Consider the following 57,671-nt stretch of genomic DNA (forward strand, 5'->3'; position numbering starts at 1 on the left):
TCGAAGACCGCGTGGGCTATACCGCAGTGCTCATTCAAGGCCGCTACCCGCAGGCGCACATGAAGAACCAGCCTGGCGCAGAACTCTGCCTGTACCAAAAACAGAGCCGCAAGGCGTTCGTGACCCCGTGGGATTCGGTACAGGGCAAGTAGCGTCACAGCAAAATGAATGCGTAGAGAATACTGATGAACGGCACGTTGCCAGCTTTCTCGTCGAGGGCCTCCAGGGCCGCGAACTTGAGCATGAACGAGGCGACCACCAGCACCCTTACCCACGGCACGCGGGTCGACAGCAACACCAGCATGCCCAGGGCGAGGGCCAGTTGAAATGCACAGCATTTGATCGCCGCCGGCAGCGTGCTGACGTACAGCAACGCCAGCATCACGGGAATCAGACTCGCCAGCAGCAATCCTTTGCCATACTTCACACAGTCCATAACGATCACTGGCCTTCCTTCATTTATCGACTTGTTGTAAGGAAGAAAGTCTCTGGTGATCAACTGGGCGGCGCTATAGGTCTATTCAGCGCAACTCGTAGGAAAAACCCGATAGATACTGTTGGTGTATTTCCAGCGAAGCCGAACGATTTTTTCCCTTCCGAATCAGGAGCGCGCGGCAGGCGTGGCCTGCGCACGACCAATCACGCCGGGGCTTGGGCTTGGCAAGGCGACGCGACTAAGGTCAAACTGCCAGCTCTTCCCCCTGCCGGTGTCCGATACGCATGCGCATAGCCATCCGACCGCTGTTACTGGCAGGCTTGCTGCTTGTCGTCGTGTCAGGCGCGGCCTGGCTGCTGCTCGATCGCACTGCAGCGAATAAGCCAGTGCCGGCAATGCCCATCCCGGTGCGTGTAGTCACCGTGGTGCAGGCCGATGTGCCGCGTTATCTCACCGGTATCGGCTCGGTGCTTTCGCTGCACAGCGTGACCGTGCGCGCGCAGGTCGATGGGGTTCTGGCGCAGGTCGCCGTGAAGGAAGGCCAATGGGTGAACAAGGGTGATGCGCTGGCCAGCATCGACGATCGTGCCATTCGCGCCAGCCTTGCTCAGGCGCGGGCGCAAGCCAGCCAGAGCCAGGCGCAGTTGCAGGTGGCAGGGGTCAATCTGCGCCGCTACAAGGACCTGAGTCGCGACAATGGTATTTCGCGCCAGTTGCTCGACGAACAACAGGCCCTGTTCGACCAGCTCACCGCGACCTTGCAAGGCAATCAGGCCGCCATCGCTGCCGCTCAGGTGCAGCTGTCCTACACCCAGATTCACTCTCCGGTAACCGGTCGGGTCGGTATCCGCCGTGTGGATCCGGGCAACTTCCTGCGTGTCAGCGATGCCGAAGGCTTGTTCACAGTGACCCAGATCGACCCCATCGCAGTGGAATTCTCGCTCCCCCAGCAGGAGCTGGCGACGTTGCAGTCCTTGCTCGACCGGCCGCAGCCGGCAGTGGTGCGCGCCTACCTCGATGGCGATACCGAAACGGGCAAGCTGGTGGGTGAGGGTCACCTGACGCTGCTCGACAATCAGATTGCCGCAAGCACCGGAACCATCCGCGCCAAGGCCGAGTTTCACAACGGCCGACACACCTTGTGGCCAGGCCAACTGGTCAGTGTCGGCTTGCAGGTCGGCGTCGAACGCAACGCTCTGGTGGTGCCGTTGCCCGTAGTGCAGCGCGGTATCGAAGGCCATTATGTGTACCGCGTGACAGACGCCAAAGTCGAGCAGGTGCCGGTGCAGGTGCGCTACCAGACGTCGACCCAAAGCTTGATAGACGGCGTTGCTGCGGGCGATGTGCTGGTCAGTGACGGGCAATCGCGGTTGAGGCCGGGAGCCCGCGTACAGGTGCTCGAGCCAACGGTGGACAACGCAGCGACCTTGCGATGAGCACCGGGCGCTCGATCAGCGCCTGGTGCATCGACCATCCGGTGGCCACCGTGCTGTTGACCGTGGCGCTGGTGTTGCTCGGAGGCCTGGCTTTCACCCGGCTGGCGATCGCGCCACTGCCCGAAGCGGACTTCCCGACCATCCAGGTCAACGCGCAACTGCCCGGCGCCAGTCCACAGACCATGGCGTCTTCGGTGGCCACGCCGCTGGAGGTGCAGTTCAGCGCCATTCCCGGCATGACCCAGATGACCTCCAGCAGCGCCCTGGGCTCGACCAACCTGATCCTGCAGTTCAGCCTGAGCAAAAGCATCGACACCGCCGCCCAGGAGGTCCAGGCGGCGATCAACACGGCAGCCGGACGCTTGCCGCAGGACATGCCCAACCTGCCGACCTGGCGCAAGGTCAATCCAGGAGACAGCCCGGTGCTGATCCTCAGCGTGAGTTCGGCGCAGATGCCCACCCACGTGTTGAGCGACTACACCGAAACCCTGCTGGCCAGGCAACTGAGCCAGATCGAGGGCGTTGGCCAGGTCTACATCACCGGCCAGCAACGCCCGGCGATCCGTGTGCAGGCAGCCCCAGAGCGCCTCGCAGCGCTGGAGCTGACGCTTGCCGACCTGCGCGGTGCCATCCAGCAGACCAGCCTGAACCTGGCCAAGGGTGCTCTGTACGGTGACACCAGCGTGTCCACACTGGCCACCAACGACCAGCTCTTCGAGGCTCATGAGTACGCGCAGCTGGTGGTGGCCTACCGTAATGGCGCACCGGTACAACTCAAGGACGTCGCGACCGTGATCAAGGGTGCGGAGAACGCCTATGTGCAATCCTGGTCGGGTGATCAGCCAGGATTGAACCTGACGATCTTCCGCCAGCCCGGTGCGAACATCGTCGACACGGTCGACCGAATACTGGCCGCCATGCCACGCCTGCAGGAGATGCTGCCGGCAAGCGTGGATGTCACCGTACTCAACGACCGCACCCAGACCATCCGTGCATCCCTGCACGAAGTGGAGCTGACGCTGCTGATCGCCGTGCTGCTGGTGGTGGCCGTCATGGCCCTGTTCCTGCGCCAGTTGTCGGCCACGCTGATCGTGTCCAGCGTGCTGGGCGTTTCGCTGATCGCAACGTTCGCCGCCATGTACCTGATGGGTTTCAGCCTGAACAACCTGACCTTGGTGGCCATCGTCATCAGTGTCGGTTTCGTGGTCGACGATGCGATCGTGGTGGTGGAGAACATCCATCGCCATCTGGAGGCTGGCGATGGCATGCGTGAAGCGGCGATCAAGGGCGCCAGCGAGATCAGCTTCACGGTAGTGTCGATCAGCTTTTCGCTGATTGCTGCATTCATTCCACTGCTGTTCATGGGCGGCGTGGTCGGGCGCCTGTTCAAGGAATTCGCGCTGACGGCAACCTCTACCATCCTCATTTCGGTGGTGGTTTCCCTGACCCTGGCACCGACGCTATGCGCGCTGTTCATGCGCCGCCCCGCACACGCCGCACGCGCGGGCTTCAGTGAGCGCCTGCTGGCCTGGTACGACAAAGGTCTGATCCGCGCACTGGCTCACCAGGGCATCACCCTGGCCGTGTTCGGCTTGACCGTTGCCTTGTCGGTGGCGGGCTACGTGCTCATCCCGAAGGGGTTTTTCCCGGTGCAGGACACCGGCTTCGTTCTCGGCACGACCGAAGCGGCCGCCGACATTTCCTACAAAGACATGCAGGAAAAACACCTTGCCCTGGCCCGTATCATCGGTGCAGATCCGGCGGTCAGGGCCTATTCCCACGCCGTGGGCGTAACCGGCAGCAACCAGACCATCGCCACCGGGCGATTCTGGATCGGCCTCAAGGAACAGAGCGAACGCGACGTGTCGGCCAGCGCATTCATCGACCGCTTGCGGCCCCAGCTCGCCCAGGTGCCTGGCGTGGTGCTTTACCTGCGCGCCGGACAGGACATCAACCTGAGCGCCGGGCCAAGCCGCAGCCAGTACCAGTACGTGCTCAAGAGCAACGACGGGCCGAGCCTGAACCTGTGGACCGAACGCCTGACCGAACGACTGCGTGCCAACCCGGCCTTTCGCGACCTGTCCAACGACCTGCAGCTGGGTGGCAGCGTGACCCACATCAGCATCGATCGGGTGGCAGCTTCGCGTTTCGGCCTGACCACCAGCGACATCGACCAGGCGCTGTACGATGCATTCGGTCAGCGCCAGATCAACGAATTCCAGACCGAAACCAACCAGTACAAGGTCATTCTGGAACTCAAGGCCGATCAGCGCGGCAAGGCGCAGAGTCTGCAGTACTTCTACCTGCGCTCGCCCCTGACCAACGAAATGGTGCCGCTGTCGGCCGTGGCCAAGGTTGAGGCACCCACTCAGGGCCCGCTGTCGATCAGCCACGATGGCCTGTTTCCGGCGGCCAACCTGTCGTTCAATCTGGCGCCCGGCGTGGCCTTGGGCGAGGCCGTCGGTTTGCTCGAACGCACGCAAGCCGAATTGGCCATGCCCGCTTCTATCTCCGGCAGCTTCCAGGGCGCTGCCCAGGCTTTCCAGAGTTCGCTGGCCAGCCAGCCCTGGCTGATTCTGGCCGCACTGGTGGCGGTCTACATCATTCTCGGCGTGCTGTACGAAAGCTTCGTTCACCCGCTGACCATCATCTCGACCCTGCCATCGGCTGGGCTGGGTGCCTTGTTGCTGCTATGGCTATGGGGACAGGATTTTTCCATCATGGGCTTGATCGGCCTGGTCTTGCTGATCGGGATCGTCAAGAAGAACGGCATTCTGATGATCGACTTCGCCCTGCATGCGCAGCGCAGCGAAGGGCTGGACGCCCGTGAAGCGATTCACAAAGCCTGCCTGACGCGCTTCCGCCCGATCATCATGACCACACTGGCCGCACTGCTGGGCGCACTACCCCTGATGTTCGGCTATGGCGCCGGTGCCGAACTGCGCCAGCCACTGGGCATCGCCGTGGTGGGGGGACTGCTGATCAGCCAAATGCTGACGCTGTTCACCACCCCTGTGATCTATCTGCAACTGGAGCGGCTGTTCCATCGCACCGACGGTTCCAGAACGCCGGCATTGCCGGCCAGCCACTGAACATCGACCAACAAAAAACGCCCGATGCGGGCGTTTTCTTTACAGCGACAGCGTGACTGCTCAGCTGCTGGCGCGAGCGATGTTGCGCAGGGCTTTGACCTGATCATGGTTGCGCTGCACACCGGCAAGCTGACGCTCGACGATGGTGAAGATGTTGGCCGGGAGCGCCTCGGTCAAGGCTTCCTTGTAAGCTTTCAAAGCCACATCTTCGCCGCGCTCGGCTTCGTTCAGCACCGCTTCTTCATCCTTGCCGGTGAAGATCGATTTGACGTCGACCCAGCGACGATGCAGGTCACCGCTCACGCTGGTGGAGTCTTCCGGGGTGCCGCCCAGTGCGATGACCTCGGCCTGCAGTTCACCGGCCGCTTCGGCGCATTCCTGGGAATGCTTGGTGAACAAAGCCTTCAGTTCGGGATTCTTGATGTCTTCGGCACAGGTCTTGAAGCCTTCCTCGCCGTCCTTGCAGGTCTCGATAAGCTTGTTCAGGATGGAAACAACCGTCTTGGCAGAATCATTCATCTTTTTGAATTCCTGTGGAAATCGAAAACCGCGTTGGGATGCTGTCCATACAGCAGCCTTCGTGCCAGCTTCCAAAGCAAACAAAAATCATCTATATCAAAGAGTTAACATAGCCGACGTTTTTCCGAAGCTGTCTTTATGCATGATCGACGGCTTTGTGACCGTGCAGAATGCATGTAACCTCGCGCAACGCCGTTTTTGCAGACCCACACCCTTGTGAATATTCAGTCATGAACCCCGAAAAACTTGAATCGCTGGTGACCTTCGTAATGCCCTTCGGCAAGTACAAGGGCCGAGTAATCGCCGACCTGCCGGGGCATTACCTGAACTGGTTCGCCCGCGAGGGTTTTCCTAAAGGTGAACTGGGTGGGCTGCTGGCGCTGATGCAGGAAATCGATCACAACGGCTTGTCCGACCTGCTCGATCCGCTGCGGGTCAAGCATGGCAAGCCGCGCATCGCCGATGGGCGCTGAACCGCCTGGCAACTTTCTTTCAGGCAAAAAAAAGTGCGCCGACCGAGCGCACTGAAAGACAACCGTGAAGCGCCTAACGAAGTCGAATCAGTCGAGCAGAGCCAGCGCCTGCGCGCTGCACTCCTGAATGCGTGCCCAATCGCGGTTTTCAATCCACTGGCTGTCGAGCATCCAGGAGCCGCCCACGCACATCACATTGGATTGAGCCATGTAGCTGTTGATGTTGCCCGGGCCGACGCCGCCAGTCGGGCAGAAGCGCACTTCCGGGAAGGGCCCGCCGAGCGCCTTGATGGCAGCCACGCCACCGCTCACCTCGGCCGGGAACAGCTTGAAGCGGCGATAGCCCAGCGCGTAACCCATCATCAGTTCGGACGGGCTGCTGATGCCCGGCAGCAACGGCAACGAGCTTTCCACACCGGCCTCGAGCATGTCCTGGGTCACGCCGGGGGTGACGGTGAACTGCGAGCCGGCCTGCTCGGTTGCGGCGAGCATTTCGCGGGTCAGCACCGTGCCAGCGCCGACCAGCAGCTCCGGGCGTTGCTCGCGCAGCACCTGGATGGCCCTGAGCCCGAGTGCCGAGCGCAGGGTCACTTCCAGTACGGTCAGCCCCCCGGCTGCCAAGGCATCGGCCAGAGGCAGAATGTCTTCTTCACGGGCAATGGTGATGACCGGCAGAATTCGCGCACGCGCCGCCAGGGCGTCGATCCGGGCAACCTTGTCGACCATGCGTTGCTGTTGTTCGGTGGTGATCATAGCGGCGGTTCCTTGATTCATTGACACCAGTAGATATCCAGCGCGGAGTGCAGGAAGGCGCGGATAGGCATCTGCGCCACGTCGTCGCCGGCCAGTGCAGTGCGCAGCGTGGTCAACTTGCTTTCGCCCTGCACCGACAGCACCTTGAAACGGGCCGAGGCCAGCAACGCACGGCTCATGCTCAGGCGTTGATGCGGCACGCTCGGCGCCAGCATGGGCCAGCAGCGGCGCTCGCTGTCCAGCGCCAGAGCCTGTTCAAGGTTGGGGCTATCGGGAAACAACGAAGCGGTATGCCCGTCATCGCCCATGCCCAGTACCAGCACGTCGATCGGCGGCAATTGACCGAGCAGGTCATCGGCGACTGCGGCGGCCTCCTCCTGGCTGGACGTGGTGTGGTACAGGCTGACGAAACGTGCCTGCTCGACCGCGCCTACCAGCAGGTGGCGCTTGAGCAGGCCGGCATTGCTGTCGGCGTGCTCGATGGGCACCCAACGCTCGTCGGCCAGGGAGATCACTACCCGTGACCAGTCCAGGCTCTGACGCGCCAGGCACTCCAGGAAAGCCACCGGGCTGCGCCCGCCGGAAACCACCAAGGTTGCCACGTTCTGGCGCTCGATCGCCTGGCGCAGTTGCTCGGCGACCTTGCCGGCCAGGGCTTCGGCCAGCAACGGTGCGCTCACGCAATCGTGAACCTTGACCCCCTCGGGGAACTGCAAATCAGATATCGCCATACCAGGATCTCCCATCGCGTGTGATCAGGGCAATCGAGCTCATCGGCCCCCATGAACCTGCCGCGTACGGCTTGGGAGCATCGCCGGATTTCTTCCAGCCGGCGATGAGCTGATCGCACCATGTCCACGCATATTCGATTTCATCTTTACGGACAAACAGGTTCTGATTGCCCTGCATCACCTCCAGCAGCAATCGCTCGTACGCATCTGGAATGCGCGCACTGCGATAGGTGTCGGAGAAATTCAGTTGCAGCGGCCCGCTGCGCAGTTGCATACCCTTGTCCAGGCCTTGCTCCTTGGTCATCACGCGCAGCGATATACCTTCGTCCGGTTGCAGGCGGATGATCAGCTTGTTGCTGATCTGCAGGCGCTGCTCGGGCGCGAAGATATAGTGCGGCGGTTCCTTGAAGTGGATGACGATCTGCGACAGCTTCTGTGGCATGCGCTTGCCGGTGCGCAGGTAGAACGGCACGCCGGCCCAGCGCCAGTTGCGGATATCGGCACGCAGCGCGACGAAGGTCTCGGTATCGCTCTGGGTGTTGGAGTTTTCTTCTTCCAGGTAACCCGGCACCGGACGGCCTTCGCTGTAGCCCGCGATGTACTGGCCACGCACGACCTGCTGGGTCAAGCCGTCGGCGGTGAATGGCGCGAGCGCCTTGAGCACCTTGACCTTCTCATCGCGAATGCTGTCGGCGGACAGGTCGGCCGGTGGGTCCATGGCGATCAGGCAGAGCAGCTGCAGCAGGTGATTCTGGATCATGTCGCGCAGCTGGCCGGCCTGGTCGAAGTAGCCCCAGCGCCCTTCGATACCGACTTTTTCCGCGACGGTGATCTCAACGTGGGAAATGTAGTTCTGGTTCCACTGGGTTTCGAACAGGCTGTTGGCGAAGCGCAGGGCAATGAGGTTCTGCACCGTCTCCTTGCCCAGGTAGTGGTCGATTCGGTAGACCCGATTTTCCGGGAAGTACTGCGCGACGGCATCGTTGACCCGGCGCGAGGATTCCAGGTCGTGGCCGATAGGCTTTTCCAGCACGGCGCGGGTGCGCGCGGTGAGGCCGACCTTGTGCAGGTTTTCGCAGATGGCGCCGTAGACCGCCGCCGGTGTGGCGAAGTAGGCGATCAATTGTTCGGCGTCACCGACTTTCTCGGCCAGTGCGACGTAGGTGTCGGCATCCAGAAAGTCCACGTGCACATAGCTCAGCCGCGCCAGAAAACGCTGCACCGCGTCGGGCTCGAGCTGGGCGTCGGAAACGAACTTGCGCAACCCTGCCTCGATGACACCCAGGTGATGGGCTTCATCGCCGGGCTCGCGGGCCAGGGCGAGAATGCGTGTATCGGCGTGCAGCAACTGCGCGCGATCGAGTTGATATAGAGCCGGAAACAGCTTGCGCAATGCCAGGTCGCCCAGGGCGCCAAAAAGAGCAAAGGTGCATGATCCTGCGGTCATTGAGGGCATGATGTTTGTTCTTCTATCAAGTTGACGTAGAAATACCCTTTTTCAGGGGACGATTCAAGGCAGAATGTAGTAATAACCACAACATTTACCCATTCAGACAGATACGGGTGGTGGCGCACTGCGCCCCCCAGTAGGATAAGCCACCCGTGAAGACAGCCTGGCCAGACATGCTCGCTGGCGCTGCAGTAGACCCAAGGACATACCATGGACCGTGTGCGAAATCTTCTGGAACAGATCCAGAGCCGCCTCGATGAGCTGAACAAGGCCGAGCGCAAGGTGGCCGAAGTCATTCTGCTCAATCCGCAGCAGGCGACCCGCTTCAGTATTGCCGCTCTGGCGCAGGCCGCCAAGGTCAGCGAGCCGACGGTGAACCGCTTCTGTCGTTCCTTCGGCGTCAGCGGCTACCCCGAGCTCAAGCTGCAACTGGCGCAAAGCCTGGCCAGTGGCGCAGCCTACGTCAGTCGCGCGGTAGAAGCCGACGACGACCCGGCGGCCTATACCCAGAAGATTTTCGGCAGTGCCATCGCTTCGTTGGACAGCGCCTGCCAGCAACTCGATCCGGCGCTGGTCAGCCGCGCCGTGGACATGTTGATCCAGGCACGCCAGATCCACTTCTTCGGCCTCGGCGCGTCGGCGCCGGTGGCGCTCGATGCCCAACACAAGTTCTTTCGCTTCAACCTGGCGGTGTCGGCCCATGCCGATGTCCTCATGCAGCGAATGTTGGCGTCGGTTGCCCATACCGGCGAGCTGTTCGTGATCATCTCCTACACCGGGCGCACGCGCGAACTGGTGGAAGTCGCCCGCCTGGCACGGGAAAACGGTGCATCGGTGCTGGGGCTCACGGCAGCAGGCTCGCCCTTGGCCAAGGCCAGCAGCGTAAGCCTGAACATACCCCTGCCTGAAGACACGGATATCTACATGCCGATGACATCGCGCATCGTGCAATTGACTGTGCTTGATGTGTTGGCCACGGGCATGACGCTACGGCGCGGCGTGGATTTCCAGCCGCACCTGAGGAAGATCAAGGAAAGCCTGAACGTGAGTCGCTACCCGGCTGGGGATGGCCTGGACTGAATGCAGGTAAAGGACATGGATCTGCAGGCGCGGTCAGTGGCCGCGAAAAAACGCTGCGGTGGATCAGATTCACCGCAGCGAGCCTTTCGCGGCCGATGACCGCTCCTACGGTCAAACCGCAGGTAAATGGGATGAATAAGCCCCTGATCCCACGTAGGAGCGGTCAGCGGCCGCGAAAAGAACACCGCGGTGTGCCAGTTTCACCGCGGGGCAGCATTCGCGGCCGATGACCGCTCCTACGGTGAGCCCGTTACTGGCTCGAAAAAAAGGGCGACCTGAGTCGCCCGGAAAGCGCACACCGCAAATCAGAACTTGGACTGGATCTTCAACCCGGCCACTAGTGCGTCATCCACCTGGTTCACGCCGCCAGGATGTTTGATGTACTGCACGTTGGGCCGCACCGTCAGCCAGTTGGTCACGTGGAAGCCGTAGTAGATCTCGGCGTTGTACTCGGTGTCCTGGATCGGCAGGTATGACGGATTGTCGTAGTCTTCGATGTTGTTCAGATCATTGACCAGGCGGCGATTCTTGCGCACGTCTTCGTTGACGTGGATGCGCGCGATGCCCACACCGATGTCGTCCTTGGGCCGGGCGTCGAAGGGCCCCATGTAGGTCAGGCCGATCTGCTGATAGTTGTCGACGAAGTTGGTGTCCTTGTCGTGCACGGTGGCGTTGGCGAAGATGCTCAGGCCACGCGCGGCGCTGCCGTTGTGACTGGTCAACTGTTGCTGGGCGACGATCCAGGCGCCGTGCTTGCTGCTGTGGGACTTGTAGCTGGCGCCGGAAACCGCAGCCGCCTGGCCATTGCCATCTTCATACACATCGTCGGCCTTGGCCGTGCTGTAGTAGTAGCCCAGGCGATACTCGCCCGGCAGGTCGTTGAGCTTGGGCGTCCATACCAGTTCAACCGGCAGGATCATGCCCTTGGTGCCGCTGCCGCTGAGCTTGAAGCCGTTACCGGTTTCCAGGTACGAGGGGTTCTGCTCGAACACGCCCACCTGCGCATACACTTCCGGGGTGATGTTGTACTTGATACGCAACGCCCACTGGCTGACCGGCCAGTTGTACCAGATGTTGCCAACCCAGTTGCCGACCTGCGAACCGCAGAACGCCAGGTTCTGGAAGTCGCACGGGAAGCTGTTGAAGTCTTCGCCAGGGCCGAAGCGGCCGATCTTGACGTTGAGCTTGTCGTCGAAATAACCCTGCTTGTACCACATCTGGGTAAGCCGCCAGGTCTGGCCCCTGCCCCAGACTTCCTGGGATGAACTCAGGGTGCCGGCACGCGGGTCGCCGATCCGGTCATTGGAGATATTGCGGCCGCTACGCTCGGTGATGGCCAGCTTGAACTCCGCATCCTTCCACCCCAGAATCTTTTCCAGGTCCATCTTCACGCCCAGGGCGAACTGGTCGCTGTAGCGTGCGGTGGTGTCGTCGTTGTAGCCACCGTCGAGATTGCTGCCAACTTCCCCTACGTATTCCAGCGAAAAATCGTAGCCCTTTTCCAGCAACTCCGTACGGGCCCCACCCCAGTCACCGGTCATCCACGGCGACTCTTCGGTAAAAGCCCCAGCGGCATGCACGCTGCCGGCCAGACTCAAGGCGCCGAGCATCGACAACTGGCCGATCAGTCTGGGTTTAGTGATAAGTCTGCTGTTCATCCCTCTTCCTCTTTTATTGTTATTGACGTGTTGTACAGTCTTGCCAATGGCAGGCGACAGGCCGCCCGCCGATATCGCTATTCAGCGTCCTTTGAACTGGGTCACGTTGCCCAAGGGTGCAGCTTCCTGCGCGGTTCGCGTGGCGCCGAGGCGCGCACCGCTGGCCGCATCGAAAATCAGGACCTTGCTCGGGTCCAGCAGCAGGTTCAAGGTGGCGCCTATGGCCGGCGCAGCATCCGGCGCCATGCGGCAGCACACCTTGGTCTGGTTCACGGTGACGAACACCAGCGTGTCCGGCCCGGTCGGCTCGGTGATCTGCACTTCGGCACGCAGGGTGGGCAAACCCGTGACCTGCTCGCTGGCCAGGGCGATCTGCTCGGGGCGGATGCCGAGGATGATCTCGCGATCCTCCAGCCCCGCGTCGGCGATGCCCAGCGGCAGTTCGCAACGCGCCTGGCCGCTGTCGAGCAGCGCCACCAGGCGACCGTCCTGGCGGGTCAGGCGCAGCGGAATGAAGTTCATCGGCGGCGAGCCGATGAAGCTGGCCACGAACTGGTTGGCCGGATCGTTGTAGATCTGCTGCGGCGTGCCGAACTGCTGGATGATGCCGTCCTTCATCACCGCCACCTTGTCACCCAGGGTCATGGCCTCGATCTGGTCGTGGGTCACGTAGACCGTGGTGGTCTTCAGGCGCTGGTGCATCAACTTGATCTCGGTGCGCATCTCCACCCGCAGCTTGGCGTCGAGGTTGGACAGCGGCTCGTCGAACAGGTAGATCTTGGGCCGCCGCGCCAGTGCGCGCCCCATCGCCACGCGCTGCTGCTGGCCACCGGAGAGCTGGCCGGGCTTGCGTTCGAGCAGATGCTCGATCTGCAGCAGCTTGGCCACTCGCGCTACTTCTTCGTCGATCGAAGCCTGGGGCATCTTGCGGATCTTCAGGCCGAAGCAGATGTTCTCGCGCACCGTCATGGTCGGATACAGCGCGTAGCTCTGGAACACCATGGCAATGTCCCGGTCCTTTGGGCTCATGCCGCTGATGTCTTCGCCGTCGACCAGGATCGCCCCGCCGGAGATGTTCTCCAGGCCTGCAATGCAGTTCATCAGGGTCGACTTGCCACAGCCCGACGGCCCCACCAGGATCAGGAATTCCCCCGAGTCGATCGAAAGCTCGATGTTCTTCAGCGTGTCCGGCAAGCCGCTGCCGTAGGTCTTGATTACGTTGCGCAGTTCCAGCGTTGCCATGTTGCTACCCCTTGACCGCGCCGGCCGTGAGCCCGCGCAGGAAATACTTGCCAGCGAAGATGTAGACCAACAGCGTCGGCAGGCCGGCGATCATTGCCGCTGCCATGTCCACGTTGTATTCCTTGACCCCGGTACTGGTGTTGACCAGGTTGTTCAATGCCACGGTGATCGGCTGTGCATCGCCGCTGGCGAACACCACGCCGAACAGGAAGTCGTTCCAGATCTGGGTGAACTGCCAGATCAGGCAGACCATGACGATCGGGATCGACATGGGCAGCAGGATCTTGCCGAAGATGGTGAAGAACCCGGCGCCATCCAGGCGTGCGGCCTTGACCAGTGCGTCCGGCACGCTCACGTAATAGTTGCGGAAGAACAGCGTGGTGAATGCCAGCCCATACACCACGTGCACCAGCACCAGCCCGGTGGTGGTGTTGGCCAGGCCGAACTTGCCCAGGGTGAATGACGCCGGCAACAGTACGGTCTGGAACGGCAGGAAGCAGCCGAACAGCAGCAGGCCGAAGAACAGTTGCGAGCCGCGAAACTTCCACATCGACAGCACATAGCCGTTCATGGCACCGATGAAGGTGGAGATCAGCACGGCAGGAACGGTGATCATCACCGAGTTCCAGAAGTACCCGCCCACCGAACCCCAGGCCTTGACCCAGCCGATGGCAGTGAACACTTCCGGCAGGCTCAGCAGGTTGCCGGTGCGGATGTCGTCGGGTGTCTTGAAGCTGGTCAGCAGCATCACCACCAGCGGCACCAGGTAGATGGCCGCGGCCAGCAGCAGCACGGCGTAGATCGCCACGCGACTGAAGGTCAGGGCCGGTTTGCCGGTCATAGGGTTCATTGACGTTTGCCCCGCAGTTCGGAGTACAGGTAGGGCACCAGGATGGCCAGGATCGCGCCGAGCATCAGCATGGCGCTGGCCGACCCCTGCCCCATCTGGCCCCGGCTGAAGGTGAAGGCGTACATGAACATCGCGGGAAGGTCCGACGAGTAGCCCGGCCCTCCCGCCGTCATCGCAGCTACCAGGTCGAAGCTCTTGATGGCGATGTGCGCAAGAATCATGAAGGCGCTGAAAAACACCGGACGCAGGCTCGGCAGGACGATGCGCAGGTAGATGGTGGGCAGGCTGGCGCCGTCCACCTGGGCGGCACGAATGATCGACTGGTCGACGCCACGCAGGCCGGCCAGGAACAGCGCCATGACGAAGCCCGAGGCCTGCCACACAGCCGCGATCACCAGGCAGTAGACCACCCGGTCCTGGTCAACCAGCCAGTCCAGGCGAAAGCCTTCCCAGCCCCAGTCGCGCAGCAGTTTGTCCAGGCCCATGCCCGGGTTGAGCAGCCACTTCCAGGCGGTACCGGTGACGATCATCGACAGCGCCATGGGATACAGGTAGATGGTGCGCAGGAAGCCTTCGCGGCGAATGCGCTGGTCCAGCAGCACTGCCAGGAATACCCCCATCACCAGGCTGATGAAAATGAACAGGCCACCGAAGACCGCGAGGTTCTTGCTCGCGACCCACCAGCGATCGTTGTCCATCAGCCGCGCGTACTGCGCAAGGCCCGCCCACTTGTAGTTGGGCATGAAGCTTGAAGTGGTGAAGGACAGCACCAGGGTCCACAGGATGTAGCCGTAGAAGCCCACCAGCACGATCAGCATGCTCGGTGCCAGCACCAGCTTGGGCAGCCAGCGCTGCAGGGCGTCCAGGGGCGAAGCCCTGCGCATGACAGCAGTTGAGCTCATGTTGAGATGTCCGCTTCGTTGGATAGTGTGTAGCAGCGGCGCAAGCCGCGTCCGGCAGCGCCGCGAATGCATGATGCAACGGCGGCGATCGGGACCCGGCTTGCGCCGGTGCTACAGGGCTGGGTGTGTCAGCCTGATGTTCACTTGGCCGAACTGATGGCCTTGGCCAGCTGCGAGGCGGCCTTCTGCGGATCAGCCTGGGGATTGTTGATGTAGTTGGTCACCACATCGAAGATCGCGCCCTGCACCGCCAGCGTCGTGGCCATGTTGTGCGCCATGCTCGGCTGCAGGCCGCCGGTCTTGTCGTCGGCCAGGAAGTCCTTGGCCGCCGTCTGGGCGCAGGCGTCGAAGCCCAACTTGTCCATCTCGGCGAGCATGTCGGTACGTACCGGGATCGAACCCTTGTTCATGCTGAAGACTTTCTGGAAGTCGGTGCCCAGTGCAACCTTGGCCAGGTCTTGCTGCGCGGCCATGTCGTCCTTGTTCTTGAGTTCGAACACGGCCAGCGAGTCGATGTTGTAGGTGAAGGCTTTCTCGGTGCCGGGGAAGGCCACGCACTGGTAATCCTTGCCGGCCACCTTGCCTGCCGCGGTCCACTCGGATTTGGCCCAGTCGCCCATCATCTGCATGCCGGCCTTGCCATTGATGACGTCGGCAGCCGCGATGTTCCAGTCACGCCCGGCACGGTTGGGGTCCATGTAAGTTGCGACCTTCTTCAGCTCGGTGAACGCCTTGACCATCTGTTCACCCGTCAGGGTGCTCTCATCGAGGTCGACGAAGGCTTTCTTGTAGCCGTCTGCGCCCATGACCGACAACACCACGTCTTCGAACACGGTGCTGTCCTGCCATGGCTGACCACCATGGGCCAGCGCGATGAAGCCCTTGGCCTTGAGCTTGTCGCCGGCTGCATAGAATTCTTCGAGGGTAGTCGGCGCCTTTTCGATACCAGCTTTCTTGAACACCTCGGGGTTGATCCACAGCCAGTTCACCCGGTGGATGTTCACGGGAACGGCCACATACTCGCCGTCGTACTTGACGGTGTCAGACACCTTCTTGACCAACAGGCTGTCCCACTTCTCATCCACGGCAACCTGCTTCAGGGCTTCGGTGCTGAGCAGCCCGGTGCTGCCCCATTCCTGGATGTCGGGGCCTTTGATCTGGGCAACGCCAGGAGGATTGCCAGCCATGGCGCGGCTCTTGAGCACGGTCATTGCGGTGGAACCGCCGCCGCCGGCCACGGCGCCGTCTTTCCAGGTGAAACCGTCTTTCTCCACCTGCGCCTTGAGCACGTCGACTGCTGCTTTTTCACCGCCGGACGTCCACCAATGCACCACTTCGACCGAACCTTTGGAGTCGGCAGCCAGGGCACTGAGCGGGAACACGGAGGCAAGGGAAACGACGATGGCGAGGCGGGAGAGCGAGTTCATGGGACATCCTTTTTTGTTGTTATGCAGATGCAAGTCTGATGCTTGCGTTGCATGAGAGTGTAAACATCGCCACAGGGGCGCAGGTAACGAAGGGATGGGGAAATGTCACCGACTGGTGACATTCAGCTGTGTTTCATGGCCGCACGATGAGCAGTCAGTGCCTGCCAACCATTTTTTGGCAGTACTGAAACAATTAAGCCTGCACCCTAACCTCATCGACGGCCTACGAACCTCATACCGTCGAGGCCTACGAAAAAAATTGTCACGTCACCATATAAGAGTATAAACGATATGGAAAATATCACCCCACTGATAGTCACACGGGATGAGGTGAAAAAAGCGCAAGAATTCAGCGATCTTACCTACGGAGGAGTAGTCTAACGCGACATCGGTAGCAGAGCGCTCCTACAGAAAATTTACTACAAGCGCGTTAAGCTTAGGACAAACCGAGGCAGCAGAATCGCCGAACGCTGCATAGGCAAAGTTTTCCGTTAGACGATGCCGTGGGTCATCTACAAGGAGCAAAGATTCATGCAGAACACACTAGTATCAAAAAACTCCAAACTTCATTGTCGGCGAATAGCCATGGTAGTATAGAATCACCGCCAATGCGCAGACTCGTTTGGCTCTGCAAAAATATTTAAGAGCTCTTTTTTACTTTAAGGCCAGGGCATGCAATGACCGACATTATATGGGGTTCAACCAAAAAGCCAGTTTCCAGCAACCAGCTAGCGGAGTTTTTCAAAAGCAACCCACAGTATGGCGGGCATCTTTTTATTGGTTATCCAATCATCGGTACACCGAATGGGCCACACCCTATTGACGCTATTTGGCTTAGTCGCGAGCATGGCCTGCTATTATTCAATTTGATAGAAGGCAGAAGCACTTTAGGTTACGAAGAAGCGCAGGACGACAGCTTCAATACGCTGGAGGCGAAACTTAGAAACCACAAAAGTCTGATGAAGGGAAGGAAGTTACAAATTCCACCAAACGTTGTGACTTTCGCGCCTGCAACCACAATGAAAGTTGACACGCTTGAGCAAGAACATCCTATTTGCAATTCAGTAAATCTTCATGCATTTATAGATGAGCTTCCTATATTCGATAATGCAGCCATTTTTGAGTCTGTGCTTGCCGTTATTCAGTCAATATCTACTATCCGCAAAGGCAAGAGGAAGAGAGAGACTACAAAGCCAACTTCTCGAGGCGCAATATTAAAAACTCTCGAAGACTCTATAGCTAATCTTGACAACCTCCAAGGTAGTGCAGTCATCGAAACGGTGCAGGGAGTCCAGAGGATACGAGGACTTGCAGGATCGGGAAAAACAATAGTACTTGCATTAAAAGCAGCCTATCTTCATGCACAGCATCCAGAGTGGAAAATAGCCGTAACATTTAACACGCGATCCCTTAAAGCACAATTCAAGAGGCTTATAAATACATTTGTCATCGAGCATACGAATGAGGAGCCAGACTGGGACAATCTACAGATAATCAATGCATGGGGTGGGCCTGGTGGCGCCCAAAGAACAGGAATGTATTACACGTTTTGCCAAACGCATGGCGTGGAATTTCTCGACTACCAAACGGCTAAAGCCCGCTACGGTCGCAACAAAGACTTCGAAGGAGCTTGCGACAAGGCCCTCAAAGATGCGCTGCAAGTCAAGCCGCTATATGACGTCATTTTGATTGATGAAGCCCAAGACTTTTCACCTTCCTTTCTACGTTTATGCTATGAGTTCCTTACGAAAGATAAAAGGCTTGTTTATGCTTATGATGAACTTCAGAGCTTAAGTGAAAAATCCCTCCCGTCACCCGAAGAGATTTTTGGCACAACCCCAGGCGGGCAACCACGTGTCAAATTTGATGAGCCGTCGCCGGGCAAGCCAAAACAAGACATAATCCTAGAAAAGTGCTATCGCAACTCCAGGCCCATTCTAACCACCGCGCACGCACTAGGATTTGGAATTTATCGTAAAGCAGACCCTAAAACAGGGACTGGCCTAATACAGATGTTTGATCAGAGTCATTTGTGGAGTGATGTGGGCTATGAAGTAAAAGCAGGACATCTCGAAGATGGTCATGACGTAAGCCTGGCTCGTACGGAGTTCAGCAGCCCGGCCTTTCTCGAAGATCACTCCGACGTCTCTGACTTAGTGCAGTTCAAAGCGTTCAACTCAGAACATGACCAAGCCGCTTGGCTGGCAGCAGAAATCGAATCTAATATCAAGAATGATGAGCTTAATCATGACGACATCATAGTCATCAACCCCGACCCCTTAACAACTAGAAACGCAGTAGGCCCCGCCAGAAAAATACTATTTGAAAAGGGTATAAATAGCCATCTTGCCGGAGTTGATACATCTCAAGACGTATTCTTCGAAAGCGAGGATGATTCCGTTGTTTTTACTGGAATTTACAGGGCTAAGGGCAATGAGGCAGGCATGGTTTACATCATAAACGCTCACGACTGCTATTATTCGTTCGGAAGCTTGGCAAGAATGAGAAATATGCTATTCACGGCCATTACCCGAAGCAAGGCATGGGTAAGAGTTCTTGGCGTTGGCCCTCAGATGGTGGAGCTCATGGAGGAATTTGAGGCTGTCAAACAGCACAACTTTGAGCTATCATTTAGATACCCAACTGACGAAGAGAGAAAAAATCTTAATATAGTCAACCGAGACATGTCATCCGAAGAAAAAGGGAAGATCATTAAAACCCAAGAAAGTGTCGCGATTCTCTTAAAGGAAATTGAGCAGGGAAAAGTTTTTTTGGATGACTTACCAAAAGAGCAACTTGACCGCCTTAGAACCCTGCTTAACAAAGAGGGCAGACAATGATAAACCCTGAATTAATCAGACAGCAAGTTGAACGCCTCACTGCAGACTTCATTGGACTTGGTCTATGTAATAGCCAAAACTTCCCTTCGTATAGAAATGAGGGCATCCTTCAGGAGATAAGTTATAGTGGCCAAGGAGACTTAAGCATAGTACTCAAAAATCAACCTTATGGAGAAATCTATTCTGAGCTTCTCAGGTCCAACTCTTACAATCTGAAAATGCTGGACGGCGCTCTTATCCAGATTATGTACAGATTTGAAAATGGCGATTTAAAATCACACAGGCTTGCTTTTTTTCCATCACCGGACCTAACCGAATACCAAAACCATCCTGAAATCTATGATGACGACGATATTTATGCCGACATAGTAATGCGGAACATTGTAGTCTTTCCAATACGGTTTGACTACGATTGTACCGAAGGTGTATTTGAGGAAATTCACCACCCAAAATCACACTTGACTTTGGGTCAATACAAAAACTGTAGGATACCTGTGTCCGCACCGCTAACGCCTTATCTATTCCTACAATTTATTCTTAGGAACTTCTACAATACAGCTTACAAAAAGCATACGGAATCCATAACCTTATTTCAGGAATATTTCGATCAGACAATATTTGACTCTGAGAAACTTATAGGCCATTTTCGAATATAAGGTACTTTGGTTACTTTACTAATAGCACGTTTTTAAAGCCGCGCTCAGGGTGCGTTTTTCAGTGCGCGACTTGTTTAGTCACACCGCCTTGCGTGGCAACACCAGGGTCACGCGCAACCCGCCAGCCGGAAGATTCTGCAAGGTCACCTCGCCGCCATGGCTGTGGGCGATATTGCGTGCGATGCCCAGGCCCAGGCCGTAGCCCTGCTGAGTGCCGGCCAGACGAAAGTGCGGCTCGAAGACTTTCTGCAGCCGTTGCTCCGGCACCCCAGGGCCTTCGTCGTCGACGTACAACACGAAGGCCTCGGCGTCGTCATGGATGGACAAGTGCGCGCGGTCGCCGTACTTGAGTGCGTTGTCGATCAGATTGCCGATGCAGCGCTTGATCGCCAGCGGCTTGCCGGTATAAGCCCGGCGCGCCTTGCCTTCCAGGGTCACTCGGCCGTTGCCGTGCGGCGCCAGATAGGGCTCTACCAGGCAGTCGAGTACCTGATCGAGATCGACCCGTTCGATGTTTTCGTGGATGTCGGTGTCTTTGACGCATTGCAGCGCGCCCTTGACCAGCAATTCCAGCTCGTCCAGGTCACGGCCGAACTTGGCTTCCAGGGCTGGATCGTCGAGCAGTTCGACGCGCAGCCGCAGGCGCGTGATGGGCGTGCGCAAGTCGTGGGAAATCGCACTGAACAGCTGGCTGCGCTCGGTCAGGTAGCGGCTGATGCGCTCGCGCATGGCATTCAGCGCACGGGCCACTTCCACCACCTCACTGCCACCGCCGTCCATGGGCGGTTCGTTGCTCACCTCGCCCAACGACAGCTCGCGTGCGGCGCGGGCCAGGCGTTTCAGGGGCCGGCTTTGCCAGTGCACGAGCACGCCGATGAACAGCAGCAGGAACCCACTGGTCAGGGCGATGAACCAGATCTGCTGGGCAGGCAGGCCCTCTTCCTCGAGCGTGGTATAGGGTTCGGGCAACAGCGAAGCGATGTACAGCCATTCGGTGGGTCCCAGGCGAATCTGGGTGACCAGCACCGGCGGGTTGACCGGTTCCAGGGTCAAGGCGTAGTGCGCCCAGGAGCGCGGCAGCTCGTCGAGCTTCAGGCCGCTATTGAAGATGCGCAGGTCGTCGGGGCTGACGAAGGCCACCGAGATATCCACGTCGACGCCCAGCTGGGTGCGGAGCACTGCAGAAACCGCATCGATCACTGCAGTCTTGCGCGCGGTCGATTCGAGCAGCTGCATACCCAGTGGCTTGTCGTTGAGCGAAACGAAAAAGCGCGTACCGCCCATGCTGCGCAGCTGATCCAGGACCAGCGGCCGATAGGCCAGTGGCAAGGAGCGGAAATAGCTGACGCTGGCCGCCATCGAGTGGGCCAGGCTGCGGGCGCTGGTCACCAACCCTTCGAGCTGGGTGGCACGCAGCTGCGACAGCCAGATGACGCTGGACAAGCCCTGCGCCAGCAGCACCGCCAGCAGTGTCAGCAACAGCATGCGACCCAGCAGTGAGCGCGGCTTAAACAGGCGCAACGTGGGCCGCCAGCAAGTAGCCGCTACCACGTACCGTGCGGATCAGCCGCGAGGGCTTGTCATTGTCGCGCAGGCGTTGGCGCAGGCGGCTGACCGCCATGTCGACGATACGATCCAGCGGCATCGGCTCGCGCCCGCGAGTGGCGTTGCCGATGGTATCGCGGTCGAGGATCTGCTGCGGATGGTCGAGGAACAGCTTGAGCAAGGCGAAGTCGGCACCGGACAGGAACACCTCTTCCCCGTCGGTGTGAAACAGGCGGTGGCTGACGGTATCCAGCCGCCAGTCGTCGAAGCCGAGTACCTCGCCACTGCGCTCGCTGGCGAACTGGCTGCGTCGCAGCAACGCCTTGATGCGCGCCTGCAGCTCGCGCGGGCTGAACGGCTTGCCCAGATAGTCATCGGCTCCCAGCTCGAGGCCGATCACGCGGTCGGCTTCGTCGGAGCTGGCGGTCAGCATGATGATCGGCACCTGGGCCATGCGCGGATGCTGGCGGATCCAGCGGCACAGGCTGAAGCCATCTTCGTCGGGCAGCATGACGTCGAGAATCACCAGGTCGGTGCCGACCTCGGCGCCAAGCGCTTCGCGAAAGCCCGCGCCATCGGCCGTGGTGCGCACGGCGAAACCGGCGCGGCTAAGGTAGGTGTCCAGCAGTTCGCGGATGTCCTGATCGTCATCGACCAGCAGGATCGATTTGCCGACAGTGCTCACGTGGGCGTCCTTGTTGTCATTGCCGGGTCGATACGCCCGGCTTTTTTCAAGGGCTGATTAAACGCTCAAGCCTGCGCCTGTTGCAAGGCCACGCCTGCGCCCAACAGCCCGGAGAACTCGGCCGTGACCACCCACACCGGGATGCCCTTGAAGTAATCGCTCATGCAGCCCTTGTCGGCGAAGCTCTCGGCGAAACCGCTTTGCATGAAGATGTCGAGAAAGCGCGGGATCACGCCACCGACGATGTACACGCCGCCCCGGCCGCCCACGGTCAGCACGTTGTTGCCTGCCACCCTGCCCAGGAAGCGGCAGAATTGCTCCAGGGTTTCCCGAGCGACGGGGTCGCCGGCAAGCCCGGCGTCGGTAACCTCCGCAGGCGAAGTGCAGGAAGGCGTGTGGCCGTCCACTTCGCACACAGTTTGATACAACCGTAACAACCCACCACCGCTGAGAATCGTCTCGGCGCTGACGTGACCGATCTGCGCTTCGATGTGCGCGCGCAGTTGGGCTTCGCGCGCGCTGCCGACGGGCAGGTCGACATGGCCGCCCTCACCCGGCAATGCCATCCAGCCGTTGCTCAGGGCGATCAACGTGCCCACGCCCAGCCCCGTGCCTGGGCCGATGACCACTGCCGGACGTGCGGGATCCGCTTCGCCCTCGCAGACCAGCTGGTATTCATCGGGCTGTAGACGGGTCATGCCCAACGCCATGGCGGTGAAGTCATTGATCAGCAGCAGGTGCCCGATCTGCAGGCTTGCGCAGAATGCCTTGCGGCTCAGGCGCCAATGGCTGTTGGTGAAGCGGAACTCGTCACCGTCCACCGGGCCCGCTACCGCCAGGCACGCGGCGCCGATGTCGCCCTTCTGCAGCTTGAGGTCGGCCATGTACACACCGATGGCGTGCTCGGGGCTGGTGTAGTCTGCCGTGGGGAAGACCCGAACCGAATGCAGTGCATCGTTTTCCCAGAGGGCGAAACGTGCGTTGGTACCGCCGATGTCGCCGATAAGGGCGAGTGTCATCGCAAAATCTCCAACCCCGAAGTGAAGGCACTGGCGCCTTGCTCGGCCGAGCTGAAGGCTTGGCGCATGAACCCGAACAGTTCACGCCCGCACCCTACGCCATTGGCCAAGGTGCCGACCGCCGGGGTGCGGCTGGCCAGCGTCTGGGCATCGACGCGTACCTGCAAGGTACCTTCGACACCGTCGACCCGGATGATATCGCCATCGCGCACCAAGGCCAACGGGCCACCGCTGGCCGCCTCGGGACTGACGTGAATCGCGGCGGGAATCTTGCCGGACGCGCCGGACATGCGCCCGTCGGTGACCAGCGCGACCTTGAAGCCGCGATCCTGCAGCACGCCGAGAAAAGGCGTCATCTTGTGCAGTTCCGGCATGCCGTTGGAGCGCGGCCCCTGGAAGCGCATGACCGCGACGAAATCCTTTTCCAGTTCGCCGGCCTTGAACGCATCGGCCAGCTCCTGCTGGTCTTGGAACACGCGGCACGGCGCCTCCACTACTTGGTTCGCCAACGCCACGGCAGACACTTTCATGACGCCCCGACCCAGATTGCCTTCCATCACGCGCAATCCACCCTCGGCCGAGAAAGGCCGTGCCACGGGGCGCAGGATGGTTTCGTCGAGGCTCGCCTCGGGACCCTCGCGCCAGACCAGCCGGCCCTCTTGCAGAAACGGTTCGCGGGTATAGCGGCTCAGGCCATGACCGGCCACCGTGTTCACGTCCTCGTGCAACAGGCCCGCTGCGAGCAACTCGCGAATCAGGAAAGCCATGCCGCCAGCTGCCTGGAAATGGTTGATGTCAGCCTTGCCGTTTGGATAGACATTGGACAGGGTGGGCACCACTTCGGACAAATCGGCCATGTCCTGCCAGGTCAGGATGATGCCCGCAGCCATGGCGATCGCCGGCATGTGCAGGGTGTGGTTGGTCGAACCGCCCGTCGCGTGCAGGGCGACGATCGAATTCACCAGCGACTTTTCATCGACGATGCGGCCGATGGGCGTGAACTCGCCGTTGGCCTTGGTCAGGCGTGTCACCTGATGGGCCGCCTCGTGAGTCAGCGCATCGCGCAGCGGTGTGTTGGGATTGACGAACGAGGCCCCCGGCAGGTGCAACCCCAGCACTTCCATGAGCAACTGGTTGGTGTTGGCCGTGCCGTAGAACGTGCAGGTGCCCGGACTGTGGTAGGACTTCATCTCTGATTCGAGCAATTCTTCACGGCTCGCCTTGCCCTCGGCATAACGCTGGCGAACATCGGCCTTCTCCTTGTTGGAGATGCCCGACGGCATCGGCCCGCCGGGGACGAAGACCATCGGCAGATGGCCAAAGCGCAGCGCGCCCATCATCAGGCCCGGGACGATCTTGTCGCAGATGCCGAGCATCAGGGCGCCATCGAACATGTTGTGGGACAAGGCCACGGCCGTGGACAGCGCGATGGTTTCACGACTGGCCAGGCTCAGTTCCATGCCGGCCTCGCCTTGGGTCACGCCATCGCACATGGCCGGCACGCCACCGGCGAACTGGCCGACCGAGCCGATCTCGCGCAACGCCTGCTTGAGCTGCTCCGGGTAGGTTTCGTAGGGCTGGTGCGCCGAGAGCATGTCGTTATATGACGAAACGATTGCGATGTTGGTCGCATTCATCATGCGCAGTTGGTGCTTGTCTTCGGTGCCGCACCCCGCTACTCCGTGGGCAAAGTTCGCACACTGCAGCTTGCCGCGCATGGGCCCGTCGCTGGCAGCGCTGTCGATCAGTTGCAGGTAGTGCTTGCGGGTAGCTTGGCTACGCGCAATCAGCCGTTGGGTGACCTCAAGGACGCGGGGATGCATGTGAAGAACTCCAGGCTTTGGGGGCGACCTCTGCAACACTCTGTCCGAACTACGACCCGTGTCAGGGCTCAAAGCCCTGCAGGCAAGAATCGCTGTAAAGGAAGGGTTGTACCGGTCACTCGTTGTAGATAGAACAAAATATTGCCACTAAAAAGGCTTGTTTTCTATTTCTATGCGAATAATCTTGTAATTCCAACAACAAAACAGATTACGTGACCTGCTTGCCCGGACCTGATCCAAGGGGAATCACCCAATCTGATCACAGGAATCACTCATGACCATTCGCATAGCAATCAACGGTTTTGGCCGCATTGGCCGCAATGTCCTGCGGGCACTCTATACCCAAGGCTACCGCCAGGACCTGCAGGTCGTCGCCATCAACGACCTGGGTGACAGCGCGATCAACGCCCACCTGCTCAAGTACGACACGGTGCATGGCACCTTCGACGGCACGGTCGAGCACGACAAGGAAGGCCTCACGGTGAATGGCGACCGCATCTCGGTCAGTGCCATCCGCAACCCGGCGGAACTGCCGTGGAAGGCCGAGAACATCGACGTGGTGTTCGAGTGCACCGGCCTGTTCACCGACCGTGAAAAGGCTGCCGCGCACCTGACGGCCGGCGCGCGCAAGGTGATCATCTCGGCACCGGCCAAGGGCGCCGATGCCACCGTGGTGTATGGCGTCAACCACGACGTGCTGCGTCAGTCCCACGAAGTGATCTCCAACGCTTCTTGCACCACCAACTGCCTTGCCCCGGTGGCCCAGGTACTGCACCGCGAGCTGGGCATCGAGCAGGGCCTGATGACCACCATCCACGCCTACACCAACGACCAGAACCTGATCGACGTGTACCACAGCGACCCCTACCGCGCCCGCTCGGCGACCCAATCGATGATCCCCAGCAAGACCGGCGCTGCCGAAGCCGTTGGCCTGGTGCTGCCGGAGCTGGCCGGCAAGTTGACCGGTATGGCGGTGCGCGTGCCGGTGATCAACGTCTCGCTGGTCGACCTGACCTTGAACCTCTCGCGCGAAGCCAGCCGCGACGAGATCAATGCGCTGATGCATGCCGCGGCCGAGCAGTCCAAGGTGCTGGGCTACAACACCCTGCCGCTGGTTTCCACCGACTTCAACCACAATCCGCTGTCGTCGATCTTCGATGCCAACCACACCAAGGTCAACGGCAAGCTGGTCAAGGTCATGGCTTGGTACGACAACGAGTGGGGCTTCTCGAACCGCATGCTGGACAACTGCCTGGCGCTGATCAACGCCAAGTAAGGCCCCATAGCGGCTGGATACGGTGGATGCCGTTTCCAGCCGCGATACCTCTTGCAAAGATCGCGACTTGACCAGGCGCACAGATGAGAAGCATTATCATCTTCTGCTTTCCGTCCGGGCAATTCCGTGAGTCAATCACGCTTCAATTCCGTTTTCCTCTCCCAACGCTTGAGTCTGCTGCGCACCCTTCAGCGCATGGTACGCAACCCCAGCACCGCCGAAGACCTGCTTCAGGAAACCTACCTGAGGGTGAATCGTGCCCTGGGTGAGCGACGCATCGAGCACCTCGAACCCTTCGTGTTTCAGACAGCACGCAATCTGGCCCTGGATTATCTGCGCTCACGGCGGGTGCACGAGCGAACCATAGTCGAAGATGTGCCCCTCGACGTGCTACAAAGCATTGCAGCAGTGGCCAGCAGTCCGGACGAGGTCGCCCATGCTGAGCGGCTTCTGGCCAGGCTGACCGTGAGCCTGGCTCGACTGACGCCGCGCCAGCAGCGGATTTTCATCCTGAGCCGAGTGCATGGCAGCAGTTATGTGGAAATTGCCCATGAGCTGCACGTCTCGGCAAGCACCGTGCAAAAGGAATTGAAATTGATCATGGCGATCTGCATCGGTGTCGCCCAGCGCCTGGAGGAGCATCCGTGAATCGGCAGCATCTACCAGAGCGAGCGCCACCGACGCCTGCCATGGAGCAAGCCATCGATTGGTTGATTGCCCAGCCTTGCACCGACCCCACCGAGCAAAGGGCATTCGAGGCCTGGCTGCTGGCCGACCCCGAACATGCCGCGGCATTCGAGCAGGCCCGCGCGGTATGGCACGGCGCGCCGATTCACCAGGCCGCCGTCGCCCTGCAAACGCGGCGCCGACTGCCGGCCTGGCGTCGGCATTGGAAACCACTGGCTACCGCCGCAATGCTGGTGGTAGGCGTATTGAATTTCACCCACCTGCCGCTGCGCGTACAGGCCGCTCATCTGACCCAGGTCGGCGAACGGCAACACCTGCAACTGGAAGACGGTTCCAAGGTACTGCTCAACACCGATTCGGCCTTCTCCAGCCGCATCGACACCCGGCAACGCAGCGCACGCCTGTACGAAGGCGAAGCTTTTTTCGAGGTGCCTCCCAGCCGCCGACAACCCCTGAAGGTGCAAGCAGGCCCGGTGCGTGCCGATGTGCTCGACAGTGCCTTCGCCGTGAGCTACCACGATGGCCAGGCGCAAGTGCGGGTGCAGCGCGGCAACGTCGACCTCAGCGCCAGCCACGACGAGACGGTGCGCCTGAACGCCGGCGACAGCATACGCATCGGCCCCAGGGGATTCGGCACGCGTGAGCGGCTCGATCCACAGAAGGATCTGGCCTGGGTCCAGGGCCGTTTGATCTTCGAGAATTGCCCAATGGGCGAGGTACTTGCCGAACTTCGGCGCTATTACCCGGGGTGGATCATCAACACCGACAAGAAGCTCGAGCAGGTGGCAGTGACCGGCAATTACCGCCTGGACAACCCGCTCGAAGTGGTTCGCTCGTTGGCTCAGGTGACGTCGGCACAGGTGCGGGAGTTTCCGGCGCTGGTCATCCTGAACTGACGGATACGTCATATCCACGGACCGAGACACCGCATAATTATTTTTACGCTGTAGCGCTTCCCCATCCGTCTAGTCATAGCCAATGCAACTGATTCGCATTCGGATCGGTAACACTATAACGACACGCGACAGGGAGCGCTTTCGATGTCCAAAGGTTTCACTCGTCCTCAGTTTCACCACTCGGTGCTCACCGCTGCCCTGCTGCTGGCCGCCGTGCCGGCCGTGGGCAGCGCTGCGGAGCTGACACCGAACAGCGCCCGCATCAGCGTCAATCACGCCTTCAGCATCGCTCGGCAGCCTCTGGCGTCGGCCTTGAACGGCTTCAGCACCACGACGGGATGGGAGGTCGGACTGCCCGCCGAGCTTGCCCAGGACGTCATTTCACCCGGTGCGCGCGGTAACCTGACGCCGGAACAGGCACTGGATCGGCTGCTCGCAGGGACACCCTTGCGCTACCGGAAAATCAGCGCCAACAATGTCGTGCTCGAGCGCAGCTCGCCGGGCGCCGTGATCGCCCTGCAACAGATGACCGTCAGCGCCACACGCCAGGAACAAAGCGCCGACAGCGTCCCGAGTACCGTCAGCGTCCAGGGCCGCACGCAGCTGGACCGTGACAACGTCAACACCCTTCAGGACCTGGTGCGTTACGAACCGGGCGTCTCCGCAGGCGGCACCGGTTTGCGCAGCGGCCTTACCGGCTACAACATTCGTGGTATCGACGGCGACCGTGTGCTCACCCAGGTCGATGGCGTCGAGGTGCCGGACAGCTTCTTCAACGGCCCCTATGCGCAAACCGAGCGCAATTACGTCGACCCGGAAATCGTCAAGCGTGTGGAAATCCTGCGCGGGCCGGCGTCGTCGCTCTACGGCAGCAGTGCCATCGGCGGGGTGGTCAGCTACTACACCCTGGACCCGGAAGACATCATCAAGCCCGGCAAGGATGTCGGCGCACGCCTGAAGACCGGTTACAGTTCGGCAGACGAAAGCTGGCTGAACTCGGCTACCGTGGCCGGCCATTCGGGTGACTTCGATGCCCTCCTGCACCTGAGCCAGCGCAATGGCCACGAGACCGAATCCTACGGCGACCATACCAGCACAGGGCTGAGCCGCACCGCAGCCGACCCCAAGGACGTGCGCTCGACCAATGTCCTGGCCAAGCTGGGCTGGAACTACGCCGACGATGCTCGATTCGGGCTCACCTACGAAAATTACAAGGACGACCGCGATGTCGATCTGAAAAGTGCCTATGGCGGCCCCTATGCAAATGGCAGGCCGCTGAACTTCTATCAATCGCGCGGTGGCAATGACACCATCACCCGCGAGCGCTTCGGCTTGAATCACGACTTCGAGCTGGACAGCGTCGTGGCCGATCACATCAAGTGGAGCTTGAACTACCAGATCGCCAAGACCGACCAGCACACCGAAGAGCACTATGTCGTTCCGCGCGCACGCGATGTGTTGCGAGCGCGTGACACTTTTTACAAAGAGCGCCAGTGGGTGTTCGACCTGCAACTGGACAAGGCCTTCCAGGTGGGTGAAACCGATCACATGCTGACCTACGGCACCAATATCCGCCAGCAGAAGGTTACCGGCTCACGCAGCGGCTACGGGACCTGCCTGACCGTGATGGGCAGTTGCCGAGCCATCGGCGCCGACAGCGCGGCCGATCGCCTGGTCAAATCCAGCGACTTCCCCGACCCGACCATCAACACCTACAGCCTGTTCGCCCAGGACGAGATTCGCTGGAACCAGTGGACCTTGCGACCCAGCGCCCGCTATGACTACACCCAGCTCAAGCCCCGCCTGACCGATGAGTTCCTGCGCACGGTCAACCCCACTGGCGAGTACACCGTGACCGACAGCGATCGGAACTGGCACCGGTTGTCACCCACGCTGGGCGTAACCTACGACTTCGATGACCACTACACCTGGTATGGGCAGTACGCCGAAGGCTTCCGCACACCTTCGGCCAAGGCGCTTTATGGACGCTTCGAAAACCTTGGCGCAGGCTATACGGTCCAGCCCAATCCGGATCTGGAACCGGAAAAAAGCAGAAGTTATGAAACCGGCCTACGCGGCAAGTTCGAGGCAGGCACCTTCGATATCGCGGTGTTCTACAACCAGTACCGCGACTTCATCAACGAGGATGCGGTCAGCCCCGGGGCGACGTCCGCCGTGTTCCAAAGCAACAATATCAAGCATGCCACCATCAAGGGCGTCGAGCTCAAGGGCCGCTTGAACCTGGACAGCTTCGGTGCACCGCAAGGTCTCTACAGCCAGGGCTCCATCGCGTACGCCCATGGCAAGAACGAAGACAACGGCCAACCGATCAACAGCGTCAATCCGCTCAAGGGCGTATTCGGCCTGGGCTACGAGCAGCAGCAGTATGGTGGCCTGCTCAGTTGGACACTGGTCAAGCGGCAGAACCGAGTGGACAGCAGCGCGTTCAAGTCGCCGGACGGCAGCGGTGTGTTCAAAACGCCTGGCTTCGGCATCCTCGACCTGGCCGGTTACTACAAGGTCACCGACGACGTCACGGTCAACGCCGGCCTGTACAACCTCACCGACAAGAAATACTGGCTATGGGACGACGTGCGCAGTTATGACGGCGTGGGCGAAGCGGCGGTGACATCACCCGCCAACCTCGACCGCCTCACTGCTCCCGGTCGTAATTTCGCGATCAATCTGGTTTGGGACATCTGATAATGGCACTGTAGGGGCAGATAACCGCTGCCCCTGTGGTGGGATTTTTTTACGGTCCGCTGTGAGTTGATTCGTCTCGTCTAAACAGCACCGCATTTTTCAAGGAACTCGCAATGACCGTCACCGAGCACACTCAGGACCTCGCCCCACTGCGCTCCGCCCGCTTGCGCGCGATCAGCCAGGCGTTGCACGACAGCCTGGAAAATACCGTGGCCCGCTACGCGCCATTCGATACGCCGCAAAGCTATGCGCGCTTTCTGCAGATGCAGTACCTGTTCCAATCCGAGTTGCAACACCTGTACAACGACCCGGCCCTGATCGCCTTGTTTCCCGATCTGCCCGAGCGCTGCCGCGCAGAGGCAGCCAAGGCCGATCTGATCGATCTGGGCGTGGCCATTCCGCAACCTGTTCCGGGCGCCCTCAGCGAGCCCAGTCAGGCCACGGCACTCACCTGGATTCGCGTCTCCGAAGGGTCTAAACTCGGCGCCGCCATCCTGATCAAACGGGCTAACGCCTTGGGTTACACCGCCAGTTTCGGTGCTCGCCATTTGGCCGAACCCGAGGGCGGACGCGGCAAAGGCTGGAAAGCCTTCAACGCGATCTTCGACGCCCTGCCGTTCAGCGCGGCTGAAGAAGCGCAAGCTGATCAGGCGGCCAACGATGCGTTTGCGCGCTTGCAGGTGCTGCTGCAACACACCTACGCCGACCACAAGGAAACGGCGCCGGCCTGACCCCCACTGTATGGAACTCATGGACAACCCTCGCCCGCTCCCCTCAAAGCTGGCCCGCGTGCTTTACGGCCTGCTGGCCTATACCAGCCTGATCATCGGGTTGATCGCCATCGTGGTGCCGGGGTTGCCCACCACCGAGTTCATCCTGCTGGCCGCGTGGGCGGCGACCAAAAGCTCACCGCGGCTGAGCGCCTGGCTGGAGAACCACAAGCTGTTCGGCCCGATGTTGCGGAACTGGCGCAATGGCAAGGTCATAACCCGTCGAACCAAGGTCAGCGCAACCGTCAGCATGGTCCTCTGTTCAGTGCTCATGTGGTTTACCCTCAAGCAGCACTGGCCGGTGTACGCGGCGATCTCCGGCATGGTGCTGGTCAACCTGTGGATCTGGTCGCGGCCCGAACGCATCAACCCCCAGCGCTGAGCACGCCCGCGTAGGTGCTACAGCTTTGTGCGATGGCAAGGCATACTGCGTCCCTCCGCTGTCCGGAATGCTCGAGACCCCATGCGTATCCACGTCAGCTTCATCGATCGTGTCGGCATCACCCAGGAAGTGCTGGCCCTGTTGGGGGCGCGCAACCTCAACCTCGACGCAGTCGAGATGGTCCCGCCCAACGTCTATATCGACGCACCGACCCTCAGCCCGCTGGTGCTGGAAGAACTGCACGATGCGCTGTTCCGGGTGCGGGGCGTGGAGGACGTGCGCGTGGTCGATATTCTTCCAGGACAACGCCGGCACCTGCAGCTTGAAGCCTTGCTGGCCGCCATGGGCGATCCAGTGCTGGCACTGGACAGTGCCGGCAATGTGCTGTTGGCCAACCCGGCTTTGGTCGAGCTGTACGGCCGCGAGCCCGCCGGACAGTCGGTGGCGGACCTGTTCGCCGATCCTGCCTTGCTCGGCACCTTGCTCGAACAAGGGTTCCGCCTGCCACTGCGCGAGGTCAACCTGAATGGCCAGACGCTGTTGCTCGATGCCACACCCATCACCGACGCCGGTGCCCTGCTGACGCTATACACGCCCAACCGCATGGGTGAGCGACTGGCCGCCCTGCACCACGACCACGCCGAAGGGTTCGATTCGCTGCTGGGCGACTCCGCACCGATCCGTGCGCTCAAGGCCCGGGCGCAACGTGTTGCGGCGCTGGATGCGCCGCTGTTGATCCAAGGCGAGACGGGCACGGGCAAGGAGCTGGTGGCGCGGGCCTGCCATGCCGTCAGCGCGCGCCACGGCGCGCCGTTCCTGGCGCTCAACTGCGCCGCCCTGCCGGAAAACCTCGCCGAGAGCGAGCTGTTCGGCTATGCCCCTGGCGCGTTCACCGGCGCCCAGCGCGGTGGCAAGCCGGGGCTGATGGAACTGGCCCACCAAGGCACGGTGTTTCTCGACGAAATCGGCGAAATGTCGCCGTACCTGCAGGCCAAGCTGCTGCGGTTCCTCAACGATGGCAGCTTTCGCCGGGTAGGCGGCGACCGTGAGGTCAAGGTCAACGTGCGCATCCTCAGCGCCACCCACCGCAACCTGGAGCAGATGGTGGCCGAAGGCGCCTTCCGCGAAGATCTGTTCTACCGCTTGAACGTGCTCAACCTGAACGTGCCACCCCTGCGCGAGCGCGGCGAAGATATCCTGCTGTTGGCTCGTTATTTCATGCAGCAGGCCTGCACGCAGATTCAGCGACCGATGTGCCGACTGACGACGAGCACCTACCCTGCCCTGCTGGGCAACCGCTGGCCGGGCAACGTTCGGCAGTTGCAGAACGTGATCTTTCGCGCAGCCGCCGTCTGCGAAAGCAACACAGTCGACATCGGCGATCTGGACATCGCCGGCACCAGCGTGAGTCGACGCAACGACGGCGACGTCGTCAGCCTGGAGCAGGCCGTTGGCGCCTACGAAAAAGCGCTTCTGGAAAAGCTCTACCCCAGTTACCCATCCAGCCGGCAACTGGCCAGCCGTCTACTGACATCCCACACGGCCATCGCCAACCGGTTGCGCAAGTATGGAATCGGTGGCGCGAACTGATACCACAGCCGAACCGGACTGTATCGATTTAAATACAGCGTACTTAATTCGATACGACTTCTGTAGCAGTGGCGCAAGCCGCGTCCGGGCTCGCCTGGGTCCATGCAATAGACCGCGTCTACCGCCGACGCGGCTTGCGCCGCTGCTACAGAGGAATCAGGCTGTTTGCTGGCCCACGTGTTGCGTAGCGTTTTCGTTACAGTCGTTGCGATCCTTGATGGGGGTGACTTGCCTGGAGCCCTTGCAGCCTGTGACTTTGGGAAATCTGGCAACCATCTTGCTAGGTAACCCTCATTGCTGAACCCCAAATCATTGCGGAGTTTCCATGAGCGAGTTGCGTTTCACCGTCGAACACGAATGGCTGCGCCTCGAAGCCGACGGTAGCGTCACGGTCGGTATCACCCCATTTGCCCAGAATGCTTTGGGCGACGTGGTCTTCGTGCAGTTGCCCGAACTGGCCCGCCATGCGCGCGATGCCGAGGTTTCGGTGCTGGAATCGGTGAAGGCCGCCAGCAGCATCAACATGCCCCTGGATGGCGAGATCGTCGAAGTCAACGCTGCACTCGATGCGGCTCCGGAACTGGTCAACCAGGACCCACTGGCCCGGGGCTGGTTCTTCCGGTTCATTCCCGACGACCTCGAACAGGTTCGCGCCTTGCTCGACCAGACCGCCTACGACAACCTGATCGCCGCCCAAGGCTGAGGACCCACCATGACTCGCGCCATTGCATTGCACACCGACAATGAATTCATCGCTCGCCACATCGGCCCGGGCCCGGCCGACGAGCAGGCCATGCTCGACTTCCTGGGTTTCGACAGCCTCGATGCCCTGAGCGCCAGCGTCATCCCCGAAAGCATCAAGGGCACCAGCGTGCTGGGCCTTTCGGCCGGGCAAAGCGAAGCCGATGCCCTGGCCGCGATCAAGGCCATCGCCCAGCAGAACCAACTGTTCAAGAACTACATCGGCCAGGGCTACTACAACACCCACACGCCGGCGCCGATCCTGCGCAACCTGTTGGAGAACCCCGCCTGGTACACGGCCTACACGCCGTATCAGCCGGAGATCTCCCAAGGTCGTCTGGAGGCGCTGCTCAATTTCCAGACCCTGATCAGCGACCTGACCGGACTGCCCATCGCCAATGCCTCGTTGCTCGATGAAGCGACCGCCGCCGCCGAGGCCATGACCTTCTGCAAACGGCTGAGCAAGAACAAGAACAGCCAGCGCTTCTTCGCCTCCAGCCATTGCCATCCACAGACCCTGGCCGTGCTGATCACCCGCGCCGAGCCGCTGGGTATCGAAGTGGTCATCGGCGACGAGCATGAGCTTGCCGACACCGACGGTTTCTTCGGCGCTCTGCTGCAGTATCCCGCCAGTAACGGCGACATTTTCGACTACCGTGAACTGGTAAAGCGCTTTCATGCTGGCAATGCCCTGGTAGCCGTAGCGGCTGACCTGCTCGCCCTGACGCTGCTCAGCCCTCCAGGCGAATTCGGTGCCGACGTCGCCATCGGCAGCGCCCAGCGTTTCGGCGTGCCACTGGGTTTCGGTGGCCCACACGCGGCGTACTTTTCCACCCGTGACAGCTTCAAACGCGACATGCCTGGGCGTTTGGTCGGCGTGTCGGTGGATCGCCATGGCAAGAGCGCGCTGCGCCTGGCCATGCAGACCCGTGAACAGCACATCCGTCGCGAGAAGGCCACCAGCAACATCTGCACGGCCCAGGTGCTGCTGGCCAACATCGCCAGCATGTACGCGGTCTACCACGGCCCGGCCGGCCTGATCCAGATCGCGCGACGCACCCACCAGCTCACCGCCATTCTGGCACGTGGCCTGACCCAATTGGGCGTGCGCGTGGAGCAGCAACACTTCTTCGACACCCTGACCCTGGCCACTGGCAGCGCGACCGAGCGCCTGCACGAGCAGGCCCGGGCTGCAGGCATCAACCTGCGCGAAGTCGACGCGCAGCGCGTGGGCATCTCGCTGGACGAAACCACCCGCCAGGCCGACGTGGAAGCCTTGTGGGAGCTGTTCCACAACGCAAGCACGCAGGTAGTATTCCAGACCCTGGCCGATGAGGTCGGCGATCAACTGCCCGAGCCGCTGCTGCGCCAGTCGGCGATCCTGCAGCATCCGGTGTTCAATCGCTATCACTCGGAAACCGAGCTGATGCGCTACCTGCGCCGCCTGGCCGACAAGGACCTGGCCCTGGATCGCACCATGATCCCACTGGGCTCCTGCACCATGAAGCTCAATGCCGCCAGCGAAATGATCCCGGTGACCTGGGCCGAGTTCGGCCAGTTGCACCCTTTCGCACCGGCCGCGCAGAGCCGGGGCTATCAGTTACTGACCGACGAGCTGGAGAGCATGCTGTGCGCGGCCACCGGCTACGATTCCGTGTCACTGCAACCCAACGCCGGCTCCCAAGGTGAATACGCCGGCTTGCTGGCCATTCGGGCCTACCACCAGAGCCGCGGCGAAGCGCACCGCGACATCTGCCTGATTCCATCCTCGGCGCACGGCACCAATCCGGCGACCGCGCACATGGCCGGGATGCGCGTCGTGGTCACTGCCTGCGATGCACGCGGCAACGTTGACATCGAAGACCTGCGCGCCAAGGCCATCGAGCACGGTGACAAGCTCGCCGCACTGATGATCACCTACCCGTCCACCCATGGCGTGTTCGAGGAAGGCATCCGCGAGATCTGCGCGATCATTCATGACCACGGTGGCCAGGTGTACATCGATGGCGCCAACATGAACGCCATGGTCGGCCTGTGCGCACCGGGCAAGTTCGGCGGCGACGTGTCCCACCTGAACCTGCACAAGACCTTCTGCATTCCCCATGGCGGTGGCGGCCCAGGTGTCGGCCCGATTGGCGTGAAAGCGCACCTGGCGCCGTTTCTGCCCGGCCATGCCGCGCTGGAGCGCAAACAGGGCGCGGTCTGCGCGGCCCCGTTCGGCAGCGCCAGCATCCTGCCGATCACCTGGATGTACATTCGCATGATGGGCGGCGATGGTCTCAAGCGCGCGTCCCAGGTGGCCATCCTCAACGCCAACTACATTGCCCGGCGCCTGGAACAGCACTACCCGATCCTCTATGCCGGCAGCAACGGACTGGTGGCCCACGAGTGCATCCTCGACGTACGCCCGCTCAAGGACAGCAGCGGCATCAGCGTCGACGACGTCGCCAAGCGCCTGATCGACTTCGGCTTCCATGCCCCGACCATGTCGTTCCCGGTGGCAGGTACCTTGATGATCGAACCGACCGAAAGCGAGTCGCTGGAAGAACTCGATCGGTTCTGCAACGCCATGATCCAGATCCGCGAAGAGATTCGCGCCGTCGAGGAAGGCCGTCTGGATCGCGAAGACAACCCGCTGAAAAACGCGCCGCACACCGCCGCCGAACTGGTCGGTGAGTGGACCCACGCCTACAGCCGCGAACAGGCGGTCTACCCGCTGCCGACGCTGCAGGAAAACAAGTACTGGCCGCCTGTGGGTCGGGTCGACAACGTTTTTGGGGATCGCAACCTGGTGTGCGCCTGCCCTTCCATCGAAGCCTATCAGCAAGCGTGACAACTGCGGCGCGCAGCGTTGATCGCTGCGCGCCCTGCCTCGCAAGGAACAAACAATGTCCGATGCCACTTTGCAAAAAACACCCCTGCACGCGCTGCACCTGGAACTGGGCGCGCGCATGGTGCCGTTCGCCGGTTACGACATGCCGGTGCAGTATCCGCTGGGCGTGATGAAGGAGCACCGCCACACCCGTGCCCAGGCCGGGTTGTTCGACGTGTCGCACATGGGCCAGATTCGCCTGACCGGCGCCGATGCCGCCAAGGCACTGGAGACGCTGGTGCCGGTGGACATCATCGACCTGCCCGTGGGCATGCAGCGCTATGCCATGTTCACCAATGAACAAGGCGGCATTCTCGACGATCTGATGGTGGCGAACCTGGGCAACGACACCTTGCTGCTGGTGGTCAACGCCGCCTGCAAGGATCAGGACCTTGCCCATCTGCAACGCCATCTGCACGGTCACTGCGAAATCGAGGCGTTGTTCGACGCACGTGCGCTTTTGGCACTGCAGGGGCCAGCAGCGGTAACGGTGCTGGCACGCCTGGCGCCGGAAGTCGCAGACATGACCTTCATGCAGTTCGCCAGCGTGAAGCTGCTGGGCGTTGAGTGCTACGTGAGTCGCTCGGGCTACACCGGCGAAGACGGCTTCGAGATTTCCGTGCCCAGCAGCGAGGCAGAAGCGCTTGCGCGCGCCCTGCTGGCCGAGCCTGAAGTGGAACCGATCGGCCTGGGCGCACGCGATTCGCTGCGCCTGGAGGCGGGCCTGTGCCTGTATGGCCATGACATGGACAGCGAGACATCACCGATTGCGGCCAGTTTGCTGTGGGCCATCTCCAAGGCGCGCCGTGCCGAGGGTGCGCGCGCCGGTGGCTTCCCAGGTGCTGACATCATCTTTGCCCAGCAACGCGAAGGCGTTGCACGCAAGCGCGTCGGCCTGCTGCCGCAGGATCGCACTCCAGTGCGCGAAGGTGCGTCGATCATCAACGCTCAAGGAGTGGAAGTCGGCCGCGTGTGCAGCGGCGGGTTCGGCCCGACACTGGACGCGCCGGTTGCCATGGGCTACGTCGACGCCAGCGCCGCTGCCTTGGATAACGAACTGCAGGCCATCGTGCGTGGCAAGCCCGTGCCCTTGAAAGTTGCCAAGATGCCCTTCGTTGCTCAACGCTATTATCGTGGGTGAATGAAAGACCGGATATCCCTGCGAGTGCGCAAACAGTCGCTGCTGGTAGATAAAAACTATGACGCGTCTATAAAGCGTCATGGTTCCACCGCACTTCGGCCCATGATTGCCACTGCTTGAATCCATTGGCGTCAAGGGAATACAGCGTCGTGCACGATCGTGGAGCAACGCGGCGGATACGGCCTGAAATGCGGCAAAAAAAGCTCGAAATGCGCAGGTTGCGAGGGCTTGTTTTTCTCGCTGAAGTTAGCGTAAAGTTTCTCCACTGTGTTTGCATGGGTCGCTTGGATCGTGACCTGGGCAGTAGCTCTGATCATTGCTACAACCCGTTCGACGTCTCTTACTTTCCTGCAAATCAGCCCAGTACTCTTTCATGTGAAAGACGCTGTTAATAATTCTAGGTTTCAAGGAAATTAAGCTATGTCGAATCGTCAAAGCGGTACCGTCAAGTGGTTCAACGACGAAAAAGGTTTTGGTTTCATCACCCCTGAGAGCGGCCCGGACCTGTTCGTACACTTCCGCGCCATTCAGGGCAACGGCTTCAAAAGCCTGAAGGAAGGCCAGAAGGTCACCTTCGTTGCCGTGCAGGGCCAGAAAGGCCTGCAGGCTGACGAGGTTCAAGCCGAGGCTTGATTCGAGCGTCGCCGAAAAGCCCCAGCGCTGATAGCCTGGGGTTTTTTTGTGGCCGCTCGGCCGACGTGACCGGCCAATTCTGCCCAAGGATCTTCGATGGCGCCCATTGCAGCGCACAACCTGCAGCCGATACCGGCGAGCCTGGCTCGGCGCCTGGCCGCAGCGACCTACGACCTGATCCTGTGTCTGGCGCTGCTGATGGCTGCCGCCGCGCTGTACAAGCTGGCCCAGATGGGTTGGTACGGTGAGGCCCGTCTGCGCGTCCTTTCCGAGGCGGGTGCGCTGGATCGCGATCCATGGCTGTCGCTGCTGCTGACAGGCCTGTCGTTCGCCTTCTTCGCTCGTTTCTGGACCCATGGCGGACAGACCCTGGGTATGCAGGCCTGGGGCATTCGCGTGCAGAACGTCGACGGCAGCACCGTCAGCCTCGGCCAGGCGCTGCTGCGCTTCGTGCTGGCACTGCTGTCCTGGCTGTGCCTGGGGCTCGGTTGGTGGTGGATGCTGATGGAGCGCCGCCAGCGCACCTGGCACGACTTGGGTTCACGTAGCCAGGTCGTGCGGGTTGCCAAAGAAAAAACCGGCCACTGAGGGCCGGTTCGAAGGTGACCGCCAGGCGCTAGCCGGCGCGTCGCAGCAGCCAGAGTCCCGCCACCGCGCAGATCGCCGCAGGCAACACCACCGCCAGTAGCGGCGGAAAGCCGAACACCAGGCTCGAAGGCCCGAGCAGGTCCTGGGCAATGCGGAACACGAAGCCCACCAGCACACCGGTGAACACGCGCTGGCCCAGGGTGACCGAGCGCAATGGACCGAAGATGAAGGAGATGGCCATCAACACCAATGCCGCCGTTACCAGCGGCTGCAGCACCTTGACCCAGAACGCCAGCCAGTACTGACCGTTGTTGAGGCCCTGGTCGGCCAGGTAGTGGATGTATCCCCACAGCCCGGAGATGGACAACGCTTCGGGTGCGACGATGACGGTGCTGAGCAACTGAGGTGTCAGGGAAACATCCCAGCGCTCCTCGGGAGCCTTGACCACTTCACTGCGATCGGCGTGAAACAGCGTGGTGGTGACCTCGCTCAACTGCCAGTGATCGCCGTCGTATTGCGCCTTGCGGGCAAAGCTGGCGCTGAGCATGTGGCGCTGATCATCGAAACGGTAGCGCGTCACCCCGTACAGCAGGCCGCGTGGCTGCACCGTGTTGATGTGGATGAACTCGTCACCCTGGCGGTGCCACATGCCGTGCTTGCCGCTTTGCGCATCGCCACTGCCCAGGGCCAGCGAGCGCTCGGCCTGAGCCTTGTTCTCTGCCGGCGGGGCGACGTATTCGCCCACCAGTACGCCGACCACCATCAGCACCAGCATCGGCTTCATCACGGCCCAGACGATGCGCCCCACCGAGACGCCCGCCGCACGCATGATGGTCAACTCGCTGCTGCTGGCCAGGCTGCCGAGGCCGATCAGGCAGCCGATCAAAGCCGCCATCGGCAGCATGTCGTAGACCCGCCGCGGCGCGGTCAGGGCAACGTACTTGCCGGCATCGAACAAGGTGTAGCTGTCGCTGATGTCGCCCATTTCGTCGATGAAGGCGAACAGCGAAGCCAGCCCGAGAATGATGCCCAGCACCGCGAGGATGGCGACCGCCACGCTCTTGCCGATGTAGCGATCAAGCTTGACCATGGGTCACCCCCTTGGCGCGACGGCTGGCACGGGCCAGCTTCATCGGTTCCCAGTACATCAGCAGCAGGCCGATGGCCAGGAACAGCACGTGCACCCACCACATGCCCAGTGCTGCAGGCAGGCGGCCTTTTTCCATGGCGCTACGCGCGGCGATGAGCAGAGTCAGGTAGGCCATGTACAGGAGGATCGCCGGCAGCAGTTTGAGGAAGCGTCCCTGGCGCGGGTTGACCCGTGACAACGGGACCGCCATCAAGGTCACGATGAATACCAGCACCGGCAGTGACAGGCGCCACTGCAACTCGGCGCGCGGCCGTGGATCGGTGCTGCCCCACAGCTCGCCGGTGGGGATGGCTTCGCGGTCGGTGATGTCGCTGCTCACGTCGGGCTTGGGCAGAAGCACGCCATAGGTGTCGTACTGGATGGCGCGGTAGTTGGCCTCGCCCGGATTGCCGTCGTAGCGGAAGCCGTTTTCCAGGATCAGGTAGCGGTTGCCGTCGGCGCGCACTTCCTGGCGGCCCTTTTCAGCCACCAGCACGGAGATCCCGCGGTCCTTGGCCTTGTCCTGGGACATGCGCTTCTCGGAAATGAACACGCCGCTGAGATCGACGCGGTTTTCCGAGAGGCTCTGGGTGTAGGTGACCCGCGTGCCATCGCGCAACGCCTGGAAGCGACCGGGCACCAGGGTGTCGAATTCGGTCATGGCGTCCTGCTGGTTGATGATCGTGGCGACCTGGGCAACGCCCTGCGGAGCCAGGCTCAGGCTCAACCACGCCACCAGCAGGGCGACCAGCGTCGCCGGAGCCAGGGTGATGGCCAACAGGCGCTGCTGGCTCATGCCGGTGGCGGAAAGCACGGTCATCTCGCTTTCCAGGTACAGCCGCCCATACGCCAGCAGGATGCCCAGGAACAGGCCCAGCGGCAGGATCAGTTGCAGGAAGCCCGGCAGGCGGAAGCCCATGATCATGAACAGCACGCCGGGGTCCAGGATGCCGGACGCCGCCTGGGCCAGATACTTGATGAAGCGCCCGCTCATGATGATCACCAGGAGCACGGCACTCACGGCGCTCATTGTGATCATGACCTCACGGGACAGATAACGGAAAACGATCAAACCAGACACTCCAGGGTCGTCGCGCGCAGGCAGCCCGACAGGGGAACGTAGCAGCCAGGACAGGGGCCGGCCCGCGTGAGCGGGCCAGGTAAAAAGTCGCCGCATTATCCTGTGAAAGGCTGTGCCTGTCACTTAACAGCGGCATCGGGTGGACAATTACCGCCATGCAAAGGTTGCGAGCGGGCTGGGGCTGGGGTCAAACTGGCTGCTTTCGCGCGAACCGTCTTGCGCAAGCATCGACCTAGAATCAGGGGTTCTGGATATGGAATTGGTTGTAAAGAGCGTTGCTGCCGAATCAGTTAAAACCGCGACCCTGGTCGTCGCCATCGGCGAAGAACGCGCCCTGGGCGCCATTGCCAGCAAGATCGACGGCCTGAGCGGCGGCTTGATCAGCGCTGCACTCAAGCGCGGCGACATCGCCGGGCGTGCGGGCCAGACCCTGTTGCTGCCGGGCGTGCCGGCGCTCAAGGCCGAGCGCCTGCTGCTGGTGGGCAGCGGCAAGGACGACGAACTGGCCGACCGCCCGTGGCGCAAACTGGCCAGCGCTGCCTACGGCGTACTGAAGAACCTGGGCGGCAGCGATGCCGTGTTTGCCTTCGACGAACTGACCGTCAAGGGCCGCGATGCCTATGGCAGAACGCGCCTGTTGGCAGAAACCCTGCTCGATGGCGAGTACGTGTTCGATCGCTTCAAGAGCAAGAAGGCCGATCCACGTGCCTTGCAGAAGATCACCCTGCTGACCCAGAAATCCAGACAGGCCGACGTCGAACGCGCCGTTGCCCACGCCAAGGCGATTGCCAGTGGCATGAGCTTCACCAAGGATCTGGGCAACCTGCCACCCAACCTGTGCCACCCCAGCTTCCTGGCCGAAGCCGCGAAGAGCCTGAGCAAGGCGCACAAGAACCTCAAGGTCGAGATTCACGACGAGAAGAAGCTCAAGGAACTGGGCATGGGTGCGTTCCTGGCCGTAGCCCAGGGCAGTGCGCAGCCACCGCGGTTGATCGTGCTCAACTATCAAGGCGCGAAGAAATCCGAGCAGCCGTACGTGCTGGTCGGCAAGGGCATCACCTTCGACACCGGCGGCATCAGCATCAAGCCAGCCGCCGGCATGGACGAGATGAAGTACGACATGTGCGGTGCTGCCAGCGTGTTCGGCACCCTGCGCGCCGTGCTGGAGCTGGAGCTGCCGATCAACCTGGTGTGCCTGATGGCCTGCGCCGAGAACATGCCCAGTGATCGCGCGACGCGCCCTGGCGACATCGTCGAAACCATGAGCGGGCAGACCGTGGAAATTCTCAACACCGACGCCGAAGGCCGTCTGGTGCTGTGCGACGCGCTGACCTACGCAGAGCGCTTCAACCCGCGCGCGGTGATCGACATCGCGACCTTGACCGGTGCTTGCGTTGTGGCTCTGGGTGGCCATACCACGGGCCTGATGAGCAACAACGAGGCCTTGGTCGGCCAACTGCTGGAAGCCGGCAAGCAGGCCGACGACCGCTGCTGGCAGCTGCCGCTGTTCGAGGAGTACCAGGAGCAACTGGACAGCCCGTTCGCCGACATCGCCAACATCGGCGGGCCGAAGGGCGGCGCCATCACCGCGGGCTGCTTCTTGTCCCGGTTCACCAAGGCCTACGAGTGGGCGCACCTGGACATTGCCGGCACGGCATGGGTCAGTGGCGGCAAGGACAAGGGCGCCACCGGTCGTCCGGTGCCTCTGCTCACCCAGTACCTGCTGGACCGCGCCGGGGTGTAATGCCTCAAGTCCGCGTCGGTCTTTTCGCGGGCAGAGCCCCGCTCCCACACAAGCATGCTTCCTGTGGGAGGGGGCTCTGCCCGCGAAGAGGGCGACTCGGTCTCAAGCACCAGGAACACACCATGCCCCAAGTCGACTTCTATGTTCTGCCCACTCCCCTGCCCGCCGCACGCCTGGATTTCGCCTGCAAGTTGGCCGAGAAAGCCTGGCGGTTGGGCCACCGGGTGTACGTTCATTGCACCGACGCTGCCCAGCGCGAAGCACTGGACGCACGCCTGTGGAGTTTCAAGGGTGAAAGCTTCGTGCCCCACAGCCTTGAAGAGGATGGCCCTCACGCGCCCGTCACATTGGGCATCGCAGCCCAGGCGGCAGGCCATGACGATCTCCTGATCAATCTGGCCTTGAACGTTCCAGGCTTTGCCAGCCAGTTCGCGCGCGTTGCCGAAATTGTCGTCGAAGACCCTGCTATTCGTCAGGCCGCCCGGGAGAGTTTTCGTTTCTACCGTGAACAAGGCTATCCTCTGCAAGACCACCGCTTATCGCGACTTTGAGCCCAAGATGGACAACAACACCAAGCCTTTGCCCAAATCCGTACACCTGCTGGACGACCTCGAGTCGATCCGCAAGCTGCTCGGCGACGACACTCTGCAACCACCGTTGCTGACCGACGCCGTGGTTCGCAGCGAACCCGAGGTGCCGTTGCTGTTCGAACTGCACGACGAACCCGTGGCCACTGCACCGGCGGCCCTGCCGTCGGAACCGGCAGCGGCACCCAGCCCGGCGCAGAATCGCCAGGATACCTTGCTGCACCTGGACGCCGAACTGCGCGCCGCGGCCCAGTTGATCATGCAGGATGTGATCGACGACTTCGCGCCTCACATCGAAACCGAAATCAAGCGCCGCCTCGAAGCGCGCATGGAAAGGTTGCTCAACCAGGGCTGATACCCTCCCCCGCGCCTTCGTGGCCACGGACCGCTCGCCTACCACCGTAGGAGCGGTCATCGGCCGCGAAACAGGCGCTACGGTGTGTCAGCCATACCGAATCGCGCCCATCGCGGCCACGGACCGCTCCTACGCAGCCCGCCTCCCTCCCATAGCCGCCATATCCCCGCTATACTTCCCGGCTTTCTTTGAATAAATGCCTTATAGGGTCCCGCCGCGCATGGATAAGACCTACCAGCCGCACGCTATCGAAACTTCCTGGTACCAGACCTGGGAGGCCGAGAACTATTTCGCCCCGCAAGGTGCCGGCGACTCCTACACCATCATGATTCCGCCGCCGAACGTGACTGGCAGCCTGCACATGGGCCACGGTTTCAACAACGCCATCATGGACGCGCTGATCCGTTTTCGTCGCATGCAGGGCCGCAACACCCTGTGGCAGCCTGGCACCGACCACGCTGGCATCGCCACGCAGATGCTGGTCGAGCGTCAGATCGAAGCCCAGGGGCTGAATCGCCATGATCTGGGCCGGGAAAAATTCCTGGAAAAGATCTGGGAATGGAAAGACCAGTCCGGTGGCAACATCAGCCGCCAGATTCGCCGCCTCGGCTCATCGGTCGATTGGAGCCGCGAACGCTTCACCATGGATGACGGCCTGTCCGAAGCGGTCAAGGAAGCGTTCGTGCGCCTGCACGAAGACGGCCTGATCTACCGCGGCAAGCGCCTCGTCAACTGGGACACCAAGCTGCACACGGCGATCTCCGACCTGGAAGTGGAAAACCACGACGAAAAGGGTTTCCTCTGGAACCTCAAGTACCCGCTGGCAGACGGCGCCAGAACTGCCGAAGGCAATGACTTCCTGATCGTCGCCACCACGCGCCCGGAAACCATGCTCGGTGACGCCGCCGTCGCGGTGAACCCGAACGACGAGCGCTACCAGGCCTTGATCGGCAAGTTCGTCGAACTGCCATTGGTGGGCCGTCGCATTCCGATCATCGCGGATGACTATTGCGACCCTGAGTTCGGTACCGGTTGCGTGAAAATCACCCCGGCCCACGATTTCAACGACTACGAAGTCGGCAAGCGCCACAACCTGCCGCTGCTCAACATCTTCGACAAGAATGCCCAGGTGCTGGCCAGTGCCCAGGTGTTCAACCTCGACGGCACCCTGAACGACAGCGTGGACGGCACCTTGCCCGGCGAATACGCCGGCCTGGACCGCTTCGAGGCACGCAAGCAGATCGTCGCCGCGTTCGACGCCGCCGGCCTGCTGGTCAGCGTCGACGACCACGCCTTGAAAGTGCCGAAGGGTGATCGCTCCGGTACGGTCATCGAGCCTTGGCTGACGGACCAGTGGTACGTGTCCACCAAACCTTTGGCGGAGCCAGCCATCGCTGCCGTGGAAGACGGACGCATCCAGTTCGTACCCAAGCAGTACGAAAACATGTACTTCTCCTGGATGCGTGACATCCAGGACTGGTGCATCAGCCGCCAGCTCTGGTGGGGCCATCGCATTCCAGCCTGGTACGACGAGTCCGGCAAGGTCTATGTCGGCCGCAGCGAAGAGGAAGTGCGCAGCAAGCACGGCTTGGGCGCCGACGTGACGCTCAACCAGGACAACGACGTACTGGATACCTGGTTCAGCTCGGGCCTGTGGACCTTCTCCACCCTGGGCTGGCCGGAACAGACCGAATTCCTGAAGAAATTCCACAGCACCGACGTGCTGGTCACCGGTTTCGACATCATCTTCTTCTGGGTCGCCCGGATGATCATGTTGACCATGCACCTGGTCAAGGACGAGAACGGTACGCCGCAGGTGCCGTTCAAGACCGTCTACGTACATGGCCTGGTGCGTGACGGCCAGGGCCAGAAGATGTCCAAGTCCAAGGGCAACGTGCTTGACCCGCTGGACATCATCGACGGTATCGAGCTCGAAGCCCTGGTGGAAAAACGCACCAGCGGCCTGATGCAGCCCAAACTGGCGAAGAAGATCGAAAAGCAGACCCGCGACGAGTTCGAAGGCGGCATTGCCAGCTACGGCACCGACGCCTTGCGCTTCACCTTCTGTTCGCTGGCGTCCACCGGTCGCGACATCAAGTTCGACATGGGCCGCGTCGAAGGCTATCGCAACTTCTGCAACAAGATCTGGAACGCGGCGCGCTACGTGCTCGACAAGGGCGAGGATTGCGGCCAGAACGGCGAAGCCTACGAGCTGTCGCTGGCCGATCGCTGGATCATCTCGCAACTGCAGCGCACCGAAGCCGAAGTGACCCGCCACCTCGACCAGTTCCGTTTCGACCTGGCTGCCCAGGCGCTCTACGAGTTCATCTGGAACCAGTATTGCGACTGGTACCTGGAGCTGTCCAAGCCTGTGCTGTGGGACGAAAACGCTCCGATCGAGCGTCAGCGCGGTACTCGCCGCACCTTGGTGCGCGTGCTTGAAGTGGCCCTGCGCCTGGCGCATCCGTTCATGCCGTTCATCACCGAAGAAATCTGGCAGCGCCTGGCGCCGCTCGCCGGTGTGCAGGGCAAGACGATCATGCTGCAACCTTGGCCGGTGGCCAACGAAAGCCGCATCGATACGGCGGCCGAAGACGACATCGAGTGGCTCAAGGGCCTGATGCTGGGCGTGCGCAACATTCGTGGAGAGATGAACATCGGTCCAGGCAAGCCGCTGGCCCTGTTCCTCAAGAACACCGGCAGCCAGGACCAGCGTCGCCTGCAGGAGAACGATGCCTTGCTGCGCAAGCTTGCCAAGCTGGAATCCATCACCGTGCTTGCCGATGGCCAGGAGGCGCCTCTGAGTGCCACCGCGCTGGTCGGCGAGATGGAAGTGCTGGTGCCCATGGCAGGCTTGATCGACAAGGACGCCGAACTGGCGCGTCTGGACAAGGAGATCCAGCGTCTGAATGGTGAAGTGGCACGCGTGGGCGGCAAGTTGTCCAATGCGGCCTTCGTCGACAAGGCGCCTCCCGCCGTCATCGACAAAGAGCGCGCCAAACTGGCCGAAGCCGAACAGGCATTGACCAAGCTGGCCGAACAGCACGCGCGGATCGCCAGCCTGTAATTCGTCTTGCGGGCCTCATCGCGGGCGCTGCTCGCCCCCACAGAGATCTATGCAACCCAGTAGATCCCTGTGGGAGCGGGCTCTGCCCGCGAAGAGGCCAGCAGCCTCACCGGTAACCTCCCCATGTCCACCCCGCAAAAACCCACCCTGCACCCGCGCAATCGCCACCAGGGCCGCTACGATTTCCCGCAACTGATCAAGGCCCACCCGGACCTCGCCCGGTTCGTCATTCTCAACCCGTATGGCAAGCAAAGCATCGACTTCGCCGACCCGGCAGCGGTGAAGGTATTCAATCGGGCCCTGCTCGGAGCGTTGTACGGCATTCGGCACTGGGATATTCCGGCGGGTTACCTCTGCCCGCCCATCCCCGGGCGCGCCGATTATCTGCATTGCCTGGCGGACCTGCTGGCCGAAAGCAACGGAGCAGAGATTCCCAGAGGCACTGCGGTCAAGGCACTGGATGTAGGTGTGGGCGCCAACTGCATCTATCCATTGCTGGGGCACAGTGACTATCGCTGGCAGTTCGTGGGGTCCGACATAGACCCGGTGGCGTTGGCTTCGGCCAATACCATCGTCCAGGCGAACAAGCTGGGCAAGGCCATCACTCTGCGCCTGCAGGGCCAGCCACGGCAGATTCTGCAGGGACTGATAGGCGCCGAGGAACGGTTCGCCGTGACCCTGTGCAACCCACCGTTCCATGCTTCGCTGGAGGATGCCACGCGTGGTAGCCAGCGCAAGTGGCGTGCACTGGGCAAGGCCGATCCCAAGCGCAAGCTGCCGGTGCTGAACTTCGGTGGGCAGAACAACGAGCTGTGGTGTGAAGGGGGCGAGATTCGCTTCGTGACCCAGTTGATCAACGAAAGCGTGGCGCTGGGCAAGCAGGTGTTGTGGTTTTCTACGCTGGTGTCCAAGGCTTCCAACCTTGCGGCCATCCAGGCGACCCTGGGCAAGGTCCAGGCGGCGCAGGTACGCGTGGTGGAAATGGGTCAAGGCCAGAAGCAAAGCCGCTTCGTCGCCTGGACCTTCCTGCCCGAACAGGCGCGTAACAGCTGGTTTACCTCAATACAAACATCGTAGGAGCGGCCATCGGCCGTGAAACAGGCGCTGCGGTGTATCAGGCGTACCGCGGCGCGCCCTTCGCGGGCAGAGCCCGCTCCCGCAGGGTTGGGTACATTTCGCGGGCACAAAAAAACCGCGCCCGGGTTGACCCGCGGCACGGTTCGTCGAGCCGTTACAATTACTTGTTGACGGAATCGGTCAGCACTTTGGCTGGGACGAACTTGACGACTTTCTTGGCAGCGATTTCGATGGCAGCGCCGGTCGAAGGGTTACGGCCGGTACGGGCAGGACGCTCGGTGATCTTCAGCTTGCCGATACCAGGCAAGGTGATCTCGTTGCCATTTTCCAATTGATCGGCAACGATCTGGCCCAGCTGCTCGATAGCGTTGCGCGCGGTGGTTTTCGGCGCGTCGATAGCTTCAGCGATATCGGCGATCAGTTGGTCTTTGGTTAATGCCATGGTGGTGTACCTTCCCTATCAAATTCAATTGGATTGCAAAGTGCAGCGTAAGTCGGAGCCGGGCGTGCGACGTCCGCCGGGGCTCACGTTTCGGTCATGCCAATCGCCATTGTAGATACCCAGAATGGCGTTTGGTTCGACTCGAAAGCCGCTCTCTGCGGGGCTTCACGGCCTTGTGGGCCGCAAGACCGGGCAAAACTAGCACAGAGCCAGACAAATATCCGCCACAAGCGGTCCTTTTATTCAGCTTTATCATGGGTTTGGCCGAAAAGTAGACGATTTCGTCGTTTCAGCGCACGCGCCCGTCACCAGCAAGCCGTAAAACCCCTATCTACGTTACACTTCGCCCCTTTGCCGCACGGCCCGCCACGTCCACCGTGCCCGTCAAACAGACCAGCCGAGAAGCCCATGCCGATCCGTCACTGCATCGTCCATTTGATCGACAAGAAACCCGACGGCACACCCGCCGTGCTTCACGCGCGCGACAGCGAGCTGGCCGAGTCCAGCGCCATCGAACATCTGCTTGCCGACCTCAATGAAAGCTACAACGCCAAGCAGGGCAAGGCCTGGGGCTTCTTCCATGCCGAGTCCGGCGCGCACCCTTTCAGCGGCTGGCTCAAGGACTACCTGGACGAGGGTCGCGACTTCACCCAGTTCAGCCGCACGGCCGTCGAGCACCTGCAGAAACTGATGGAAGAATCGAATCTCTCCACAGGCGGGCACGTCCTGTTCGCGCACTACCAACAGGGCATGACCGATTACCTGGCGATTGCGCTGCTGCACCACAGCGAAGGCGTGGCGGTGACCTCCGAGCTCGACGTCACACCGTCGCGGCACCTGGACCTGGGGCAGTTGCACCTGGCGGCCCGCATCAACCTGTCGGAGTGGCAGAACAACAAGCAGTCGCGGCAGTACATCTCGTTCATCAAGGGCAAGAACGGCAAGAAGGTCTCGGAGTATTTCCGCGACTTCATCGGCTGCCAGGAGGGCGTCGACGGCCCGGGCGAAACGCGGACATTGCTCAAGGCCTTCAGCGACTTCGTCGAGAGCGAGGACATGCCCGAAGAGTCTGCGCGGGAAAAAACCCAAACCCTGGTGGAGTACGCCACCAGCCAGAGCAAGATGGGCGAGCCGGTGACGTTGAAGGAGTTGTCGGGGCTGATAGATGAAGACCGCCCGCAGGCCTTCTATGACCATATCCGCAACAAGGATTACGGCTTGTCGCCCGAGATCCCGGCGGACAAGCGCACCCTCAACCAGTTTCGCCGCTTCACCGGGCGCGCCGAGGGGCTGTCGATCAGTTTTGAAGCCCACTTGCTGGGTTCCAAGATCGAATACGATGAAGAGGCCGGCACCTTGATCATCAAGGGCCTGCCGTCCCAACTGACCGACCAGCTCAAACGCCGCAAGGATTGAGCTGAGCCTGCGGAGGTTCGCCTGCACCCCGTAGGAGCGGTCACCGGCCGCGAAGCGGGCGCCGCGGTGTGTCAATCAGACCGCAGCGCGCCCTTCGCGGGCAGAGGGCTCAGCCGCCCGCCCCGCTCCCACACCAGGCCCTTGCACATCGCGGACATCCCGTAGGAGCGGTCACCGGCCGCGAAGCAGGCGCCGCGGTGTAACGCGCTGAACGTAAGGCCGTTACTGCTTCGCGAGGGCAAAACCGACGCGTGGGAAATGCACATGCACCACGCCGGCGCGCTCGTCTTCGCGCCTGATGATCAATTCCTCGGCCCCGGCAAACAACAACTCTCCCCGCACGGGATCGACGCCATAGTCCACTGCCGCCACGCTTACCTGATCACCAGCCTTGAACCCATTGGGGTCTTCGAACGTTTCCGTAGGCAAGGCGGCTGGAGTAGCAGCCTTGGCTATCGCCAGCGCCTCATCGGCACTCAGGTCACTGTAGGTGCCGTGGCCAAAGCCCAGCACGCGGCCCAGCCAGGCATGAATGGCGGGATAGATATCCACCAGCGGTGCAGTGACCGGCGTGCCCTTGAGAAACCACAACAGGTGGGCCATGGAGAAATCTGCCAGAGTAGGTTCGCCAAACAGGTAGTCGCCTTCTGCGTCCTGCAGTTGCTGTTCCAGGCGCGTCATGAACGTCGGCCACTGGTGCTTGGCCTGCTCGACCGACAAACGAGTGGCCGTACCACCCTGGAACAGCGCCATGCGATCGGCGATGAACGCCTTGGCAGCGTCTTCCGGCAGGCGCGCCAGACGGGCACTGATGGACTCGGGTTGAAATACCAGGCTGACCGCATGCTGGAACAGCACAGAATCGGCCCAGGCGGCGAAGGTGGCGACAGTCAGTTCCTGGCCTTGGGGCAACAGCGACGGGAAGGCTTTTTCCTGGTCCAGACGGCGAGCGATCAGGGCCGTGTCGCAATACACATCGGCGCCCACCTGCAACACCGGGGTCTTGCGGTAGCCACCGGTCAACGCCGTCAGATCGGGTTTGGGCATGATCGGCGAGATCAGTACCGAGCGCCATGCGAGCCCTTTGAAGCCGAGCATCAGGCGGGCCTTTTCGGCGAACGGCGAGGTCGGATAGTGATGCAGGATCAAGTCGGACATATCGGCTCCAGCAGGGTGGGAAAGCTCACAGCTTACTCGCCCGCGCGCAGAGCACATACCCCTGTAGCAGCGGCGCAAGCCGCGTCGGCGGTGTATGCGGTGTGCCTGAATGAACGCGATACGGCCGGACGCGGCTCGCGCCGCTGCTACAGGGATTGCGTGCTCTGTAGCAGCGGCGCAAGCCGCGTCGGCGGTGTATGCGCTGTGCCTGCATGAACGCGGTGCCACCGGACGCGGCTCGCGCCGCTGCTACAGGGATTGCGTGCTCTGTAGCAGCGGCGCAAGCCGCGTCGGCGGTGTATGCGCTGTGCCTGAATGAGCGCGCTGTCACCGGACGCGGCTCGCGCCGCTGCTACACGGATTGCGTGCTCTGTAGCAGCGGCGCAAGTCGCGTCGGCGGTGTATGCGCTGTGCCTGAATGAACGCGGTGCCACCGGACGCGGCTCGCGCCGCTGCTACAGGGATTGCGTGCTCTGTAGCAGCGGCGCAAGCCGCGTCGGCGGTGTATGCGCTGTGCCTGAATGAGCGCGCTGTCCCCGGACGCGGCTCGCGCCGCTGCTACAGGGATTGCGTGCTCTGTAGCAGCGGCGCAAGCCGCGTCGGCGGTGTATGCGATGTGCCTGAATGGACGCGGTGCCACCGGACGCGGCTCGCGCCGCTGCTACAGGGGGCGGAAAGACGCTACCAGATGCTCCTTGGCAACTTTGCGCAGGCGCTTGATCAGCCGCTCGTGGCGCAGCGCTTCACCTTTGCTGGGCCAGGTTTCGTAGTACACCAATGCCACTGCCGGGCTTGAGAGAAAAAAACGCGCGCCCTTGCCACTCTGGTGCTTGGCGAAACGGCGCTGCGGGTCGTCGCTGATGCCGCAGTAGAGCGAGCCATTCGCCGCGCGGACCAAGTAGACATACCAGGGTTTGGGTGGCGTGATGTCGGTCATTGATTCAGCAACGCCTGTAGGCAAACCCGCGGCATCATTCCACCTTCGTCGCCACCGCACGCACATGCAGCGTACGCCCGGCCCCCATACCCGCCGCCGTGGCGGCGATGCCAATCACGGCAAACACCCACCCCACTGCGCTCCAGCCGCCCGTCATGTCGTGCACCAACCCTACCGCGAAGGGTCCCATCGACGCGATGGTGTAGCCCACACCTTGAGCCATGCTCGACAGGTTGGCTGCCACATGGGCGTCCCGCGAGCGCAGCACGATCAGGGTCAGCGCCAGTGCGAACACCCCGCCCTGCCCCAGCCCGAGCACGATCGCCCAGCCCCATATCCCGCTCAATGGTGCGTAAAGCAGGCCGAACAAACCGGCCAGACTCATCGCCATCACCGCGACAATCGGCAAGCGCTGATCACGACCGCGGGTGGCCAGCCAAGGCACAGTGAGTGCGCTGGGCAACTGCACGATGATCGAGAACGACATGACCAGTCCTGCCTCGGCGGCAGACAAGCCCCGGCCGATCAGGATCGACGGCAGCCAGCCAAAGACGATGTAGGCCAGCGACGACTGCAAGCCCATGAACAGCGTGACCTGCCAGGCCAAGGGATCGCGGAACAAGCCACTGACACGATAGCGGACACGCTGGACGCCGTGCTTTTGCCGCGCCTGGGGCAGCCAGAACACGGCCGCCAGCAATGCAGGCACCATCCAGAACGCCAGACCGATGCGCCAGCTGTCATCGAAATACTGGCTGAGGGGAACGCTGGAACCGGCGGCCAGCGCTGCCCCCAGGCACAGCGCCATGGTGTAGACGCCGGTCATCGTCCCGGCCTGTCGGGCGAAGTCGCGCTTGACGATGCCAGGCAGCAACACGCCGATGATCCCGATGCTGCCGCCGGCCACCAGGCTGCCGATGAACAATCCCCACACCCCTAATTGGCTGCGCAGGGCAATGCCGGCGGCCAGCACGAGCAACACACCCAAGACCACCCGTTCGCTGTCGAAACGCCGTGCCAGCAGAGGCGCCAAGGGTGCGAACAGACCCAGGCACAGAACCGGAAGCGTGGTCAGCAGGCCGGCCGTCGAGCCGCTCAGGCCGAGACTGGCCGAGACCTGCGCGAGCAAAGGCGCCATGCTCGACAAGGCCGGACGCAGGTTCAGCGCCACCAGCACCAGGCCAAGGATCAGCAACCAGGGTTTATGCAACGGCGTCACGACGTCGCTGCTCGAAGCGGTACAGTTGGCAGTAGGCATAAGGGTCCAGAAACGAAAGTGCGGACCATTGCCAGAACGCGAACGCCTGATGGTCTCTTGATACGGCTTTGAACGAGGAAGCGTAGAGCGTATTGCCAGCAATGGCAAATGCTCAGCCAGCAGGGTGCCATCGAAACCGCAGCGCACCCTTCGCGGCCACGGACCGCTCCTACACCGTTCCCGCATTCCCCGTAGGAGCGGTCATCGGCCGCGAAGCAGGCGCCGCGGTGTGTCAGGCCAGTAACGAAAAAACCCGGGCACAGGCCCGGGTTTTTCGTGTGCCGCAAACGGCAATCAGTGCAGGATCTGGCTCAGGAACATCCGGGTCCGGTCGCTCTGCGGGTTGTCGAAGAAGTCGTTCGGCGCGGCCTGTTCGACGATCTCGCCCTTGTCCATGAAGATCACCCGGTTCGCCACGGTGCGCGCGAAGCCCATTTCGTGGGTCACGCAGAGCATGGTCATACCGTCTTCAGCCAGGCCGATCATGGTGTCGAGTACTTCCTTGACCATTTCCGGATCGAGCGCCGAAGTCGGTTCGTCGAACAGCATGATCTTGGGCTTCATGCACAACGCCCGCGCAATGGCCACGCGCTGTTGCTGGCCACCGGACAGCTGCCCGGGGAACTTGTGCGCCTGCTCCGGGATGCGCACGCGCTCCAGGTAATGCATGGCGATTTCCTCGGCCTGGCGCTTGGGCATCTTGCGCACCCACATCGGCGCCAGCGTGCAGTTCTGCAGGATGGTCAGATGAGGAAACAGGTTGAAGTGCTGGAACACCATGCCCACTTCGCGCCGTACCGTCTCGATCTGCTTGAGATCGTTGGTCAGCTCCACGCCGTCGACGATGATGGTGCCCTTCTGATGCTCTTCCAGGCGGTTCAGGCAACGGATGGTGGTCGACTTGCCCGAGCCCGAGGGCCCGCACAGGACGATGCGCTCGCCCTGGGCCACGTTCAGGTTGATGTCCTTGAGCACGTGGAACTGGCCGTACCACTTGTTCACGCCTTGCATCTGGATGATGCCCGGTGCGCCCGCCGGTTTCTTGATCGCTTCACTCATGATTAAGCTCCTAACGCTTGTGGCCAGTGTCCAGCTTGCGCTCCAGATGCATGGAGTAGCGGGACATACCGAAACAGAAGATCCAGAACACCAGGGCCGCGAACACGTAGCCCTCCGTTGCCATGCCCAGCCATGCCGGGTCGGCTGCCGCCTGCTTGACGCTGTTGAGCAGGTCGAACAGGCCGATGATGATCACCAGGCTGGTGTCCTTGAACAATGCAATGAAGGTGTTGACGATGCCCGGGATGACCATCTTCAAGGCCTGCGGCAGGATCACCAGGCCCATGCTGCGCCAGTAGCCCAGCGCCATGGCCGAGGCCGCCTCGTACTGCCCCTTGGGAATCGCCTGCATGCCACCGCGCACCACTTCGGCTACATAGGCGGACTGGAACAGGATGACCCCGATGAGCGCCCGCAGCAACTTGTCGAAGTTCATGCCCTCGGGCAGGAACAGCGGCAGCATGACCGAAGACATGAACAGCACGGTGATCAACGGCACGCCGCGCCAGAACTCGATGAAGGTCACGCAGACCACCTTCACCGCCGGCATCTTCGAACGCCGGCCCAACGCCAGCAGGATCCCCAGCGGCAAGGCGCCAGCGATGCCCACGGTAGCGATCACCAGGGTCAGCATCAGGCCACCCCACTGGCTGGTTGCCACGGTCGGCATGCCGAACGCGCCGCCGTGCAGCAGGAAGTAGGCGATGACCGGGTACAGCACCAGGAAGCCGATGCCATAGACCGCCTTGCGCTTGAACCTCGACATGAACAGCGGCGCCACCCCCAGCACTGCCAGCCACACGGTCAGATCGACGCGCCAGCGCAGTTCGGGCGGGTAATAGCCATACATGAACTGACCGAAACGCTGCTGGATGAACACCCAGCAGGCGCCTTCCTTGGTGCAGTCGGCACGGGTGGTGCCGACCCAGTTCGCGTCGAAGATCGACCAGCTCAACAGCGGCGGCACGATCAGCCAGATCAGGTACAGCGACAGCAGGGTCAGCAGCGTGTTGAGCCAGCTGGAAAACAGGTTCCGGCGCATCCACGCGACAGGTCCGAAGACTTTGCTCGGTGGTGGCTGGTCGGGTTTGAAAATATGGGTGGTCATGCGCTCATCCTCACCGTTCGATCAGCGCAATGCGCTTGTTGTACCAGTTCATCAGCAGGGAAATGCTGATACTGATCGCCAGGTACACGCTCATGGTGATGGCAATGACTTCGATCGCCTGCCCCGTCTGGTTGAGCACGGTACCGGCGAACAGCGAAACCATTTCCGGGTAACCGATACCGGCGGCCAGGGAAGAGTTCTTCGCCAGGTTCAGGTATTGGCTGGTCAGTGGCGGAATGATCACGCGCAGGGCCTGCGGGATGATCACCTTGCGCAGGGTCGGGCCATTGCGCAGCCCCAGCGAGTGGGCCGCTTCGGTCTGGCCGTGGCTGACCGACTTGATGCCCGAGCGCACGATCTCGGCAATGAACGCCGCGGTGTACACGGTCAGGGCCAGGGTCAAGGCCAACAGTTCCGGGATCAATACCCAGCCACCGACGAAGTTGAAGCCCTTGAGCTCGGGTTTTTCCCAATGCACCGGCGTGCCGAAGATCAGCGCGCACAGGGCCGGCAATACGATGATGATCGCCAGGCCCACCCAGAACTTGTGGAACGGCTGGCCGGTGGCCTCGAAGCGCTTGGTGGCCCACTTGGACATCAGTACGACGCCCACGATGGCTACCACCACGCTGATAGCGAATGGCCAAAAGCCTGGCGCGGCCAGCGCGGCCGGCATGTTCAAGCCACGGCTGCTGACGTAGAAGCTGTCCATGAAACCATGTGCCGCGCGCGGACCCGGCAGGGTCAGGAACACCGCGAAATACCAGAACAGGATCTGCAGCAGCGGCGGGATGTTGCGGAACACCTCGATGTAGACGGTCGCCAGCTTGTTGATCATGAAGTTGGGCGACAGTCGCGCCACGCCGATCACGAAGCCCAGCACGGTCGCCAGGATGATGCCGATGATCGACACCAGCAGGGTGTTGAGCAGGCCGATCAGGAACACGCGCGCGTAGCTGTCCGATTCGGTGTAGTCGATCAGGTGTTGGGCAATGCCGAAGCCGGCACTGCGTTCAAGGAAGTCGAAGCCGGAAGTGATGCCCCGGTGTTGCAGGTTGGTCTGTGTGTTGTCGAACAGAAACCAGCCCATACCGACCACCGCCACAATGGTGATGATCTGGAAAAGCCACGCACGCACACGCGGATCAGTCAGGGATAACCCCTGCTTGGGTGCGCCGATTTGATTTTGCATGGAAAGCCCCAGGAGAGATGGAGAACAGCGCCCGACGGCAACGTGCCGTCAGGCGCCGGGCCGATCAGCGCACCGGAGGTGCGTACTGGATACCGCCAGCGTTCCAGAGAGCGTTCTGGCCACGATCGATCTTCAGCGGGGTGTTCGCGCCCAGGTTGCGCTCGAACATCTCGCCGTAGTTGCCGACCTGCTTGACGATCTGCACGACCCAATCCTTCGGCAGTTTCAGATCCTTGCCGTATTCGCCATCGGCGCCCAGCAAGCGTGCCACGTCAGGGTTCTTGGTGGCTTTGGCTTCGGCTTCGACGTTCTTCGAAGTCACGCCTGCCTCTTCAGCGTTGAGCTGGGCGAACAGGGTCCACTTGACGATCGCCAGCCAGTCTTCATCACCGCGGCGTACCACTGGGCCCAGCGGCTCCTTGGAGATGGTTTCCGGCAACACGACGTAGTCGTTCGGCGCGGCCAGCTTGCTGCGCTGGGCGAACAGCTGCGACTTGTCGGAGGTCAATACGTCGCAACGGCCGCCTTCCAGGGACTTGGCGCTTTCGTCGGAGGTGTCGAAGGTAATCGGGGTGTACTTCAGGCCATTGCCACGGAAGTAGTCGGACACGTTCAGCTCGGTGGTGGTACCGGCCTGGATGCAGATGGTGGCGCCGTCCAGTTCCTTGGCACTTTTCACGCCCAGCTTGTTGTTCACCAGGAAGCCGATGCCGTCATAGTAGGTAACGCCGGCGAAGACCATGCCCATGCCCGCATCGCGGGAGCTGGTCCAAGTGGTGTTGCGCGACAGAATGTCGATTTCACCGGACTGCAGCGCAGTGAAGCGCTCCTTGGCATTGAGTTGGCTGAACTTGACCTTGGTAGCATCACCGAACACGGCAGCGGCGACAGCGCGGCAGACGTCGGCGTCGATACCGACGATCTTGCCCGAAGCATCAGGAACGGAGAAACCAGGCAGGCCGTCGGAGACGCCGCACTGTACGAAACCTTTCTTCTGGATGGCGTCCAGAGTGGCACCCGCCTGAGCGAAGCTGCTTACGCCCAGAACGGTCGCAGCGGTCAGTACAGCCAGGGTGGATTTCAACATCTTCATTCAAAACCTCCAGTTGCTCTTGTTGTGTCCGAGCTTGAATTGCGCTGCACCTAAATGAGGCGCTGTCGACCC

General features: G+C 61.4%; 49 protein-coding genes (1 of these 49 running past the window's edge). 25 read left to right on the forward strand and 24 right to left on the reverse strand.

Annotated features, from left to right (window positions below):
- Positions 1–152: the final stretch of a hypothetical protein gene (locus IFT80_RS07220; protein ID WP_122479590.1), read on the forward strand. Its footprint begins 163 nt before the window's first position; only the last 152 of its 315 coding nucleotides appear in the window; its start codon lies beyond the left edge, outside the window; its stop codon occupies positions 150–152.
- Between the two features lie 2 nt (positions 153–154).
- On the opposite strand, the gene IFT80_RS07225 is transcribed toward IFT80_RS07220, so the two are convergent.
- Entirely contained in the window at positions 155–445 is a 291-nt protein-coding gene (locus IFT80_RS07225; RefSeq protein ID WP_163007611.1) for a hypothetical protein, read from the reverse strand.
- A 275-nt stretch (positions 446–720) separates the two neighbouring features.
- Here IFT80_RS07225 and IFT80_RS07230 point away from each other — a divergent pair, with 275 nt between their 5' ends.
- Both IFT80_RS07230 and IFT80_RS07235 read left to right on the forward strand, forming a co-directional pair.
- Positions 721–1,872: an efflux RND transporter periplasmic adaptor subunit gene (locus tag IFT80_RS07230; protein ID WP_192137065.1), complete on the forward strand. Its 1,152-nt coding sequence runs from the start codon at positions 721–723 to the stop codon at positions 1,870–1,872.
- Positions 1,869–4,964, forward strand: coding sequence for a multidrug efflux RND transporter permease subunit (locus IFT80_RS07235; protein ID WP_192137067.1), 3,096 nt, complete (start codon positions 1,869–1,871; stop codon positions 4,962–4,964). The genes IFT80_RS07230 and IFT80_RS07235 overlap by 4 nt, the downstream gene beginning before the upstream one ends.
- 60 nt (positions 4,965–5,024) lie before the next feature.
- Here IFT80_RS07235 and IFT80_RS07240 read toward each other — a convergent pair whose 3' ends face one another.
- Positions 5,025–5,483 carry a ferritin-like domain-containing protein gene (locus IFT80_RS07240; protein ID WP_122479594.1) on the reverse strand — a complete coding sequence of 153 codons (459 nt, stop codon included), beginning with the start codon at positions 5,481–5,483 and terminating at the stop codon, positions 5,025–5,027.
- Positions 5,484–5,713: 230 nt separating this feature from the next.
- Here IFT80_RS07240 and IFT80_RS07245 point away from each other — a divergent pair, with 230 nt between their 5' ends.
- Positions 5,714–5,956 carry a DUF3820 family protein gene (locus IFT80_RS07245; protein WP_122479595.1) on the forward strand — a complete coding sequence of 81 codons (243 nt, stop codon included), beginning with the start codon at positions 5,714–5,716 and terminating at the stop codon, positions 5,954–5,956.
- Between the two features lie 87 nt (positions 5,957–6,043).
- Here IFT80_RS07245 and IFT80_RS07250 read toward each other — a convergent pair whose 3' ends face one another.
- The 3 genes from IFT80_RS07250 to zwf are packed head-to-tail and all read right to left on the reverse strand — an operon-like array spanning position 6,044 to position 8,896.
- Entirely contained in the window at positions 6,044–6,730 is a 687-nt protein-coding gene (locus tag IFT80_RS07250; protein WP_185794099.1) for a bifunctional 4-hydroxy-2-oxoglutarate aldolase/2-dehydro-3-deoxy-phosphogluconate aldolase, read from the reverse strand.
- Positions 6,727–7,440 (reverse strand): 6-phosphogluconolactonase, encoded by a 714-nt coding sequence (gene pgl, locus IFT80_RS07255; protein ID WP_192137068.1) that lies wholly within the window; start codon positions 7,438–7,440, stop codon positions 6,727–6,729. The genes IFT80_RS07250 and pgl overlap by 4 nt, the downstream gene beginning before the upstream one ends.
- A complete protein-coding gene (gene zwf / locus IFT80_RS07260; RefSeq protein ID WP_122479598.1) occupies positions 7,427–8,896 on the reverse strand; it encodes a glucose-6-phosphate dehydrogenase in 1,470 nt (489 codons plus the stop codon). Before zwf ends, pgl begins: the two co-directional genes overlap by 14 nt.
- 213 nt (positions 8,897–9,109) lie before the next feature.
- On the opposite strand from zwf, the gene hexR reads away from it, so the two are divergent.
- Positions 9,110–9,970, forward strand: coding sequence for a DNA-binding transcriptional regulator HexR (hexR, locus tag IFT80_RS07265; protein WP_185794215.1), 861 nt, complete (start codon positions 9,110–9,112; stop codon positions 9,968–9,970).
- Between the two features lie 305 nt (positions 9,971–10,275).
- Here hexR and IFT80_RS07270 read toward each other — a convergent pair whose 3' ends face one another.
- From IFT80_RS07270 to IFT80_RS07290, 5 genes are all read right to left on the reverse strand, one after another.
- A complete protein-coding gene (locus tag IFT80_RS07270; protein ID WP_244652354.1) occupies positions 10,276–11,580 on the reverse strand; it encodes a carbohydrate porin in 1,305 nt (434 codons plus the stop codon).
- A 129-nt stretch (positions 11,581–11,709) separates the two neighbouring features.
- Positions 11,710–12,870: an ABC transporter ATP-binding protein gene (locus tag IFT80_RS07275; protein ID WP_192137070.1), complete on the reverse strand. Its 1,161-nt coding sequence runs from the start codon at positions 12,868–12,870 to the stop codon at positions 11,710–11,712.
- A 4-nt stretch (positions 12,871–12,874) separates the two neighbouring features.
- Positions 12,875–13,711, reverse strand: a complete 837-nt coding sequence (locus IFT80_RS07280) for a carbohydrate ABC transporter permease (protein WP_163007624.1) — start codon at positions 13,709–13,711, stop codon at positions 12,875–12,877.
- 5 nt (positions 13,712–13,716) lie between these two features.
- Positions 13,717–14,622: a carbohydrate ABC transporter permease gene (locus IFT80_RS07285; protein WP_192137072.1), complete on the reverse strand. Its 906-nt coding sequence runs from the start codon at positions 14,620–14,622 to the stop codon at positions 13,717–13,719.
- Positions 14,623–14,762: 140 nt separating this feature from the next.
- A complete protein-coding gene (locus tag IFT80_RS07290; protein ID WP_185794103.1) occupies positions 14,763–16,049 on the reverse strand; it encodes an ABC transporter substrate-binding protein in 1,287 nt (428 codons plus the stop codon).
- A 677-nt stretch (positions 16,050–16,726) separates the two neighbouring features.
- Between IFT80_RS07290 and IFT80_RS07295 the strand changes: the two genes are divergently transcribed.
- Positions 16,727–18,889 (forward strand): DEAD/DEAH box helicase, encoded by a 2,163-nt coding sequence (locus IFT80_RS07295; protein ID WP_192137074.1) that lies wholly within the window; start codon positions 16,727–16,729, stop codon positions 18,887–18,889.
- Positions 18,886–19,545, forward strand: a complete 660-nt coding sequence (locus IFT80_RS21855) for a DUF2290 domain-containing protein (protein WP_192137076.1) — start codon at positions 18,886–18,888, stop codon at positions 19,543–19,545. The genes IFT80_RS07295 and IFT80_RS21855 overlap by 4 nt, the downstream gene beginning before the upstream one ends.
- A gap of 78 nt (positions 19,546–19,623) precedes the next feature.
- Here IFT80_RS21855 and IFT80_RS07305 read toward each other — a convergent pair whose 3' ends face one another.
- From IFT80_RS07305 to edd, 4 genes are all read right to left on the reverse strand, one after another.
- Positions 19,624–21,030, reverse strand: coding sequence for an ATP-binding protein (locus IFT80_RS07305; RefSeq protein ID WP_122479740.1), 1,407 nt, complete (start codon positions 21,028–21,030; stop codon positions 19,624–19,626).
- A gap of 22 nt (positions 21,031–21,052) precedes the next feature.
- Positions 21,053–21,775 carry a response regulator gene (locus tag IFT80_RS07310; protein ID WP_122479605.1) on the reverse strand — a complete coding sequence of 241 codons (723 nt, stop codon included), beginning with the start codon at positions 21,773–21,775 and terminating at the stop codon, positions 21,053–21,055.
- A 65-nt stretch (positions 21,776–21,840) separates the two neighbouring features.
- Positions 21,841–22,794 carry a glucokinase gene (locus IFT80_RS07315; RefSeq protein ID WP_192137078.1) on the reverse strand — a complete coding sequence of 318 codons (954 nt, stop codon included), beginning with the start codon at positions 22,792–22,794 and terminating at the stop codon, positions 21,841–21,843.
- On the reverse strand, positions 22,791–24,617 hold the full coding sequence (edd, locus tag IFT80_RS07320) for a phosphogluconate dehydratase (RefSeq protein WP_122479607.1): 1,827 nt from the start codon (positions 24,615–24,617) through the stop codon (positions 22,791–22,793). The genes IFT80_RS07315 and edd overlap by 4 nt, the downstream gene beginning before the upstream one ends.
- Before the next feature lie 274 nt (positions 24,618–24,891).
- Here edd and gap point away from each other — a divergent pair, with 274 nt between their 5' ends.
- The 12 genes from gap to IFT80_RS07380 all read left to right on the forward strand — a co-directional run bounded on the left by gap (position 24,892) and on the right by IFT80_RS07380 (position 38,896).
- Positions 24,892–25,893 carry a type I glyceraldehyde-3-phosphate dehydrogenase gene (gene gap / locus IFT80_RS07325; protein WP_122713527.1) on the forward strand — a complete coding sequence of 334 codons (1,002 nt, stop codon included), beginning with the start codon at positions 24,892–24,894 and terminating at the stop codon, positions 25,891–25,893.
- A gap of 126 nt (positions 25,894–26,019) precedes the next feature.
- Complete coding sequence (locus tag IFT80_RS07330) at positions 26,020–26,541, forward strand: sigma-70 family RNA polymerase sigma factor (protein ID WP_192137080.1); 522 nt, start codon at positions 26,020–26,022, stop codon at positions 26,539–26,541.
- A gap of 41 nt (positions 26,542–26,582) precedes the next feature.
- Positions 26,583–27,476, forward strand: coding sequence for a FecR family protein (locus IFT80_RS07335; protein WP_192137082.1), 894 nt, complete (start codon positions 26,583–26,585; stop codon positions 27,474–27,476).
- A gap of 144 nt (positions 27,477–27,620) precedes the next feature.
- Positions 27,621–30,179, forward strand: coding sequence for a TonB-dependent receptor (locus tag IFT80_RS07340; RefSeq protein WP_192137084.1), 2,559 nt, complete (start codon positions 27,621–27,623; stop codon positions 30,177–30,179).
- Positions 30,180–30,292: 113 nt separating this feature from the next.
- Positions 30,293–30,910, forward strand: a complete 618-nt coding sequence (locus IFT80_RS07345; RefSeq protein WP_122479612.1) for a biliverdin-producing heme oxygenase — start codon at positions 30,293–30,295, stop codon at positions 30,908–30,910.
- A 19-nt stretch (positions 30,911–30,929) separates the two neighbouring features.
- Positions 30,930–31,331, forward strand: coding sequence for a YbaN family protein (locus IFT80_RS07350; RefSeq protein ID WP_122479741.1), 402 nt, complete (start codon positions 30,930–30,932; stop codon positions 31,329–31,331).
- 81 nt (positions 31,332–31,412) lie between these two features.
- Positions 31,413–32,921: a sigma-54-dependent transcriptional regulator gene (locus IFT80_RS07355; protein ID WP_192137086.1), complete on the forward strand. Its 1,509-nt coding sequence runs from the start codon at positions 31,413–31,415 to the stop codon at positions 32,919–32,921.
- A 325-nt stretch (positions 32,922–33,246) separates the two neighbouring features.
- Entirely contained in the window at positions 33,247–33,624 is a 378-nt protein-coding gene (gene gcvH, locus IFT80_RS07360) for a glycine cleavage system protein GcvH (RefSeq protein ID WP_192137088.1), read from the forward strand.
- Positions 33,625–33,633: 9 nt separating this feature from the next.
- Positions 33,634–36,495, forward strand: coding sequence for an aminomethyl-transferring glycine dehydrogenase (gcvP, locus tag IFT80_RS07365; RefSeq protein ID WP_192137090.1), 2,862 nt, complete (start codon positions 33,634–33,636; stop codon positions 36,493–36,495).
- Positions 36,496–36,550: 55 nt separating this feature from the next.
- Positions 36,551–37,675 carry a glycine cleavage system aminomethyltransferase GcvT gene (gene gcvT, locus IFT80_RS07370; protein ID WP_192137092.1) on the forward strand — a complete coding sequence of 375 codons (1,125 nt, stop codon included), beginning with the start codon at positions 36,551–36,553 and terminating at the stop codon, positions 37,673–37,675.
- Between the two features lie 420 nt (positions 37,676–38,095).
- Positions 38,096–38,308: a cold-shock protein gene (locus IFT80_RS07375; RefSeq protein WP_122479618.1), complete on the forward strand. Its 213-nt coding sequence runs from the start codon at positions 38,096–38,098 to the stop codon at positions 38,306–38,308.
- 96 nt (positions 38,309–38,404) lie between these two features.
- The gene (locus tag IFT80_RS07380) at positions 38,405–38,896 is read left to right on the forward strand and encodes an RDD family protein (RefSeq protein WP_192137094.1); all 492 of its coding nucleotides are present in this window, start codon (positions 38,405–38,407) and stop codon (positions 38,894–38,896) included.
- 28 nt (positions 38,897–38,924) lie between these two features.
- Here IFT80_RS07380 and lptG read toward each other — a convergent pair whose 3' ends face one another.
- The gene (lptG, locus tag IFT80_RS07385) at positions 38,925–39,986 is read right to left on the reverse strand and encodes an LPS export ABC transporter permease LptG (RefSeq protein ID WP_185794112.1); all 1,062 of its coding nucleotides are present in this window, start codon (positions 39,984–39,986) and stop codon (positions 38,925–38,927) included.
- Entirely contained in the window at positions 39,973–41,097 is a 1,125-nt protein-coding gene (lptF, locus tag IFT80_RS07390) for an LPS export ABC transporter permease LptF (RefSeq protein WP_122479621.1), read from the reverse strand. Before lptF ends, lptG begins: the two co-directional genes overlap by 14 nt.
- A gap of 262 nt (positions 41,098–41,359) precedes the next feature.
- On the opposite strand from lptF, the gene IFT80_RS07395 reads away from it, so the two are divergent.
- From IFT80_RS07395 to rlmF, 5 genes are all read left to right on the forward strand, one after another.
- Positions 41,360–42,850, forward strand: coding sequence for a leucyl aminopeptidase (locus tag IFT80_RS07395; RefSeq protein ID WP_192053496.1), 1,491 nt, complete (start codon positions 41,360–41,362; stop codon positions 42,848–42,850).
- A 122-nt stretch (positions 42,851–42,972) separates the two neighbouring features.
- The gene (locus IFT80_RS07400; protein ID WP_122479623.1) at positions 42,973–43,401 is read left to right on the forward strand and encodes a DNA polymerase III subunit chi; all 429 of its coding nucleotides are present in this window, start codon (positions 42,973–42,975) and stop codon (positions 43,399–43,401) included.
- A 7-nt stretch (positions 43,402–43,408) separates the two neighbouring features.
- Positions 43,409–43,792: a DNA polymerase III subunit chi gene (locus tag IFT80_RS07405; protein WP_122796079.1), complete on the forward strand. Its 384-nt coding sequence runs from the start codon at positions 43,409–43,411 to the stop codon at positions 43,790–43,792.
- A gap of 220 nt (positions 43,793–44,012) precedes the next feature.
- Positions 44,013–46,859, forward strand: coding sequence for a valine--tRNA ligase (locus IFT80_RS07410; protein WP_192053492.1), 2,847 nt, complete (start codon positions 44,013–44,015; stop codon positions 46,857–46,859).
- A gap of 123 nt (positions 46,860–46,982) precedes the next feature.
- On the forward strand, positions 46,983–47,936 hold the full coding sequence (gene rlmF / locus IFT80_RS07415; RefSeq protein ID WP_192137096.1) for a 23S rRNA (adenine(1618)-N(6))-methyltransferase RlmF: 954 nt from the start codon (positions 46,983–46,985) through the stop codon (positions 47,934–47,936).
- A 160-nt stretch (positions 47,937–48,096) separates the two neighbouring features.
- Here rlmF and IFT80_RS07420 read toward each other — a convergent pair whose 3' ends face one another.
- On the reverse strand, positions 48,097–48,378 hold the full coding sequence (locus tag IFT80_RS07420) for an HU family DNA-binding protein (protein ID WP_122479627.1): 282 nt from the start codon (positions 48,376–48,378) through the stop codon (positions 48,097–48,099).
- A 408-nt stretch (positions 48,379–48,786) separates the two neighbouring features.
- Here IFT80_RS07420 and yejK point away from each other — a divergent pair, with 408 nt between their 5' ends.
- A complete protein-coding gene (yejK, locus tag IFT80_RS07425) occupies positions 48,787–49,794 on the forward strand; it encodes a nucleoid-associated protein YejK (RefSeq protein WP_192137098.1) in 1,008 nt (335 codons plus the stop codon).
- A gap of 222 nt (positions 49,795–50,016) precedes the next feature.
- Here yejK and IFT80_RS07430 read toward each other — a convergent pair whose 3' ends face one another.
- The 7 genes from IFT80_RS07430 to IFT80_RS07460 form a co-directional block, all read right to left on the reverse strand.
- Positions 50,017–50,952, reverse strand: a complete 936-nt coding sequence (locus IFT80_RS07430) for a glutathione S-transferase family protein (protein ID WP_192057722.1) — start codon at positions 50,950–50,952, stop codon at positions 50,017–50,019.
- A 661-nt stretch (positions 50,953–51,613) separates the two neighbouring features.
- Positions 51,614–51,889: a GIY-YIG nuclease family protein gene (locus IFT80_RS07435; RefSeq protein ID WP_192053484.1), complete on the reverse strand. Its 276-nt coding sequence runs from the start codon at positions 51,887–51,889 to the stop codon at positions 51,614–51,616.
- Positions 51,890–51,923: 34 nt separating this feature from the next.
- A complete protein-coding gene (locus IFT80_RS07440) occupies positions 51,924–53,147 on the reverse strand; it encodes an MFS transporter (RefSeq protein ID WP_192057723.1) in 1,224 nt (407 codons plus the stop codon).
- A gap of 294 nt (positions 53,148–53,441) precedes the next feature.
- Entirely contained in the window at positions 53,442–54,206 is a 765-nt protein-coding gene (locus IFT80_RS07445) for an amino acid ABC transporter ATP-binding protein (RefSeq protein ID WP_043186354.1), read from the reverse strand.
- Between the two features lie 10 nt (positions 54,207–54,216).
- Complete coding sequence (locus IFT80_RS07450; RefSeq protein ID WP_043186351.1) at positions 54,217–55,314, reverse strand: amino acid ABC transporter permease; 1,098 nt, start codon at positions 55,312–55,314, stop codon at positions 54,217–54,219.
- A gap of 10 nt (positions 55,315–55,324) precedes the next feature.
- Entirely contained in the window at positions 55,325–56,506 is a 1,182-nt protein-coding gene (locus IFT80_RS07455; protein ID WP_122479632.1) for an amino acid ABC transporter permease, read from the reverse strand.
- Positions 56,507–56,570: 64 nt separating this feature from the next.
- Positions 56,571–57,599, reverse strand: coding sequence for an amino acid ABC transporter substrate-binding protein (locus IFT80_RS07460; protein WP_122479633.1), 1,029 nt, complete (start codon positions 57,597–57,599; stop codon positions 56,571–56,573).
- Between the last annotated feature and the right edge of the window lie 72 nt (positions 57,600–57,671).

Origin of the sequence: Pseudomonas sp. CFBP 8771, assembly GCF_014841695.1 — a bacterium.
In the GTDB taxonomy this organism is placed as follows: domain Bacteria; phylum Pseudomonadota; class Gammaproteobacteria; order Pseudomonadales; family Pseudomonadaceae; genus Aquipseudomonas; species Aquipseudomonas baltica.

Coding starts and splice junctions, on each gene's coding strand:
- gcvH (WP_192137088.1), top strand. CDS start 33,247: ATGAGCGAGTTGCGTTTCACCGTCGAACACGAATGGCTGCGCCTCGAA.
- zwf (WP_122479598.1), bottom strand. CDS start 8,896: ATGCCCTCAATGACCGCAGGATCATGCACCTTTGCTCTTTTTGGCGCC.
- IFT80_RS07380 (WP_192137094.1), top strand. CDS start 38,405: ATGGCGCCCATTGCAGCGCACAACCTGCAGCCGATACCGGCGAGCCTG.
- IFT80_RS07445 (WP_043186354.1), bottom strand. CDS start 54,206: ATGAGTGAAGCGATCAAGAAACCGGCGGGCGCACCGGGCATCATCCAG.
- rlmF (WP_192137096.1), top strand. CDS start 46,983: ATGTCCACCCCGCAAAAACCCACCCTGCACCCGCGCAATCGCCACCAG.
- IFT80_RS07395 (WP_192053496.1), top strand. CDS start 41,360: ATGGAATTGGTTGTAAAGAGCGTTGCTGCCGAATCAGTTAAAACCGCG.
- IFT80_RS07430 (WP_192057722.1), bottom strand. CDS start 50,952: ATGTCCGACTTGATCCTGCATCACTATCCGACCTCGCCGTTCGCCGAA.
- IFT80_RS21855 (WP_192137076.1), top strand. CDS start 18,886: ATGATAAACCCTGAATTAATCAGACAGCAAGTTGAACGCCTCACTGCA.
- yejK (WP_192137098.1), top strand. CDS start 48,787: ATGCCGATCCGTCACTGCATCGTCCATTTGATCGACAAGAAACCCGAC.
- IFT80_RS07240 (WP_122479594.1), bottom strand. CDS start 5,483: ATGAATGATTCTGCCAAGACGGTTGTTTCCATCCTGAACAAGCTTATC.
- lptG (WP_185794112.1), bottom strand. CDS start 39,986: ATGGTCAAGCTTGATCGCTACATCGGCAAGAGCGTGGCGGTCGCCATC.
- gcvT (WP_192137092.1), top strand. CDS start 36,551: ATGTCCGATGCCACTTTGCAAAAAACACCCCTGCACGCGCTGCACCTG.
- IFT80_RS07230 (WP_192137065.1), top strand. CDS start 721: ATGCGCATAGCCATCCGACCGCTGTTACTGGCAGGCTTGCTGCTTGTC.
- IFT80_RS07375 (WP_122479618.1), top strand. CDS start 38,096: ATGTCGAATCGTCAAAGCGGTACCGTCAAGTGGTTCAACGACGAAAAA.
- IFT80_RS07340 (WP_192137084.1), top strand. CDS start 27,621: ATGTCCAAAGGTTTCACTCGTCCTCAGTTTCACCACTCGGTGCTCACC.
- IFT80_RS07400 (WP_122479623.1), top strand. CDS start 42,973: ATGCCCCAAGTCGACTTCTATGTTCTGCCCACTCCCCTGCCCGCCGCA.
- IFT80_RS07280 (WP_163007624.1), bottom strand. CDS start 13,711: ATGACCGGCAAACCGGCCCTGACCTTCAGTCGCGTGGCGATCTACGCC.
- IFT80_RS07305 (WP_122479740.1), bottom strand. CDS start 21,030: ATGCTGTTGCTGACACTGCTGGCGGTGCTGCTGGCGCAGGGCTTGTCC.
- IFT80_RS07290 (WP_185794103.1), bottom strand. CDS start 16,049: ATGAACTCGCTCTCCCGCCTCGCCATCGTCGTTTCCCTTGCCTCCGTG.
- IFT80_RS07335 (WP_192137082.1), top strand. CDS start 26,583: ATGGAGCAAGCCATCGATTGGTTGATTGCCCAGCCTTGCACCGACCCC.
- edd (WP_122479607.1), bottom strand. CDS start 24,617: ATGCATCCCCGCGTCCTTGAGGTCACCCAACGGCTGATTGCGCGTAGC.
- IFT80_RS07460 (WP_122479633.1), bottom strand. CDS start 57,599: ATGAAGATGTTGAAATCCACCCTGGCTGTACTGACCGCTGCGACCGTT.
- IFT80_RS07450 (WP_043186351.1), bottom strand. CDS start 55,314: ATGACCACCCATATTTTCAAACCCGACCAGCCACCACCGAGCAAAGTC.
- IFT80_RS07350 (WP_122479741.1), top strand. CDS start 30,930: ATGGACAACCCTCGCCCGCTCCCCTCAAAGCTGGCCCGCGTGCTTTAC.
- IFT80_RS07285 (WP_192137072.1), bottom strand. CDS start 14,622: ATGAGCTCAACTGCTGTCATGCGCAGGGCTTCGCCCCTGGACGCCCTG.
- IFT80_RS07405 (WP_122796079.1), top strand. CDS start 43,409: ATGGACAACAACACCAAGCCTTTGCCCAAATCCGTACACCTGCTGGAC.
- IFT80_RS07420 (WP_122479627.1), bottom strand. CDS start 48,378: ATGGCATTAACCAAAGACCAACTGATCGCCGATATCGCTGAAGCTATC.
- IFT80_RS07410 (WP_192053492.1), top strand. CDS start 44,013: ATGGATAAGACCTACCAGCCGCACGCTATCGAAACTTCCTGGTACCAG.
- gcvP (WP_192137090.1), top strand. CDS start 33,634: ATGACTCGCGCCATTGCATTGCACACCGACAATGAATTCATCGCTCGC.
- IFT80_RS07250 (WP_185794099.1), bottom strand. CDS start 6,730: ATGAATCAAGGAACCGCCGCTATGATCACCACCGAACAACAGCAACGC.
- IFT80_RS07440 (WP_192057723.1), bottom strand. CDS start 53,147: ATGCCTACTGCCAACTGTACCGCTTCGAGCAGCGACGTCGTGACGCCG.
- IFT80_RS07235 (WP_192137067.1), top strand. CDS start 1,869: ATGAGCACCGGGCGCTCGATCAGCGCCTGGTGCATCGACCATCCGGTG.
- IFT80_RS07315 (WP_192137078.1), bottom strand. CDS start 22,794: ATGACACTCGCCCTTATCGGCGACATCGGCGGTACCAACGCACGTTTC.
- IFT80_RS07435 (WP_192053484.1), bottom strand. CDS start 51,889: ATGACCGACATCACGCCACCCAAACCCTGGTATGTCTACTTGGTCCGC.
- IFT80_RS07295 (WP_192137074.1), top strand. CDS start 16,727: ATGACCGACATTATATGGGGTTCAACCAAAAAGCCAGTTTCCAGCAAC.
- pgl (WP_192137068.1), bottom strand. CDS start 7,440: ATGGCGATATCTGATTTGCAGTTCCCCGAGGGGGTCAAGGTTCACGAT.
- IFT80_RS07245 (WP_122479595.1), top strand. CDS start 5,714: ATGAACCCCGAAAAACTTGAATCGCTGGTGACCTTCGTAATGCCCTTC.
- gap (WP_122713527.1), top strand. CDS start 24,892: ATGACCATTCGCATAGCAATCAACGGTTTTGGCCGCATTGGCCGCAAT.
- IFT80_RS07275 (WP_192137070.1), bottom strand. CDS start 12,870: ATGGCAACGCTGGAACTGCGCAACGTAATCAAGACCTACGGCAGCGGC.
- IFT80_RS07270 (WP_244652354.1), bottom strand. CDS start 11,580: ATGCTCGGCGCCTTGAGTCTGGCCGGCAGCGTGCATGCCGCTGGGGCT.
- IFT80_RS07345 (WP_122479612.1), top strand. CDS start 30,293: ATGACCGTCACCGAGCACACTCAGGACCTCGCCCCACTGCGCTCCGCC.
- IFT80_RS07355 (WP_192137086.1), top strand. CDS start 31,413: ATGCGTATCCACGTCAGCTTCATCGATCGTGTCGGCATCACCCAGGAA.
- IFT80_RS07455 (WP_122479632.1), bottom strand. CDS start 56,506: ATGCAAAATCAAATCGGCGCACCCAAGCAGGGGTTATCCCTGACTGAT.